The following is a 56,063-nucleotide window of genomic DNA, read 5'->3' as shown; positions in this document are numbered from 1 at the left end:
TGCGGCCACGGTGACAGACAAGCGAGGAGACACGTGAACATTCACGAATATCAGGCCAAGGAGCTGCTGCGGCGCTACGACGTCGCCGTGCCAAACGGCTGCGTGGCATTTACCCCCGAAGAGGCTGCGCAGGCCGCACGCAAGCTGGGCGGGCCCATCTGGGTGGTGAAGTCGCAGATCCACGCCGGTGGACGCGGCGCGGGCCGGTTTGCCGGCGATCCATCCGGCAAGGGCGGCGTGCGCGTGGTGAAGTCCATCGACGAGGTGCAGGCAAACGCCTCGCAGATGCTGGGCGCCACGCTGGTGACCAAGCAGACCGGGCCGGCCGGGCGCGAAGTGCGACGGCTATATATCGAGGAAGGCTGCGACATCGCGCGCGAGCTCTATCTTGGGATGCTGATCGACCGCGCCACATCGCGCATCACCGTCATGGCATCCACGGAAGGCGGCATGGAAATCGAGGAGGTTGCCGCGCATACCCCGGAGAAGATCCTGAAAGTGGCGATCGATCCCGCCAGTGGTATCCAGCCGTTCCATGCCCGGCGCCTGGCATTCGGGCTGGGTCTGTCCGGCAAGCAGGTGGCGGCGGCCACGCGCTTCATCCTGTCTGCCTATCGCGCATTTACGGAACTCGATGCCTCGATTGTCGAGATCAATCCGCTCGTGGTGACAGGCAGCGGCGACGTGATCGCGCTCGACGCCAAGTTCAACTTCGACGACAACGCCCTTTTCCGGCATCCCGATATCGAAGCGATGCGCGACGAAAGCGAGGAAGATCCGGCCGAAACCGAAGCCGCCAGGCACGCGCTGAACTACGTGCGGCTCGACGGCAACATCGGCTGCATGGTCAATGGCGCGGGGCTGGCGATGGCCACGATGGACATCATCAAGCTTTACGGCGGCGAGCCGGCCAACTTCCTCGACGTAGGCGGTGGCGCCACCAAGGAACGCGTGACGGCGGCGTTCCGGCTCATCCTGGCCGATCCCAAGGTGGAAGGCATCCTGGTCAACATCTTCGGCGGCATCATGCGCTGCGATGTCATTGCCGAAGGCGTGATCGCCGCCGCGCGCGATGTCGACCTGACAGTGCCGCTGGTGGTGCGCCTGGAAGGCACCAATGTCGAACTAGGCAAGACCATCCTGCGCGATTCGGGACTGCCGATCCTATCGGCCAATCATCTCGCCGACGCGGCGGAGAAAGTCGTGGCCGCGGTCCGGGCCCATCAGAAGAAAGGAGGCAAGTGAAATGGCCGTGCTAATCGACCAACATACGCGCGTGATCTGCCAGGGTTTCACGGGCGCCCAAGGCACCTTCCACTCGGAGCAGGCATTGGCCTATGGCACGAAAATGGTTGGCGGTGTCACGCCCGGCAAGGGCGGAGAGACGCATCTGGGGCTGCCGGTATTCGATACCGTATCGGCCGCCGCCCATGCCACCGGCGCCGATGCGTCGGTCATCTACGTCCCGCCGCCGTTCGCCGCCGATGCGATCCTCGAGGCCGTGGATGCCGGCATCGGACTGATCGTCTGCATCACCGAAGGCATTCCCGTCATCGACATGGTGCGCGTCAAGCGGGCGCTGAGCGGCTCCGCCAGCCGGCTGGTCGGGCCCAACTGCCCGGGCGTCATCACGCCTGGGCAGTGCAAGATCGGCATCATGCCGGGGCACATCCACAAGCCGGGACGGATCGGCGTGGTATCGCGCTCGGGCACGCTGACCTACGAGGCGGTGGCGCAGACCACGGCAACGGGGCTTGGACAATCGACCTGCATCGGCATTGGCGGAGATCCCGTCAACGGCACGAACTTCATCGACAGCCTGGAACTGTTCCTTGCCGATGATCAGACCGAAGGCATCATCATGATCGGCGAGATCGGCGGGTCGGCCGAAGAGGAAGCCGCGCAATTCCTGCGCGACGCGCGCACTCGCAAACCCGTGGTCGGATTCATCGCCGGCACCACGGCCCCACCGGGCCGCCGCATGGGCCATGCTGGCGCCATCATATCGGGCGGCACGGGCACGGCCGAGGCCAAGATCGAAGCGATGCGCGAGGCGGGTATCCACGTGGCCGCGTCTCCAGCGGAGCTGGGCAATACGATGGCGGCGGCGATGCGGTAGGTTGGTCTGGCAGTTGTCCCCGCTCCCGCAGTGCGGGAGCGGGGCCATGGGAGAGGGGCCAGGGACAGCGGCTCGATCACCGACAAGTCGCGATCTAAACCTCCGCGCCCTCTCCACTTTCAATCGAGAAAATCGCAGTGCTTCTCGACGTAGTCCGCCAGATCCAGCGAATGCTGGCGGACCAGCCGCTCGGCCAGTTCCGTATCGCGCTTCTCCAGCGCCTCGATGATGCGCAGGTGATCGACGATCGAGCGCGCGGCGCGGTCGCTCTGCGAGATCGTCATCTTCCGGATCGCACGCACATGGACAAAGATGTTCTTGATCGAGTCCATGATGATCTGCGACTTCGACAACTGCACGATCGCCTGATGGAAGGCGATGTTGGCGTCGGAGTATTCCTCGATATGCTCGGCCGGCGTGGCATCGCGGAAGCTGTCGAACATATGCCGCAGCTTGCCGATTTCCTCGTCGCTGGCGTGCAGCGTGGCCAGCCGCGCGGCCATGCTTTCCAGCGCGCCCCAGACCTGGATCATCTCGACGATCTCGCGTTTGGTCTTGCGCGTGATGTAGATGCCGCGGCGCGGCACCGTGCGCAGGAAGCCTTCCTGCTCCAGAAGGGTCATGGCTTCGCGAATCGGCGTGCGACTGACGCCGAGCGCTTCGGACAGCACGCGCTCGTCCAGACGGACTTCGTCACGCGACTGGTAGATGTCGGCATCGGCAATCGCCTGGCGCAGCATCGCGTAGGCCTGGTCACGCAGGCTGGCACCCGCATTGATCGGCTGCAGTGAAAGGGTCAGGCCGGAAGTCGGCTGGACGTCGGTTTGGCTTTGGGCAGACATGAGTGCACTCGTAAATGGCCGGCGCCCCGGCGACCCAAATGGCCGCCGATGGCACTCGCCGATTCAGGACCAGGTTGGCGCGTGACGCATGACGTCAAGTTTGGCATGACGCCATGCGTTTCGCGCATCAATCCCGCCGCATGCGGCGAGTTCTGGCCTGGAAAGGGACGAATCCGACCTTTCGTATATCGTATATCACATTGACCACTATGCCGATTGTCGCCGATTTCCGGCAGACCGTCCGCGTTTCAGGCTGCCTTGGCCATTGGCGCCGCGCCTGAAGGCGCTGCCTGGGCCATCCGGTCACGTTGCTTGATCAGTCCGAGCACCGCGTCGATCATCGGTGTCGGCTGCCCGATCATTCGGCCCATCTCCTGCACCACCGTCAGCAGCGGGTCGATTTCCATCGCCCTGCCCGCCTCCAGATCCTGCAGCATCGACGTCTTGTGGGCGCCAACCGCACCGGCACCGTCGATCCGACGTTCGACGTCTACCCGGAAATGCACACCGAAGCTCTCGGCGATGTGCTTCGCTTCGAGCATCATCTGGCGCGACAGCGCCCGCGTGGCCGGGTCCGACGTAATGATGTCGAGCGTCGCATGCGTCAAGGCGCTGATCGGGTTGAAGCAGAGGTTGCCCCAGAGCTTGAGCCAGATCTCGTCGCGAATGTTGTCGCGCACCGGGGCGTCCATGTCCGCCCGCGCCATCATCTCTGCCAGACGGGTCACGCGCTCGGAGCGGGTGCCGTCCGGCTCCCCGATCGGGAATTTCTTGCCATAGACATGCTTGATCACGCCCGGCGCGATGATTTCGGCGGCTGGATACAGCACACAGCCGATGGCACGCTCCGGGCCCAGCCCATTCCATTGGCGGGCGCCAGGATCGACGCTTTCCAGCGTGCGCCCCGCGAACTCGCCGCCGTGCTGATGGAAGTACCAATACGGGATGCCGTTGACGCCGGTCACCACCGCAGTGTCCGGCCCGAGCAGCGGCTGCATCAGGTCCACCACCCCAGGCACCTGGTGCGCCTTGAGCGTGATGAACACATAGTCCTGAGGGCCGAGTTCGCGCGGGTCGCTGGCGCAACGGACCTTGGCCACCCGTTCCTCGCCTTCGATCAGCAACCGCACGCCGTTTGCCTGCATCGCCGCCAGATGGGGCCCACGGGCGATGAAACTGACGTCCGCCCCGGCCAGCGCCAGTTGCGCGCCCATATAGCCGCCGATGGCGCCCGCGCCGTAGATACAAATTTTCATCGGTTGTCTCCTCGATGGTTGTGATTGCTGAGTGATGGTTAATTTTGATATATCACATACTATATTTCACAATCGCCATTCGACAACCTCAATCTTTGCTATATCGGCTACGCCGGCCTCAAGCCGTGCGCTACCATGTCGACAGTCGTCCGCTTGCGGGCCAGCGGCCCAAGCCCACCCCCTCAAGGAGTTCGCATGGAAACGCTGCTCGCACTGCTGCGCGATCCGGCCGCCTGGGCCGCATTGGCCACCCTGGTGGCCATGGAAATCGTGCTTGGCATCGACAACCTGATCTTCATCTCGATCCTCACCAACAAGCTTCCCGAGCAAATCCGCGAAAAGGCACGGCGTATCGGCATCGGCCTGGCGCTGATCATGCGATTGGCGCTGCTGGCCACGATCGCAGTCATCGTGGCGCTGACCGAGCCGGTGTTCACGGTGCTCGGCAAGGGGATTTCCTGGCGCGACATGATCCTGATCGCCGGGGGCGCTTTCCTGGTCTGGAAAGCCACACGTGAGATTCACCAGCATGTGTCGCCCGAGACCGAGTACGAGAATGCCGAGAGCGCTCGGAGCGCCGCTCCAGGTTTCGCCGCCGCGATCGGCCAGATCCTGGTGCTGGACCTGGTCTTCTCGATCGACAGCATCATCACGGCGGTCGGCATGACCGACCATGTGCCGATCATGTTCGTGGCCGTGATTGCCGCAGTGGTGGTGATGCTGGTGGCCGCCACGCCGCTGGCGAATTTCATTAATCAGAACCCGACCATCGTCATGCTTGCGCTGGCGTTCCTGATCATGATCGGCATGACGCTGATCGCCGATGGCCTCGGCCACCACGTGCCCAAGGGCTATATCTATACGGCGATGGCGTTCTCGAGCGCGGTCGAGGGGCTGAATATGCTGTCGCGGCGACGGCGTGCCCACGCGGCCGGCATCGAACCGCCAGCGCACTAGCCGCCGAAACGCGTCAAACGCGGGCCGGGCGGGGATGCTGCGGAGAATGCGGGCCCCGCCAACTAGATATGCTGTGCCAACACGCTCGCCAGCCATTCACTGAAAATACCTGCGTTCGGTGGGACAGCAATCGTCGATGCGGATAGACCAGTTGCGCCGGCATGGGCGGAACGGGCCAATCCGACAGGACTTCCACGAGTTCGCTTGCCACCAGATGATCCCGGACATCGAAGGCTGGAAATTAGGCCTGAAGGCCGGCTTTTTTTCGTTTCGATCCGCATCCGTTTGCGCTACGATCCGCACATCGACGTTCATCTGGGGCAGTAATCCATGGCGACATGTAACCTGCCCTGCGGTGATTTCTCCGTGTCCGGTTGATCACCCCATGGCAAAGCCCATCCTGTCGGAAGACTCCATTCATGCCTTGGCGGATGCCCAGCCTGATGCCGTCTTCCTCGTCGACAAGACCGGCATCATCCGGTACGTGAACCCCCGATGTCACGATTCGCTGGGCTTTGCGCAGTCCGACCTCATCGGACAAACCATGCTCGAACTCGTGGTCCAGCGCGACCGCGATCGCACCATCAAGGAAGCCAGCGAGGTGCTGGCCGGCCACAAACGCACCGGCTTCGAGAACCGTTACCGGCACCAGGATGGAAGTGACATCCACTTCTCGTGGTCGGCACGCTGGCTGGAATCACATCAATTGCGACTTGGTACCGCGCGCGATGTCACAATCCTTCGGCAGCCAGCGTGCGCATATCTCCTGCCACCAGACCTTCTGGGGCTGCTCGACCCCTACGAGCAGGAGGTGTTTCTGCTGCTGCTGACATCCGCCACCGAGATGCAGATTGCCAGACGCCTTGGCGTGGCGGCCGACGACATGCGCCGCCGGGTCGCCAGCGTCTATCGCAAGTTGGGCGTGCGCGGTCGCCTGGGACTGACCAGTCTCGGCATGAGCGCGCTTCAGACACCGCTGAGTCCCTAGTCAGGCAAAGCAGGATTAACAGCCGCGTGATGGGGCGTATATTGCGCCTGGAGGTCCGAGAGCCGGCATGCGAGGTAGAATCTCCCTCTTCCTGGTGCCGTCTCTGTCCATTCCCGCTCCAGCCGTGCTGGCAGGAACGCGCGACGGCAACCGGATGGCCCTGGGTTGTCTCGCATCATTAACCAGTAGATTGAATAGCGAACTTCGCCGCCTGCGGCGGAGTTACAGATCCCCACTTCACGACTCCATGCTTCCTACGGACCTCGTCGCCAGCTCCGACGGCGATCAAAACGCCTCGCTGCCACGCTCCGAGCGCGCCTATCAACAGTTGCGATCAGCCATCCAGGCAGGTCAACTGCCGCCCGGCACCCGCCTGAGAGAAGTCGAACTCGCGGAATCCCTGGGCCTGTCGCGCACGCCGGTGCGCGAGGCGCTGTCGCGGCTCGAGTCAGAAGGGCTTGTTGTAAACGAGCCCAATCGGGGCATGATCGTGACGCGCCTCGACGCCAGCATGGTCAGCGAACTCTACGTCATGCGAGAGGTGCTCGAGTCCACCGCCGCGGCGCTGGCCGCACGCCACGCCACCGACGTGGAGATCTCGCTGCTGCGCGATATCGTCGAACGCGACCTCTCGTTCGCCGAGGATCCCGACAAGCTGGCGATGAACAACCGCCTGTTCCACGAGACGCTGCACCGCTGCGCCCACAATCGCTATCTGCTGAAGACGCTCCGCTCGCTGCACGAATCCATGGCACTGCTAGGGCGCTCCACGCTGGCCGTCCCAGGCCGCGCGCGCGGATCGTATGAGGAACACATGGCGCTGGTCCAGGCGCTGGAAGCCCGTGACCCCGAGCAGGCCGAGCAGATCGCGCGGCGCCATATCCAGCAAGCCTACAAGGTCCGGCTGTCGCTCTGGATCGAAGAGCAATCTGGCACCTGAAGTCGCATCCGGCGCGCAGAGTAACGGCAAGATCAAGAACAATAGCCCCGTCACGAAACCGTGACGGGGCTATTGTTTTACGCCCTCGAAAAGTGTGTTCCGTGAGAACGCTTTTCTGGAACGATGGCGCTTGCTATCTTTTCCTCCGAGGCCAAGGATCCCTCTCTTCTGGCCTCACGTCACCCTCCGTGGCGGTTTTTTCATCATTGGCGCTGGCGGCATGAGGTTCCTGTTCGTCCGTATGTCGATGTCAGCGCAAGGCGCGGCAACGTTGCCGCGCCCGTTTTTTCGCTGTGCCAGCCAGATGAGGCCCCCATGCCAGACAAACCCGTCAAGATTCCCGGCCCCGACCACCCAATCACCATCACCCGCCAAGGCGACCGTGTGGTTGTCACCGTCGCCGGCAAAGTGATTGCCGATACCCGAAACGCACTGACGCTTCAGGAAGCAGCCTATCCCGCTGTTCAGTACGTGCCGCGCGAGGACGTGGACATGTCTGAACTGTCGCGTACCTCACATGGTAGCTACTGCCCCTACAAGGGGGATGCCACCTACTACAGCATCCCCGCCGGCGGGGCGCGCGCAGAGAATGCCGTCTGGACCTATGAGTGCCCCTACCCGGCCGTGTCGGCCATTGCAGGCTACCTCGCGTTCTACCCCGATCGCGTCGACAGCATCGGCATCACACCGTAATTCGCGCACAAAAAAGCCGACCCGCCACACACGATGCACGTGTGTGGCGGGTCGGCTCTCATTCCCACGCGGCACCAATGCGCCGCGTTTCGGTACCAACTACAGCTATCTACCCGCTACTACGTTCAGACTTCCCGGCCAATCAGCCGTTCGCGTAGGCAACCTTGGCCTTGCGCGCTTCCGCCTGCAGGCGGGTGAAAACGTTCTGGATCGAAGCGATCACGCGCTTCACGTCGTTGCCGAAGCCCATGCTTTGGGCGCCGAGCTCGCGCTCGATGAGGTCACGTTCGAGTTGATCGGTCAGCTTGATATCGGATTGGGTGTTCATGGCGTCCTTCCTTTCAGGGATTACCCTTATGGGGTTTTCCCGAATTGTAGCAGACGGATTGTCGCAATGCAGCATTAGGTAATAGTGCGTATGGCTGCGATGCCACAGGTGCCATCCCGCTGATGACGATTCGCAAGAGTAAAGGCCTTGAGCACCATACCGTCATCTTCGTCGGATTGGACAATGGTGCCCGGCGGAGCTTCACCAAGGATGAGGTTGACGGCACCGCTAGGTTCTTCGTAGCGTTCACGCGCGCAAAACAACGTGTTCTTTTCACCTACTGCGCACAGCGTGCCGCGCGAGCGAAGATCGCGACGCTTTATCAGCTTCTGACAAGCGATAGGGTCAAACACATCAGGATCGCATAGGCGTGCACGGCAATGGCGAAATCGCCGGGACTGCTCGGATGTCCCATACGGGTTAGCTGTGTCTGCCGCCGGTCAGCCCCCTGTCGCTCGCTCTGACTTAGACGGGCGCCCCCCATGGCTTCGACATCTAACCATTGCGATAAGGCCGGATATCACGACGCCGCGGCGGCGCAACTGGGGCATTCCCAGCAAGCTAGCATCGGCGCCTAAAAGGAATCGCACGCTAGGGGGGGCAGCTATCGAGATAGTGCTAATTATCAAGATAAGCCAATTTCTAAGGCCAAACTCAAAAGTTACCTTTTGAGCACTCAAAGGTCGGGGCTGCTGGCGTCGCGTGCGACCTTCCGGCCATCGATGGAAAACCAGGAAACACGGGCGAGGATGGTCACGCGGCCAGCCGCCGTGCCCGCATCCGCGCGCGCCACGCACATCGGAGCCGCCGTGACCGTCGGGTCGGCCGTACGGGGAACATGGGCGCCCGGGGTTTCCCGATGTAGGGGCCTTCTGGCAATGACCGTTGGTTTCCCTTCCGCGATACCAGGCGACACCGGAGGTCCAGAATTGCCACACAGATGGGGCTCGGTCGCCGTCACGCGCACCGAGCGTCCGCACCAGCTACGGCAGCACCGTGCTTCGATAAGCCTCCCGGCCCATTCCACCCGTCGCGCAGTCACACATTGCAACGACGCACACGACGGGGATGCCAGTCCCGCCAAGTGCCGATGCGAGGTAGGTCGAGAAACTATGGCAGCGGGCGGAACATGCTTCCGTTAGGGCCGCGTGGCTCCAGTGCACGCGTGGGGACATGCGTGCGTGCTCCGGCTCCCTCAAACTCGACGATAACTGCGGTGGGGCTTGCAATGCGCGTGATGATCACCTGCGCGCCCCTGAACGTCCATGTCGTTTCGATCTGGTAGGGACTCTTCCGGTAGGCTTTGCGGCGTTGTTTGCTATTCATATCGAAGTCCGCTTAGTCTGTCCACGTCTGATTGTTGCGCCTTGACCGAACTGCAATGCGCGCCGAGCTGGTGACCGGCGAATCGGCTGCCCGTCAGGCTCCACACAAAAGAAAACCGGCAGTTTCGCGCAAGGCAAGATTGCCTGAGACGTCCGCCGGACTGGCAAGGTTCCTGCCTGACCTGCCGTTCGGAACTCAAATCGTACAGTGCGGGAAAAGAAGACACCTCATCCACTGGCGATTCCGAGATAGCTTGCGCCAGTTCCCTTCAACGAGCCTCACAGGGAATCTTCCTGCACGCTTTCGAGCCAGCCAACCACGGCCTCGCCGAGCGGACGAATGTCTCCTGGCGGCATCCCTCAATGCGTGGCATATGAAGGCTCAGCCAAGTTCCGCGAAATTGCCGTACCACGCGTCGATCAGCGGACCGACGCGCACAGCACCGAACTCAGCCCGACCGTTCAGCCAGTCCAGGACGATTCGGCGGTGTTCCTCCGTGGAGGAACTGCGGTTCCCCTCCGGGGATACAAATCCATCCAGGCGGTCATCTATTGCACCACCATAGGTGAGTTGGTTCGCTTCGATGCAATCGGCAATGAAGGCTTCGCAGGCAGCAATCTTTGCGTCCGCACCCAGTCCAACGGCAAGCTCCGCTGTGACGAGAAATCCGAGTTCCTGAAATTCCGCCACCCGCAGCTTCTTGCGTTGGCGACGGCTACGTCGTTGGCTCATGGGTATAGTTCCTTTGGACTGGTCAGCCAGCCTGAAAGACCGGCATCGTACCTCGATTGTCGCGGCAAGACGACCGCATTTTGACGGCATCCAACTGCGGGACGTGGACCGAAAACCTCGGACATCGGCCGGTTCCGGCCATGAAGAGTCAATCGAAATTACAAGTCCAATGGCCGAAGTTCAGCCTACCCCGGACCGCCGCGCCCACACTTTGCACCGCAATCTCGTCTGCAAAATTCAGTTGGTGAACGGCGCGAGTCCCCCGCCTAGCCCAAGGATCACCCCGGTATGTAGCCCGCACGCGGACTGGCGACGCAAGCGACGAGATCGGCGACTTCCCCCACCATGCCAAAGCGCGACGCAGCGAGCAAAGCAGATGCAAGAGTGTTGCGATCTGATCCTCGACGGCGCGCGCTCCGCAACGGCGATGCTCGGCTTCGCCGACGCCCCGGTGGAGGCTGGGAACGTCGTCCGACTCGGTGCAGTGGCGTGAGGTCGGCCCCCCAATTCGAATTTGGACTGGAAGCCACTCGGCGGCAGGCACTACGGGGCGCAGACCGAGCCGATTGACAGTCCTGGCGCCTCAGTGTCACGATCAGTAGCCCTTCAATATTACTTGGGGAGGTCAGTCATGTCAGTCATGAGAACTCTACTGGCGAGCGCCGGTTTAGCACTGCTGTTGGCCCTGGCAACGGAACCAAGCGTCAGCGCTCAGGAGGCACCTGAATGGATGAAACAGACACTTCCCGACCAGGCACTGAAGCCGCACTGGGACGAATCTCGGGCCGTGATGAATCCCACGGGAGCTTTAGATGCGAAAACCAAGCAACTCATTGCCCTCGGCGTGGCTGCACAAATTCCTTGTGCATATTGCGTTTCCGCTCACACTAAAGCGGCAAAAGCCGCTGGTGCGACCGATGCTCAAATAAAGGAGGCCATTGCAACCGCCGCGCTCGTCCGTTTCAACAGCACAATGTTGAATGGCTCAGACGGCGGCACCGAGTGGTCGCCTCAACGTAAGTGATGATCGCGCCGGCCGCCGATTGACAATCCTCGCGTCGGCCAGGGCAACGCTGCCGCGGATTTCAGCGATAGGCGGTGACTCCACGTCCGCGAAGTGTAACTTCGCCTTTGAATTACCTGCGTGATATTGCAGGCGCGTATCTAGTGCACCATGCCGCGCGCTTCACGCCGTTCGACCACGCTCGGGATCGACACGATGGGCCCAATCCTGAAGTAGCCGCCCCACCTCTTTTTATCAACTCGTCGGCGGGCACGAGTAGACTGGTCAACTGGGGCAATGTTTGGACATGATGACTTGCTGGCTGCACGCGGTGCATGACAATTGCCAATTGCTCGAAGAGAAGGGAGGAATGTCCATGTTTCGTAAACTCGTGATTGGCACGCTAGGCGCCATGGCTGCCTTATTCTCGGCTACGGCATTGGCGCAAGGTACTGCGGCGGACGCTAGGACCATGCTTGAAAAGACGGTTGCGGCCATCAAAGCCGATAAAGCCAGGACGCTCAACCAGATCAACAACGGCGAAAATGGCTTTCTTGTTGGCGATCTCTATCCGTTCTGCTTCAATCTCAGCGACGGACTCCTCGTCGCGGTCGGCAATCCCAACGTTAAGGGGTTGCTCGGCAAGGATGCTAGGAAATTTAGGGACCCTACGGGCGACGTGTATGGACCAAGGCTCTATGACGCGGCAAAAGAGGGCCAGGTCAACGAGGTCAGCTACATGTCTCCCAAGGCCGGCGCTGACAAGACGTGGGTGCCGAAGGCGAGCCTCGTTACTGCGGTTGCCGGCCTGGGTTGCGGCGTCGGTTACTACAAGTAGTGCGACCAAACCAACCGTCAAATCGGTGGCGAACTGCCGAACTCCGTTGCCCGCACAATGCCATTTTCTCACGTGACCGGTCAGTTCTGATGCCCTTCACTACGCATGTGCGGTTTGCCATCGGCGCTGATCAGTTTTGATATCCGCCTTGGGTCATTCGCGTCGAGTTTGTCGTGCCTGCTACCTTGTCAGCTATCCACCGAACCGGTGCATGTGGCAAGCCTGCGCGGAGACCGGATCCCTCTGGAAGCAGCCGTAGAGGTTACCCCGCGTCGAAGGGCAGTTCAGGGTCGGTTAGAGACTGCCGCCAATTCACGACGACATCGGCCTGAGTTGAATTGCGCGATGCGCCAAGTATCACCGGCGTTTAGGACTTCCAAGTTGGTAGCTACCAGCTATTGCTTTTCAATGACGTCGCCCTCGGCCCTTCCTGCGCTCACCCAGCCGTCGCAGGCCATTGCCACAGCTCAACATAAGGCTAACCATGCATCACCAAAGGCGTGCCCGTGTCGACATTTGAGAATGCCTAGCCCTACGGCCTTTGAATCTAGGGATGACAATAAGTGCCGCCCCAGCGAAAAAGGGTTGCTTCGCAAGATGCCCCTCTCCCGTATGCCGTGGCGACGATGACTTGGTGATTCAAGATTCGGTGCAATTTAAAGGAAAGTCAGACGGATGATGCGCCGATGCTGGCCGAGCCGCTTAGCGCAGCGCAGCCGTCGAATCACGCCCAACTAGCATCGCCAATTGCTCCAACACTGAAGCTTCCGCACAGGCAATGTCTGAGTCGCCGATGGTTGCACCTGCTGCCGGACTTACCACGTACAACACCATGCATGTTGGCCAAGCCCTTCGCGTGGATTAGCAGCTTGACCGCAGCGACGGACACCACGCCTGGCTGCCCTCCTTATTCATGGCATTCAAACCCGCTCAGTACTGAAATCGTCCGCAACAAGGAGGCTTGCAAGAGATCGTGCGGCTGCGCACATGCGGAGTGAAACCAGCATCTTGGGAAACCGCCGACTAGCAGCGAGCTACCAACGTCTGGAATAGATGTGGTGGCCACGCAGGAGGGCTATCGATATATCAACTGAACCATTCAATGGCGATCGGATTCCCCTTCGTCCGTCGATTCCTGGAGCAGGTGCCCATATGCGTCGATCTCTTTCTGCGTTCGCGCCTGGCTTTCCGCAATCTTCTCGGGCGTGACATCACCATCGACGAATTCAACTGACACCCGGCTCACGCGTGGATCCTTGTCGACGATCGCTTGCAAGACCTTGTCGAGCAGTTTCTCACCGGCTTTCAGGCCCAACGGCCGTGGCACTAGAACCTTGATCAGAAGGATTTCGTCGTCACCAGTTCCTTCCGCCACTTCAGTGAGCGCGGATCTCAAATATCCCTTCAGTTTGAGAACACTCAGGTCGCCGGGTATCGCGACATGCGATACCCGAATCGATTTCTTTGCCATGCGGACCTACCTCGCCATGCTGTCGAAAGGACAAATATATAGCACGCGTATGTGGCACCGCTTGAAAGGCAGGGCGCCGTACCGGTCGGCTCAGAACTTGTGCCGAACACCGACTACAGCACCGAATTGATTGGCGCCAGGTTGTACGGCCTCGCTCGTCGTCCCCAGCTGGCTGTTGAAGCCATTCACGCCCAGGCTCGATTTTCCCTTGTTAAGCACATACGACGCTACCGTATATAGGTCGGTGCGCTTCGACAGCGCATAGTCGGCCACCATGACGAACTGCCATGGGTTGCCAGATCGGGAGTTGCGAAGATTCTGGTAATAGGCCGAGCCAGCGAATGAGAGAGCAGGTGTCAGTTGATAGCCAACACCTGCCCAAGCGAGGTTCGACGCAGTGTTAGCCACTGTGGAACCAGGCAGGCTGGCACCGTTGAACGCGTGCGCATAGCGGTAGCCCGCGTAAACCTTGGCGTTGCCGTAGGCGTACGTACCGGCCACCGCTGCCCGTTGCGTCAGGCTATTTGTTTGCAATGCCGTGGCGGCCGATTGGTTGATCTGATCGTAGACTGCCCCAATCGAGAACGAGCCGCCAGAATAGTTCGCGCCGAGAGAGTACTCGCGGCCGTTCGTGAAGTTGCCCGGAACTTCCTGGTTGTTGTAGTTGAAGCTATACAGTCCTGTCACGCTCAGGCCGCCAAAGGTGCCCATGTACTTGACAGAATTGTCTGCACGCGCCGCTCCCATGAACGGATCCTGCGCGCCGATAGAGTAGCGGCTCGAAATCGCCATCGGATCGTACGTCACCGCAAAGTCATAGAACGGCACCGTGTGGCGACCCAACGTCAGCCTGCCCCATTGGTTCTCGAGTCCGACGTAGGCACCGCGTCCGAACAGGCGACCGCTTTGGGTGCTCGTGCCGGTGTCGATGGAGAATCCACTTTCCAGAACGAAGAGGCTCTTCAGGCCGCCACCCAGGTCCTCGATGCCACGCAGACCCCAGCGTGATCCGGACTGGTTGCCTGATTGCAAGGCCACCAGGCTATGTCCCTTGGCACCCGGTGCAACGGTTCCCGTCGATGCGACAGCATGGTTCAGGTACTCGATACCGGCATCAACAACGCCATACAGGGTAACGCTCGATTGCGCTTGGACACTGCTCGCAGTCAGCATTGCCACCGCAATGGCAAGGTACTTGCATTTCATTCAATGGTCTCCTCGTGAATGGGGACGGCTCCGTCCCAAAGAAGGACGGCATACGCGCCGTGAATTCATTGTTGTTCTGGCTCGATGGGACTTTGGAATCCCATGACAAAATTCTGACGCTGGTCTCTCATGACGAACAACCCCAGCCACGGTTGGACGCGCATAAGAGAAATTTATGGGCGCGGCAGCGTGCTACGTTGTAGGCTCGCCCCCCAAAAGTCATGGCATCAGTCTTCGCCTTAGCTACCTATGCAACTGAATCCCCGCCAACTCGAAGCGTTCCGTAGTGTCATGGTGTCCGGCAGCATGACCGTGGCCGCCGAACGGCTGAAGATCAGCCAGCCCGCAGTGAGTGCGCTTATCAGGGACCTCGAAAAGAGACTGGAAATCCGTCTATTCAGACGTGAAGGCAATCGCCTGATTCCGGGTGCGGAAGCCCAGCGACTGTTCCGCGAGGTGGACCGGTTCTACCAGGGCATGGAGCAGATCGAGCGTGTGGCACTGGACCTGAAGTCCGCTCGCATCGGTACCCTGCGTGTTGCGTCCATGCATACGCTGGGATTGAGCCTGCTCAGCGAAAGCGTCAGGCAGTTCTCACTCTCCCGCCCAGAACTGGCGATCTCGCTGGACGTCAGGAATTCTCTCGGCGTCATGGAGCTCGCCGCAGCGCACCAGATCGATATCGGATTCGTGCAGATGTCCGGCAATGAGTACCCGGGGGTCGATGTTTTCCCGCTACCAAGCGTCGCGGCGGTCTGCGTACTCCCGCGTGGCCATGCTTTGGCCCGCAAGAAGTCATTGAAGATTACCGACCTACAGGATGAGCCGCTTATCGCGCTGAATCGCAACAGCCCGGTGCGGATGCGATTGGAGATGGAACTCGACGCTGCTGGCGTGACCTGCAAGCGCTCGGTGGTCACATCGCTCGGTCACGTGGCATGCAGCCTGGTGGCAGGCGGACTTGGTTTGACTGTCGTTGATCCCTTCACCGCGCGCAGAGTGCGTGATCCAGGTGTGGTCTGGCGTCCATTGTCGCCGGCCGTACAGTTCCATTTCTCCATGGTCCTGCCGTCCCATCAGCCGCGATCGAAGGTTGTGGAAGACTTTATCAAGCTGGTCAAAGAACAATTCAAGGCGAGCGTCGCCTCGTCCTGATTCGCCGCGAGCCGCAGTGAAACCACGCATAAGTAGAAGATTTCCTTATGCGCGTCCAACCGTGTCTGTAGTTGTGCCTCGCGGACCAAAAATTCATCATCGAGTCATGGAATCGGACTAGCAGAAGTGACCGCGCCGCGGTCTTTCGCCAAGGTTCATTCCGATCGTTCGCCCGGCGCGATCTGCTTGCAGCGCGCGGGGCGAGGCCCCCGTCTGAACCGCATTATTGCTGGGTAGAGAAGCGCCGTCCGCATGGCCAGGCGCCGATTGCCTCGCTTGTTACCATGACATCGACTCCCCACGAAACACTACTTGCCGAGGCTCGCCTGAGTTCGCCTCCTGCCTCCCGGTTGACGAAGCACTACGCACTGCCAGGGCTCGAGCGCGAACGCAGGCAGTTTCACGAGTTCGTCGCCGTTGATCTTGCCCATACGACCATGCTCGTGGAACAGGGCATTCTTTCGGCGGAGACCGGTCGGGCCATCCTGGAGCAATTGCTGATCATTCGGAGAATGCAGCCCTCCGCGTTTCCCGTGGATGTGCGCAAGGGCAGCCTTCTTCTGCAGATCGAGTCGTATCTCTTCGGCGCCATCGGCGAGGACGTGGGCGGCCAGATGCACACCGGCCGCAGCCGCATCGATCAGGGCGCCACGGTACGCCGCCTGTACAAGCGCAACCGCATGCTGGATGTGATGGACCAGTTGAACGTATTCCAGGAGGCGATTGCCGAACAAGCGCGCCACCACGCGCACACGATCATGCCCGGCTACACCCATATGCAGCAGGCCCAGCCATGGGTGTTCGGACACTATCTGCTCAGCTTCAGCTCCCGATTGCATGACAGCTTCGAGCGTCTGGCTCAAGCTTACGGACGCGTCAACCGCAATCCACTGGGAACCGTGGGTCTTGCCGGCACGTCATGGCCGCTTGATCGCGAGCGAACCACGGAACTGCTCGGATTCGACGGCCAAATCGAGAACTCCAAGCTTGGCCGCGAAGCTTTCGATGCAGCGGATGCGATCTGCGCACTGTCGTTCATCATGGCCGATTTGAACGATCTGGCTACCGACCTGCATATCTGGTCCAGTGCCGAGTTCGGACTGGTTGAATCCGATGACAGCTACTGTGGTACGAGCAGCATCTTCCCGCAGAAGAAGAACCCGGTCGCACTGGAGACCATCAGGAAGGCCGCCGGTCCTGCCGTGACGTGGCTGAGCGCGGCGCTGGCCACGTTCCGCGCGGAAGGGACCGGCGACCAGGCCATGCGTACCGTCTCACATATCGACGAGGCATTGGCAACGACAGAAAGCATGCTCGATCTGTTCACTGGCGTCATGGAAACGCTGATCGTGCATCAGGACCACATGGCCGAATCGCTCAAGGGAAGCTGGTGCACCGCGAGCAATCTGGCGGACGTCGTCGTGCGTGAACGACGTCTGTCCTTCCGCCAGGTGCACCACATCGTCGCCCGTGCGGTGCGCAACTGCGTGGCGCAAGGACTGCGTCCCGATCAGTTGACCAGCAGCCGTCTCGATGAGGCAGCTCTCGAAACGGTGGGTATCGCGCTGAATCTGGGCGACGCGGCGGTACGTGATGCGCTCGATCCGGTTCGCTTTGTCGAAACCCGGATTACGGAAGGCAGCGTCGGGCCGCAGCAGGTTGCGCGACTGCTCGAACGCGCGGCGCAAGAACGCGCTGCGGATCGCCAATGGGTCAGCGAGGCGCGCGGCCGACTGAGTCGATCGCAACTGGCACTCAATGAAGCCGTGAGCAAGCTGGTTGCCTGAGAACCAGCGTGACGCTTACGAAAAAATACCGAAGGAGACGCTGGTTATGTTGAAGTCGAAGTCCTTTGCCTTGTTTATGTCCCTCGCGGCACTCTCCCTGGGTGTGCGCGCAGAGACCTATCCCTCGAAGCCAATCATGCTGGTGGTGCCCTTTGCGGCAGGTGGTACGGTGAACATGATGGGGCGGCTGGTTGCCGAGCATATGGGGGAGCAGCTAGGTCAGCCAGTTGTCGTCGACAACAAGGCCGGTGCGGGCGGCGCGATTGGCGCCGGATTTGTCGCCAAGGCCACCCCGGATGGATATACGTTGCTGCTGGGCTCGATGGGACAGGCCGTTCAGCCTCTGCTTACCAAGCGGCTACCGTACGATCCCAAGAAGCTGGTTCCGGTTGCGTTGTTCGCAACCGTTTCGAATGTTCTGGCCGTATCCAGCAATGCTCCCGCGAAGAACGTCTCGGACCTGGTTGGCTACTCAAAGGCTAATCCCGGCAAGTTGAACATGGCGTCCGCTGGAATCGGCTCGATCAATCAACTGATAGGTGAACTTTTCATGTCCAGAACCGGAGCCAATTTCGTACATGTGCCGTACAAGGGCGCTGGCCCGGCCGGTGTCGATTTGCTCTCGGGGCAGGTACAGCTCATCTTCGCGAACCTGCCCAACGTGCTGCCTTATGCGAGGGCTGGAAAGGTTCGCCTGCTGGCAGTCGCCAGCGAAAAGCGTGACCCCGCCATTCCCGACGTACCGACGTTTGCGGAAGCCGGTGTAAAGGATGCAGTTGTCGAGTCGTGGTACGGCTTGATGGCGCCTGCCGGTACCAAACCGGAGGTGATCAAGAAGCTGCAAGACACCCTGCTGGTCGTGACCAAAGACAAGCGATTTATTTCCCAACTGGCAGAGCAAGGCGCACGACCGTACCCCGGCTCCAGTGCGGACATGACCCGACTCATGGAAAAGGAAGGGAAACGTTGGGGTGAAGTGATCGAGCACGCCAAGATCTCCCTGGACTGAATCGACACTCTGCCAAGGCGGACGCTGCCAGCGAAACACTGGGCAGTATTGGCCCTCCCTCGTGGAGGGCCTTTTTCCTGGGGGGATTCCGAAGCAACCGCTCGCGAACGAAAGAACAACGACGCGGCGACCAGCCATGACGCCTGGTTTCCTCAACGCTTGGGGCGAGAGAAAATATTGACGAGATTCCCATCAGGGTCGCGCAGCAAGAGCGAGCGATTGGCCCATGGTACGTCAAGTCGACGCGTCTGCATCAGGCCCGCCTCTTGATGGTCCGCCAAGGCCTGAGCGCGGATCCAGCCAGCCACGCCGTGGGCTACACGAGTTCCACGCAGTTCAGCCGCTAGTTCAAGCGCCTATTCGGTTCGACACCAGCGGTGTAGGCAAAGCGGATGCGCGCGCCTGGTGCTGCCCCAGCGCGCAGCGCAGGCCTTACAGGGCCATATCGGGCACCTTCTTCACCACACCCGGGTTCATCATTGGGGCGGTGGCCGGGACAACGCCGTCCAGGCTTGGCGGAGCAATGGCCAGTTGCAGCGTTTCTGCCGTGGTCGCCCATTCCTTTGCCAGAAGCTGCGGGTTTTCGTTGAGCTTTTTTCCGTAGCTGGGCACGATCTCATGAATCTTTTGCTGCCAGGCCGCCGTTTTCATCTGTTCGGGGAAAACGCGCTCGAGCAACGACAACATGATCGCTGGCGACGTCGAGCCGCCCGGCGAAGCGCCCAACAGTGCAGATACTGAACGGTCGCCAGAGACCACGACCTCCGTGCCAAGCTTCAGTACGCCGCCCTTCTCCGGATCGTTCTTGATGATCTGCACGCGTTGTCCGGCCTCCCACAGACGCCAGTCCTCGTCCTTCGCCTCGGGCATGTAGCGGCGCAGCGCCGCCATCTTTTCTTCGCGGGACAGCGCCAATTGCTGCGCAAGATACTTCACGAGCGCAAATTCGTGAGCGCCGACTTGCAACTGAGGAATGACGTTCGACGGCGTCGTCGCCTTGGCCAGGTCGAAATACGAGCCGTTCTTGAGGAACTTGCTGGACCACGTGGCAAACGGCCCGAAAAGGATCACCTTCTTGCCATCGAGCACGCGGGTATCCAGGTGGGGCACCGACATCGGAGGCGAACCGGTATCCGCAAGACCGTAGACCTTTGCCAGATGGCGCGACGCGATCTCAGGCTTGTCGGTGACCAGGAACTCGCCGCCAACCGGGAAGCCACCATATTGCTTCGCCTCGGGAATGCCGGACAGTTGGAGCAGCGGCAATGCAGCGCCACCTGCGCCAATGAACACGTTTCGCGCATCCACCGTCTGGATCTGGGAGCCATCCTTCGTGTCGAACGCGGACACACGCCAGGTGCCGTCCTCATTCCGTGTAATCGAACGCACTTCATAGCCGGTGGTGACTTTCACTCCCGAATTGCCGGACAGGTGCTTGTAGAACTGACGCGTGATTTCGCCCAGATTCACGTCCGTACCCAGCGGCGAACGCGTGGCGGTGACCACCTCATCGGGCTTGCGACCTTCCATCATGACCGGAATCCACTCGGCAATCTTCGCCGGTTCGGTCGTCATTTCCATGCCGGCGAACAGAGGCGAAGCCTTGAGTGCCTCGACGCGCTTGCGAATGAACTCCCGGTTCTCCTGCCCGAAGACAAGATTCATGTGCGGCGTCGAGTTGATGAACTCACGCGGATTGCCGAGAACACCCTTGCGCACCTGATGCGCCCAGAACTGGCGGGAAATCTGGAAGTTCTCGTTGATGTTGATGGCCTGGGCGATATGGACGTTCCCCTTATCGTCCATCGGCGTGTAGTTCAGCTCGCAAAGCGCCGAGTGTCCGGTACCGGCGTTGTTCCAGCCGTTCGAGCTTTCTTCCGCGACTTTATCCAGACGCTCGAAAACCTCACACGTCCAGTTCGGCTCCAACTCCTTCAGATAGACGCCGAGCGTCGCACTCATGATGCCGCCGCCAATCAGCAGCACATCGACCTTGCGATCCGCCTTCGCGGCTCGGTACTGGCTGCCGAAAAAGTACGAGTATCCGCCCCATGCGGCTGCGGCACCGACGGCGGCTGCAAGGAATTTACGACGGGTGAAGGGCTTGCCGCCGCGGCCAGCCACGGTCTTGTTGTCCGTTTGAGTCATGGGAGTCACTTCAAATATGCGTGCAGCGTCGACAGACTGACCAAGCCGGACCTTGCCGACGTTGATTCAGACTGGGGGGGCGCTGTCTTGTCAGTGCACGGCGGGTCGGAAGCAATTCCACATGCCGGGCGATACGAAAGCGCGGATTGTAACGCACGCCGAGTAAAACGCTAGGTGCAAACCCTAATGTAGAAATGAGGATCGTCGAATTCTTGCGCAGTACTCGGCACATACCAGCGAAAGCCCAACATGCGCAAACTCTTGTCTAGCGTTACGCGACCGTGGCCTCATCCGGCATGGGCGGCAATGTCATCATGAAGCGTGCTCCACCCCATGAACCGCTGTCGAGGCGCACATCGCCACCATGAATGAGCGCCACGCGGCGCACGATCGCAAGCCCGAGGCCAAAACCGCCCGTATGGCGATCGCGGCTCGAGTCCAGCCGGTGAAACGGTTTGAAGACACGTACACGATCCGCGGCAGGAATGCCAGGACCATCGTCCTCGACCGTCAACACCAGAGAACCACCGGCGCCCGTTGTTGCACGCAGCGAGATTGAGCGGTGCGCGTAGCGCGCTGATGCTGGATCGATGCCGCCCACCCTTTCTGCCATGGCCCGTTTCCGCTCTAGTCAAAGAACCGGAACCGTACGGCAGGATCTTGCGTCACGCGCGGCGCGAGATTGCGTTCCCAGTGGAGGTATCGCTCCCAGGCGGGAATGCGCTGGCACTCGGGCACGCGCATGATGGAACCCCAGTCATCCAGGAAAGGCGTGAGCAACCGATCATCTTCCACCCCCGTTTCAAGCGTCTGGCCGGCGGCACGCCAGGCATCCGTGCCCCCTTGCAGCCATTGCAGCGCGTTCTCCGCCGTGGCGCTGCCGTAGACATTGCGCGCGGCATCCAGCAAATCTCGCGCTGCGAGCAAGGCCTGCCTGCCGTCGGGCGATGTCAGCACCAACCGCTGCCCGTTGGCTACCGCATCGGCCAATGCCGCGCCAAGCGCACCATGCTCCGAAGCGGTCGCATAGGAAGCGCCGGGAACATGCCCGCGCAGGAAGTCGATGCTCGGCCCCACGTCCACGACACGTGCGCCGGCGTGGGCGATATGGTGCGAGAGCTGTACGGCGCTAACTGGCTGAGGTTGCGCCGAAGACGCCGGCAACTGCATTGGCGGTTCGTGCAACGCTTCGAAGTTCGCCAAGTCGTGGTCGGGCCGCGCATCGAGGATGTAGACCTGCGCCTCGCCCAACTGCAGCAGCCAGAACGCGGTGATTGCCGATCGCAGGCGATGCGGCTCGTCCACCAGCACCATGCTGGCGTTGCGTACCGCCACCAGGTTCTCGAAGTGCATCAGCAACTGGCCACCAGACACCGCCACCACACCGGGTCGTGACTTGGCGCCAGGCCGCAGATCGAAGCACTGCACGTTCCGCGTGGCCTCACCGCGCCACCGCTGTACGGTGGCGGCATCCACCACGGGCAAGGCGTATCGCGCGATCAGCGCATTCGCGCGCGCCACGGCATCCGACTCAATCAGGGGGGGCAGCACGTCGCCCGGCTCTGGCGCCTGCCGCACGTCGTCTTCGCCCTGAACCACCCAAGCCATGACACCATCCCCCACCCATGCCACCGGTACATGCTGGCCATGTACCACGCGCGTTGTCGCCGCGCCAATCACGCCGCGCGTCCGACTGAAGCAGTGCACTGCCCACAAGTGATCCGGTTCGCGCTGCGGCAAATGTCGCAGCGGCCATTCCGTGCCGGGGTAGTTCAGCGCGCCTGGCAACGTGCTGAATTGATGCTCAACCAGCGTGCGTACGTCCACCACGCTTGTCGGCTGCCCCTGATCCAGGCGCCTGGCCAACGCCTCTGGCGACAGTTCATCCACACCGTAGTGCTTGCGGACTTCTTCGCCGAACGCCTTGACCAATGCGTTGTAGCCATCGATCAGGACGCCGCCACTCGCCACCCACGCGGAAAGGCCACCTTCGAGTTCATGGATCTCCTGGTAGCCCAACCGCCGCAGGACAGCCGCAGCGCGCGCAACCTGTTCGGACGCGGCACCTGCACGCGGGTCCGCGCTGACCAGGACGACAGGTACGTCCCGCCGCGTCAGGATCTGCGGCGCTTCGAGCTCCAACAGCGACAACGGCAGGTGCCGCGATGCGATGATGTGTCCCGCCGCGAAATAGCGCCCTTCGGAGACGTCGAGCAACGCCAGCTCGCTTCCCTCCTCAAGCCACGCCTTCAGACGTGGCGGCGAAATGCTTGCCATAGAAACAACTCCCTTGGATATCGTTGCTCATCTCAATGCGATAGATGTAGCAAGACATCAATCTCAGTTTGGCTCGATGCCCACGCGCTTGACCTCTTCAATCCACTGGACGGCTTCCTGCCGCGCGAATCTACCGAGTTCCTCCGGACGACCGCCTACCGTTGTTGCCCCGATATCGGTGTAGCGTTTCTTGAACCCAGGCGCTTGAACGATATTGTTCAGTTCGCGCGACAGCTGCTGGACGATCTGCGGGGGCGTTCCACTGCGGGCAACGATGGCGTACCAGGACGTCACTTCGAAGTTCTGCAAGCCAAGCTCCTTCAGTGTCGGCACGTTGGGCAACCATGACACACGGTTCTTGTAGGCGACTGCCAGGGGTTTCAATTTGCCGCCCTGGATATAGGGCAGCGCAGTCGCCATCTCCGTGAACATGAACTGGATCTGTCCGCCCATCAGATCGTTGAGAGCAGGCACCGAACCTTGATATGGAATGGAGGTGAAGTTCGCGCCAGTCTCTGTCTTGAGCTTCTCGCCCGCCAGATGCGCATAGGAGCCGATGCTTGCCCCGAAATTGACCTTATTCGGGTACGCACGCGAATATTCGATCAGTTCACGCACCGAGTTCACCGGAAAGCTCGGGTTCACCACCAGCACCTGCGGGGTTAGCACCAGCAGGGAAACCGGGGTGAAGTCGCGATCCAGATCGTAGGACAGATGCTTGAACAACGCCGGCTGTACGGTCAGGTTGGAAGCAGGTGCCAGCAACAGCGTGTAGCCGTCCGCGGGCTGTCGTGCCACCCACTCAAAGCCGATATTGCCTGCCGCGCCCGGGCGATTCTCCACCACGATCGTCTGCGACAGGCGCTTGCCTAGCTCATCGGCCGCATCGCGGGCCACCTTGTCGGCAATGCCGCCTGCGGGATACGGCACGATCACCCGAATCGGCTTGCTGGGATAGGCATCCGTGGGCGCGGCATTCGCCTCTGGCAACCACGTTGCAAGGCACACCAGCATGCCGAATATGACCCCGTTGAACCCGATTTTTCTGCGCTGCTGATGTGAGTGCTTCATTGGAATTTTCGCTAGACGTAATGCAAACAGACATCCATTGGATGCCGAAGCGAATACCCAAGGGAACGAAGAAATTCGTGTATTCACATATCCGAATCTTCGTTGCGACGGCGCGGCCCAGCCTCCTACGATGACAACCATTTCTCCAGACACCGACCGCGCCCCGCCCTCTTCCGTTACATGGTGAGCGGCGGAGTGTTACGAACTTGCCACCATGTCCCTTGTCACGCCCGTGAGCACTGGCCCAGCCACCAAGACCATCGAAAGCGCACCAACGGGAAAGGCCAAAGTGCCGGCAACCGACTCCAGCACATCGCCAGCCCACTCGACGCGGCTGCCCACGCCGAAACGCTCGTCGCATGCCTGGGACCGCTATGAACTTCCCACCATTGCACTGGCCGCCGTACTTTATGCCGCGTGGGCCGCGTTGGTCTGGTGGCACGCAAGCATCCCCGGGCCGCTGCTGTTCCTGGCGGGCGGCTATGTCGCGCAGCTCCATTTTTCCCTGCAGCACGAATCCATTCACGCCATGCGGCACCTGCCGATCTGGTTGCGTACTGCCGTAGTCTGGCCACCCATCAACCTGTGGCTACCGTATCCGTTCTATAACAAGGGACACAGCACGCACCACGTCAATGTCCATCTCACCCACCCCCAGAAGGACACGGAAACCGCGTACCACAGCCCCACTCAATGGCAGGCAATGAGCGTCACATGGCGCGCGATCTATCGCGCCAATCAGATCCTGCCAGTGCGTTTGATATGCGCCCCCTTCCTGCGTCTGGTACGGCTCGCGCGCAATGAGTATCGGTGCCTGATGGCAGGCGATTTCAGTCGTCTGAAGATCTGGGCGATACATGCGTTGTCCGCGATGCCCTTGCTGTACTTCGCGCTGGCGCTGGCCGGCATGCGCTGGTGGGAGTACCTGCTGTACTTCGTCTATCCCGGCATGATGCTCGGTCAGCTCCGGACGTTCACCGAGCATCGCTGGGGTGAACGTCCAGTGGAACGCACGGCTATCGTGGAATCCAACAGCATTGGTGGCCTGCTTTACCTCTACAACAACCTCCACTACGTGCATCACCTGTTTCCCACACTGCCCTGGTATCACATCCCCCGTTATTTCCGCGCGCATCGCGCCGCAGTACTACACGGCAATGGCGGCTTCTACTACCGTGGCTATGCTGAGATCGCCAGGCGCTTCTGGCGCACCTCAGTCTTCGACCCGGTCCATCCGCGCTGGTAGGCAACGTCGGACAGACGTCGTGCGCCAGTTTGCGCACTAACTAATGCCAAAAGCTTCATTCCCATGTCGGGATGTGTTGCCTAGCATTGCTGGTTGCTGCATGAAACCTTGGAGTGACAAATGAATCAGGTCAAGCGCACGAAATCCTCGTCATCCACAGATACCGAGTTGGAAGCTGATGTCCTGGTGATAGGCGGCGGTCCCGCAGGTACGTGGGCTGCACTGGAGGCCGTACGCAACGGCGCCACAAACGTCGTGCTGGCGGAGAAGGGATACTGCGGCTCTTCCGGAGCGACGGCGGCGGCAGGAACCACGGTGTGGTACATCTCGCCGGACGAAGGTAAACGCGAGACCGCCATGGACAGCCGCTACGACATGGGTGGTCGCCTGGCGGACTATCGTTGGATGGAACGCGTGCTGGACCGCACGTGGCATGGCATGAATGAGTTGGCCGATCACGGGTATCCATTCCCCCTCGATGCGACGGGCCGCTCACAGCGCGTGTCATTGCAGGGGCCCGAGTATATGCGGCTGATGCGCAAACGCGTGGTGCAGGCGGGCGTGAAGATTCTGGACCAAAGCCCCGCGCTGGAACTGCTGCAGGCTGACGATGGCAGCGTGGCTGGCGCGCGCGGTGTTCACCGCCAGAACGGCTCACAATGGCGAGTCAGGTCCAAAGCGGTCGTCATCGCCACCGGTGGCTGCGCGTTCCTGAGTCGTGCGCTCGGCTGCAATGTCCTCACTGGTGACGGATTGCTGATGAGTGCGGAAGTGGGTGCCGAGATGTCTGGCATGGAGTTCTCCAACGCCTATGCCATCGCGCCCGAAAGCGGCTCGGTTACCAAGACCATGTTCTACAACTGGGCCTCTTTCACCGATGAAGCTGGCGAGGTGATTCCCGGCGCCGCATCCAAAGGGGGGCGTAGCGTGATCGCGCGCGAGCTAAATCGGCAGAAGGTCTACGCCCGGTTGGACAAGGCCGATGAGGCGACACGTCTGGCCATGCGCGCCTCGCAGCCCAACTTCTTCCTGCCGTTCGACCGTCAGGGCATCGATCCTTTCACACAACGCTTTTCCGTCACGCTGCGTCTCGAAGGCACGGTACGCGGAACCGGCGGGTTGCGTATCACCAGCGAAGACTGCGCCACCAGCGTGTCCGGCCTGTATGCCGCCGGAGATGCTGCTACGCGCGAGCCCATCTGCGGCGGATTTACCGGAGGCGGCAGCCACAATGCAGCCTGGGCGATTTCCTCCGGCTCATGGGCCGGCCAAGGGGCGGCGAGGTTTGCACTCCAGCGCGACACCAACCAGCGCTCGGCGCGGGGCGCCGGTGTCGCGGCCATTTCTGGTGCCGGCCGCCAGACCATCAATCCTGCCGCGCTCACCCGAGCCGTGCAGGACGAGGTATTCCCATTCGACCGCAACTACTTTCGCCACGCCGACGTACTGGCACCTTCGCTCGGTCGTCTGGATGACGCGTGGCTCGGCGTGCGCGAGTCCGCGCCTGCGGCGGTGGAGCAGATGCTTGCCGCGCGCGAGGCAGCGGCCATGCTTGCCACTGCGCGCTGGATGTACGCCAGCGCCCTCGCCCGCAAGGAATCCCGCGGCATGCACAAGCGTTACGACCACTTGCAGCTGGATCCCACGCAGCACCACCATATCGTCAGCGGAGGATTGGACCAGGTCTGGGCCCGTCCGTTGGCCTATGACACTCAAGGTGGTCCGCGATCGGCGCAAGCCAGGGCCGAGCAGGAAGGTATTGCCGCATGATCGAACTCATTAGCGAAAGCCGCTGCACTGGCTGCAACATCTGCGTCCGCGTCTGCCCGGTCAACGTGTTCGATGCCGTGCCTCAGGCCGCACCGACCATTGCCCGACAGGCCGACTGCCAGACCTGCTTCATGTGCGAGGCCTGGTGCCCGGAGGATGCCATGTTCGTCTCTCCCAACGCCGAGGCTTCGACCGGCGTGAGCGAGCAATCGCTGGTGCGCGAGGAACTGCTGGGGAGCTACCGCAAAAACATTGGCTGGAATCGCGGATTTCCGGAGAAACGGGGCGTAGACGACTCATATCAACTCCTCAGTATGCCGGGTGCCCGCTGAGCGAGGGAGTCGCTCGCAGCCTGCGACTGCTACCGCTATCGGCGGACCAGGGACTGGCAAGGGCCAGTCCGGCTCCCGGGCCTCACTCAAGCCGCTTCGGCTTCATGCACCACCCGGCCTCCCACGATGGTGAGCGTGCTGTGCAATGTCTTCCATTCTTCGGGCTCCTGCGAAAACGGGTCATCCGACAGCACTGCCAGATCGGCCGCGTAGCCGGGATAGAGCGGCCCCTTCCAGTCTTCGTCGAACGTCAGCCGCGCACCTGCCACCGTGAACGCAGCCAGGCCCTGTTGCAGAGACAGTGCCTGCCCGGGCCCGATGGCACGGCCACTGACGCGCTCCTGCCTGCGTGCCGCCACCCAGAGGGTGAAAAACGGCTGATAAGGGATGTTGTCGGTCGCAAGGGAGTACGTCAGCCCCAACTCCTCGAACGTAGCATGTGGCACTACGGCGTTTCCACCGTCCGTCTCGTCGAGATAGGCGCTGCCACCTTTCCAGAGGCAATACGTCGGAATAGTGGTGGCCAGAATGCCGAGCGACTTCAGCACCAGCAAGTCTTCGCGACGCGCACGGGCAATATGCTGCATCACCCATCGCCGCCCGTTCAGCGGAAATCTTGCGTCCACCTCGCGAAGCACCGGAACGATCTCATGCAGACGATCGCCCACAATGGTGTTGACTCGCAGATCATGCTCGGCCGCGAGGAAACACAGGGCCCGATAGTCTGCCGGCGTCACGGCCTGCTCGACGAAGCCCGACCATCCGGTGTTCGGCAAGTCCTGCCGCGCGCAACAGGCCACGGCGGCGTCACCTCCATAGGCCAGATGGACGCCGCTCACGCGCAACCACGGGTCACCAAGACCTCGCCCACGGGCCACTGCCAGCCAATCCCGCATCGCACGTGCCGCCTCAGTCAGGTTGTCCCACGTTGGGCTCACCACCAGGCTGGTGCGCATGGTCAGCTCCCCCTCCTCCCACAACCGGCGATACACGGAGATTGTCTCCGGCGCCGAGCCATGGCCTTCGTAGATGCTGGTGACGCCCTGCGCATGATAAAGGCGCTGTGAGATACGTAGCCCTTGAATCCGCTCGGCAAAGCCGAATCGGGGCACATCCGGAAGCAAGTCAAACTCAATCGTCGGGCGATTGTTGTGTTCGACGATCTCACCGTTCAGTTGCCCCTGTGCGTCCAGCCCGATCTCCACGCCGGCGCAGCGTGGCTGACTGGCAGGCGTGAGTCCGTTTCTCCGCAGCGCCAGACTGTTGAGTGCCGCGCGTCCCGGCGGCTTGCCCCAGTTGCCGAAGTGCGCCGGAATGTAGACCGGATGATCCGGCGCGGCTGCGTCGAGCTCCTCGCGAGTGGGCATGCGCGCCTCCCGCAACTGTGCGGGCCCGCCGAAGTAGTAAGGCGGCGTACCCACCGGCATGGTGACGATGTACTGCCCTTTCGGCGTCAATCTCGCCCGTTCGCGAACGACGTTCAACACGTCCGCCACGCTGCGGGCCTGTGCAAGCGAAGGCCGAAGCGTCTTCAGCCCTTCTCGCTCCATGTGCGCGTGGGTATCGTTAAAGCCCGGAATGACACACGCACCTTGTAAGTCGCGTACGGCTTCGGCCTGCTGCGCGAGCGCCATGGCAGCGTCATCCAGCGCCACCACGCTACCGTTGCACAGCGCGATTGCGTGAGCGCCCGGGTGCCGGGCGTCGAATGTATGGATCTGCGCGTTATACAGGAGGAGCAGACCTCGTGTCGCTCCCATGTCTTAGCTGACCGTGTGATACCACGGGAACAGCTTGCGCGTCACCAGAAGGAACAAGCGATCCGCCAGGAAACCGAACACGCCCAGCAGCACCAGTCCGATGAACATGATCTCCACCTGGAAAAGCTGATGTCCCAGCGACATCATGTAGGCAATGCCCTGTGTCGACCCGGAGAGTTCCGCAGCGACCAGTACGACCAGCGACACCGCTAGCGCCTGACGTACGCCGGCCAGAATAAAGGGCAAAGCCGCCGGCAGTACTACGAGGAACAGCTGCTGCAACCGCCCCGCGCCCAGGGAAGCCGCCGAACGAAGGTACACCACGTTGGTGTCGCGCACGCCGATGAAGGTGGTAATCCAGATCGGGAAGAACGCTCCCCAGGCAATCAGCGCAACCTTGGGTGCCTCGCCTATGCCGAACCACAGCACTGCCAGCGGGACGACGGCCAGCGACGGCACTGAGCGAAAGCCATGCAGCACTGGTTCACTCACATACTGCAGCAAGGGAATGCGTGCGGTCAGCACACCCACGGAAATGCCCAGCACCAGAGCCATGACAAAACCTGATATGGCACGCAACAAGCTCATGCCGATGTGCCCGAAGAGTTCACCTGACCGAATCAAGGGGATAGCGGCCTCCAGCACCTTGGACGGCGGCGGAAACAGCGCCGGATTGATCCACTCGAACACATGCGGAATCGCCTCCCATGCGAGGAGAAACAAGGCCACGCCCAGCAGATTCAGCGCGATGCGTCCGCGACGCCGGCTTCGCTCCTGTCGTTCGGAATCTTGCTGGAATCGCTCGGCCAGCGACGCTGTGTCGGCGACAGTGGCTGCCGCGCCACCTTGACGCCTGCCTTCCGCGCCCAGTTTGGGTTGCGCAATACTCGGGAAACTCATCCTGCACGCCTTTCGTAACCTTCCGCCAGCGCCGACTCGATTTCGGCATAGTGCTGCGCGAACTCCAGCGAACCGCGCTGGCGCGGGTACGGCAACTCGATTGCAATATCGGCCCTGACGCTTCCAGGGTGCGCGGCCATGACCACCACTCGCTGCGCGAGGAAGATTGCTTCATCGATGTTGTGGGTAACGAACAGCACCGACACGCCGATCTCCTGCCAAAGACGCAGCAGATCGTTCTGCAGCGACGCCCGCGTCATCGCGTCCACTGCGGCGAATGGCTCGTCCATCAGCAGCACCTGAGGCTCCACGACCAGAGAGCGCGCCACGGCAATACGCTGGCGCATGCCACCAGACAGTTCATTGGGATAGCGATCCGCCGCATGGGACAGATGTACCCGCTCCAACGCCTGCAGTGCACGCCGCTTGCGCTCTCCGGCATCCACCTTCAACGCACGCAAGCCGAACTCCACGTTCTGGCGCGCGGTCATCCAGGGAAACAGCGCGTACTCCTGGAACACGACGCCACGCTCAGGGCCCGGCCCCCTCACTGGCTCACCGCGAAAGCGCACCGCGCCAGCGGTCGGCTTCACAAAGCCTGCCAGCAGATGCATCAGCGTGGTCTTGCCACAGCCCGACGGGCCGATCAGGCAAACGAACTCTCCGGCGCGAACGTCCAGCGATACTTCGTTCAACGCCTGTGTCGGCGTGGAATCGCGTACCGCAAAGAACTGCGAGACGTGCTGGAACTGAATAAGCTCACCCATACACGATCACCCCAGACTGACACGGCTCGGGTTGATGGATTTCAACGTCTCGTCGTGGATCACGCTGCGAAACAGCTCCCGCAAATCGCCCTTGGGACGAGGGGCAAGCTTGTTGTCGATGGCCCATTGGGCCTGGCTGACCAGATCTTCGACGAAGCTTTTGTTGAACTCCACCTTGAACTCGAACGTAGAGGTGAACTGGCGGATCTCTTCTGGCGTGCTGCGAACGCGGCTCGACACCTGCTCCGGCCAGGCTGCGTTGGTGTGGATATGGTTCTCCGCATCAAGCAAGGCATTGACTGCATCGGACAGCAGGGGCTTTCGACTGCTGAGCGTGGCCTGATTGACCAGCAGCAACTGATGGCTACGGAAGTACTTCTCGTAGCCATTCTGGGTGAGAAACACCACCTTCCCGCCACTCTGACGCTGTGCGGCACTGCCAGCCAGTGCCGTCCAGGAGAATGCGTCGATATCACCGCGTACCAGCGCACCTACCAGGTCCGAAGGCGCGATATTGATCTGCGTGATGTCGCCTGGTGCCAGTTTGGCGAACTCCAGATACTTCGCCAGCGCATACTGGCCCGACGTGCCAGCGGGGGTGCCAATCTTCTTTCCCCTGAGACTTGCCGGGTTCCTGGGATCAATCCCACTGCGCTCGCTGGCGACGATTTTCATGTCATACGAGTAGCGGCTGAAGTTCGCGAGTACCGCCGGCTTGAGGCCCTGCAGCACGGCAAATACCAGTGGCGTATCCGTCGTCGTCGAAAAGTTCGCCGAGCCACCCAGCAACGCCTGCATGGCGTCACGGCCCGTCGTGAAGTCCTGGACGCGCAGGTCCACATTGCGCTTCTTCCAGTAGCCGGCGCTCTCGGCCACCGCTGTCAGGGCCCACGTGTAGCCAGCACTGCCTGTGGCTAGCGTCGCCTGTTCGCGCTGTTGCGCCAGCGACAGACCGGGCAGCACGCCTGAAACACCTGCCGCCACAGCGCCGATTCCCCGCAACAGCGAACGTCGACCTCCGTTGACGTCGGAGGCCTCGAAGACCGAACTCATGTACCACTCCAAGCAATTGCAAACTGGGCAATCTTAGGAATCCACCTGGTGGCACACAAGGAAGCATTTCAACTATCGAACTGCGGAACTGGTTCGTAGATTCAGCACATAAGACCGTTTCATCGCACCGGGAAAGGCTACTCGCCTAACTGCTCTCACCGCAGGCATCCGCACAGATCGAGCGTGGCAAGCACGCAATTCCGGCGCGGTCATGGCAATTGCTCTGGCGGCAGTCAATTCACGCGGTCTTAGACCTGGCCACTGGGTTTCCCTGATATCGACGAGGTAGCATCTCGGGCGATTTCGGCCAGGCGCTTCTCTCCAAAAATCCGAAGCATCGTCATCTCCGCAGAACTCAGTGCCTCATTGATGTGGCGATTCACCGCAGCCTCTACCGGGCATGCCGGGTTGTCGTCAGCAGGGCCGAGTGCGAAAAGCGCGGTGTGTGCAATCGCCACGTAGACATCCTTTACCGTGAAGTCCTCAAGGTCTCTCGCAAGGTCCCATCCGCCCCCTCGTCCACCCGTGGATTGGACGTAACCTGCATCGCGCAGCGCCGCCATCGTTCTTCGAACCACAACTGGGTTGGTGTGCAGCATCAATGCAATGTTCTCAGACGTGGTTGAACCACCGCGTAGATGCATGTGCACCAGAACGTGCAGGAGTCGGGCCAATCGGGTGTCGAATCGCATGAAAGCAGAACTATTGAGTTTCCGTAATGTTTGATGTTACGCTAATGCAATGCGTGCTGTAAACGACCATGATTCCGAGCCACGATGAGCGCCTACCGTCAGAACTTTATTGAAGCCAACGGCATCCGACTGCATGTCGCAGAGCAAGGCGAGGGGCCCTTGGTGCTGCTTTGCCACGGGTTTCCTGAGACATCGCATGCTTGGCGACATCAACTCGCAGCACTGGCGCAAGCTGGTTTTCACGCTGTCGCGCCAGACTTGCGCGGATATGGGTTGAGCGACTGCCCTGAAGGTATTGGGCAATACACGACGCTTGACGTTGTCGGCGATCTCGTTGCGCTCGTTGGCGTACTCGGCGAAAGCGAAGGGGTCATCGTCGGAAACGATTGGGGTGCGACTATTGCGTGGCAGGCGGCAATGCTCCGGCCCGACCGATTTCGGGGTGTCGTGGCGCTCGGCGTTCCGATGATGGGCCGCGCGCCATTTGCGCCAAGTCGCCTGTTTCCGCAGAACGACCAAGCGTGGTTTTACACCCATTACTTCTCCAAACCTGGACTCGCCGAAAGCGAGCTTAAGCGAGACGTTGCTGCGACCCTTCGCAAGATCTATTTTTCGGCCTCGGGCGATGTCGGCGTTCGCGACGCCAGCACTCCGAACCCGTTCGGACTGGTACCCCGGGGCAAGCAATATCTCGATGCCCTCGGTGATTTCCCGTCATTGCCGGATTGGCTTGGCTCCTCCGATCTCGAAGCGTTCGTACGCGCCTTCAATGTCTCTAGCTTTCGAGGCGGCCTGAACTACTACCGGAACCTCGACAGAAACTGGGAAATGCAAGCAGCGTTTGAGGGGCTTCGCATCGAAGTGCCTGCCCTTTACCTTGTCGGCGAAAGAGACACAGGGCTCGCTATGCCTGGCATGCGTGAAATCATCGATGCCATGCCCAAAATCGTACCAAAGCTGCGCAAGTCTGATGTGGTACCGACGGCAGGACACTGGTTACCCCAAGAAGCACCGGACGTCGTCAACGCAGCGTTAGTCGAGTTTCTCCGGGAGCTTTGACACCATCGATCATCGCTGTCCCTTCCTGGCGCGTCACCGGACATTGCCAGCTCAGCAACAAGGGACTACTACGGGTCGGTCAGGCACTGTCATTGGGAGAAGCTGCGAAACGTGCTCGTATCGACCGGTCCGTCGAACCATTCTGCGTTCACTGGCTGAAGGCGCCGCGTACAAGGCCAACGCAGGAGCCAGCATCGTGGCGGCGCTCGACGGACTGGCGCGAACGCTGGCCGTGGAGCTGGCACCGATTCGCGTCAACGTCGTCTCCCCGGGCGTGGTCGATTCCCCGACCTGGGACTTTCTGCCGTCCGACGCGCGCGCCAGTGTGCTACACGGCATCGGCGCGGGTCTTCCGGTCGGTCGCGTGGGTACTGCATCGGAACTCGCCCAGGCGGGCCGCTTCCTGATTGCCAACGGCTTCGCAACCGGCACCGTCCTGCAGATCGACGGCGGTGATGTGGAGTGAAGCGAGCTAGATATCCGATGACAGATCCGCAAGACCCGCCTTGCGACAAACCCATCCAAGCAACCATAGTCCTGCGCCGGCCGAGTAAGCGACGATGCCCGCTCCGGCCTGATGTTGGTCTCCGAGCAGATAGTTCGCGCAGAGTCGCACCGGCTCTTCAACGAAGATCAATCCAACTGTCACGCCCATCCAGACCAAGTTGCCAATGAAGAAGAGTAAAACGGGCCACGGCGAAATGCGGATTGCAAGCGCCATCGAAAATCCCGCCACGCACACCGAAGCATCGCGCGCAATGCCCGTAGCCATCGACATTCTGGACAGGTCAATGGCAATGGGCACCATCCAGACGCCATATGAAAATGTGCACAGGGTACAGAGAGCGAGTCCGTAGGGCCGCATCGCGTCCATTAGGCTCCGGCGACTTATGACATATAGCTCGGCGAAGGCCCAACCCGCCACGGCCAGACATGGCAGCAGACACAACATCAGCGAAGACATCGATGCCTCGACGACGTCACGGAGCGGGGGCAGCGCCGGAATCAGGAGAATCAGCAGAACGAAATGCCATGACTTCCTGCTCATCGCGCCGCCTGACGCACGACGCTTCGTGCAAACAAATACGCCTGTTGAAATTGCTCCATTGGATACGTGGCCAAAACCACACCATTCGCGGAAACCACGTCGAGTGCCCCGTTATGCGTGATGCCGCCCATCCCATCCGGGATCGCTATCACATCCGCCTGGCGTAGCAACGCGTTCAGTTCGCGCGAATCGCTTGCGGTGACCACCTCCCACTCTGGCAAGCTCGCCCGATACGTTGCTGCGTACGTTTTCAAGTCGCCAGCCGTATCGCGCGCGTCGAGTGAAATCGAAACAAGACCAAGTTGACCTGACAAGCCATCGGCCTTGACCTGGTGAGACAACTGCGCGAACTCGCCGCCCAGCGCGCTACATACGGTATTGCAGCGTGTGTAGATGAAATCCACGATGTACACCGTCGACGTCGCGTTTCCGGAAAACAGTTGCACACCATGCCCTTGCTGGTTCCGCACTGCAGTCGCTGGCATTCGAAGATCCAGCGACGCGATCCGCAGGTCACGCCGCTCGTCCAGTGTCCAGGCCGACAACCCGTAGGTCAGCGCGTGCAGCCCGCCGATGCCCGCCGCCAGTACGGCGGCAAGCGCCAGCCACGGCCTAGCCGCCGGACCCGCCAAGCGCGGCGTCGCCATCGAAGGATCCTTTCATTCCGGCAGTGTCGGCACGCGATGCCGCAACGGCTTCCGCCGAAATTGCCGAAGCACTATTTCCCCACTGGACGCGTACATGTGTCAGTACGGCCGCGATCTCGGCATCGGTAAGCTGGTCGGCAAATGCCGGCATCGCCCCGTTATAGACCGCGCCCTTGACGGTCAGCTTGCCGGTCACGCCTCGCAATACAATCCGTGCAACACGGGACTCGTTACCATTGACCCATTCCGATCCGGCCAGGGGCGGAAAGACGCCGGGCAAGCCTTGTCCATTGGATTGGTGGCAAGCCACGCAGCGGCTCTGAAAGATTGCGGCGCCGTCGACCTTCGCTCCAGCGCCCTTCGCATTGCCGCGCAGGTCCGCCAGCGTGCGGCGATCGCCCAGTTCAGGCGCCTGATTGATTGGAGCCGTGGCGATGTACCACGCCCCCCATGCCACCAAAACGGCAACCATTGCCAGCACATAGCGCGGAATGGGCGCCTGGTTCTCATGCGGGTCTTCATGCTCGCGCGCACGCGCCGCCTCGGCCTGCCGTGTTTCCCGAACATCGGTCATTGCAGTCTCCTGCCTTCAGCGCGCCGCAGCGCCATTGATCGGTGGCAATACGGGCCCGGTCCGGTTCAGTGACTGCAGGTATGCCACAAGATCCAGCGCCGCCGCAGTGGGAACAATCACCTTGCCAACTGGCGCGTAGCCTGGTGGCAAGGTGATGGCCTTCTCGCCGGCATCGGGAGCGTCCTTGGCATCGAACAGGTATGGATAGCTCGGCATGATGCTGCCGCTGACATAGGCACGGGGCTGGTACAGATGGCCGAGATGCCAGTCTGCGCTGGGCTGGCGCACCCCGATGTTCATCAGATCCGGCCCCGTTCGCATGGTGCCGAGAAGATGGGGGCTGTCGTAGTAGTAGTCGCCGGCAACGGCGGCTCGCCCCCAGCCACGTTTGGCATCGGGCGCGAAACTGCTGTCTCGTGGTTGCTGCGAATGGCAGTAGATGCAGCCATTGGCGATATACACGCCGCGCCCACGCAACTCCGCTGTGGTGTACGGCTTCAGGCCTGGCGTTGGCTTCACGTCATGCAACTGCAGGTACGGGATCACGACCAATGCGCTGGTGGCGATCGCCAGCATCGTCATGCCACCTGCAAGCAGTGCGTTTTCGTTGTTCATGTTTCCACTCCCTGCTCCGGCTTGCCGCCCTGGTGAAACAGCGCAGGACGATCGCGGTTGGGACCAAACCCGAAGATCGCGCATACGAAGTTCGCAACAAGACAAAGGTGGCCGGCCAGCATCATCGTGCCGCCCACCGACCGCGCCTTCAGATAAGGAATGGTCACCTGCACCGAATCCATGAACGGACGAGCGGCATCAAGCATGGCCATGCCCTGCAGCCAACCGCCAATGGTCAGACTGACGAAGTAGACGCCGATCCCGCCGGCAGCCAGCCAGAAGTGGCAATAGATCATCCAACGGTACGGCCACTCGCGACCGGTGATACGCGGCACGATGAAGTAGATCGCGCCAAAGAACGCGAAGCTCACGAAGGCATAGAGGCCAAGATGCGCGTGTGCGACCGTGTAGTGCGTGAAGTGGGTGACGCGATTGACGGCTCGCAACGCCTCGAAGGAACCCTGAATCGAGCTCAGCGTGTACATCATGCCGCCGAAAGTCACGAACCGAAGCGTCGGGGATTCGATCAGCTGGCGAAAATGGCCTCGTAGCGTCTGGTGCTGGTTGATTGAGAACGCGATGACTGGGATCAACATCATCATGCTCTGCACGATTGACAGTGTGATCAGCCACCCCGGTACCGGTCCGCCCACCAGGTGGTGCCCGCCCACTTGTCCGTAGAAGAAAGCCAGCGCCCAGAACCCAAGCAATGACAAGCCATAAGACCTGACAGGCTGCCCAATGATCTTCGGCAGGAAGTAGTAGATCGAGGCAAGCGCAAGCGGCGTGTAGAACAGACCCAGCACGTTATGCCCGAACCACCAGTTCATAGTGGCCTGCTCCACGCCGAAATGGAGACCCGGAATGTTGGCAACGAGAAAGAGCACGGGGAACCAGAACAACGCGCATCCCATGTACCAGACGGAAACATAGAGGTGGTCGACCTTGCGATTCACCAGCGTCAACACAAGGGGAAAGCCGACGAAAGCTCCGCCGATCACGAACAGGATGTCAACCTGCCAGGGAATCTCCAGCCATTCGAGTCCATCGGAAATGCCCGCCGCGATACTGCCGATACCCGCGATCAACCCGGCATTCCAGAGCGCGGCCCCCAGCACGGCCCAGCGCCCGCCCATCAGCTCGGTCTTCAGTAGGCGCGGCAGCAGAAACATCGCGATGCCAAGCCCCGCCATCGGCGCCCAGCCATAGGCCACCGCGTTCAAATGAATCGTGCGTATCCGACCAAAAGACAGCCATGGCACCGAAGCCAGCAGATCGGGCTCGTGCAGCTTGATCGACGCGGTCAGGCCGGCGACCGAAGCAACCAGAAGCCATACCATCGCGCAACAGATGAACAGGAACACGACTGGCCCGGATGACCGGTCGGCTTCTTCGCGCGACCGGTCGACAATTCCATGGCGCGCCGAAGCTGGGTCTTCCGAGTGCCCAGCCTCCTCATCGGCGAAGATCACGCGTGCCGCGGCCGGCGAGGTATCGAACAGGCCCTTCCGCATACTCCAGATGAATGCCCCGAGGGCAAACACTGAAAGCAGAAACGCCGACATCAGGATGGCGACTGTATTCATGAAGACTCGCAGGCAACGCGTATCCGACGTGAATCCGCTGGTGAGTTCGAGGCGAACGATGAAACGTGCTGGTGCCGGAGCTTACGGCCGAAGCCCGGTTACTTCACATAGCCACTTTTGATTCATTTTCAGGTAGCCATTGGAGCGGCGTCGACGCTACGAGGATCGGAGACGCTTCGGCCGATCCCGCGCTGGGCAGGCATCGCTGCCCGATGTGTCACCGGGCTCAAGCAGATTCGTCAAATCGGCGCCGCGAGAGAAGCCGGCGCGAAGCGCGATCTCGGGCACAGTAAAGGCCTCGAATGCGCGAGACGCCAGCATCCGACGCGCATTGGCGAGACGATGCGTGACAAGCAAGCTCGCAAAGGTGTCGCCGAACGACGCGAGCACACTGTGCAATTCGCTCTCTGCAATCGCCAGCGAATTCGCGATGTCGCCCGCGCTCAGCAGGGGCTCCGCGCTCCGGTTGGCAATGCAGGCGAAAACCTTGTTGTAGAGCGCAAGTGCGGCAGACGAGGCCGCGATCGGTCTTCCCGTTGTTCCGCTTGCCATGGCGAGCATGGCGCCGAGATGATCGATCATCATCGATGCCGGCAACGGTCCATCACGCAGCGCGTGTGGCGTCATCCCGGCCACGAACGCAGCCAGCGCATGATCCATTTGGCCGGCCTCGCCGCCGAGCGGCCGGCCAACCATCCGGCTCGGCTCCCGCACCCAGCGGCGCAGCCATGCTTCGGGCATCTTCACGTGGGTGACCTCGTAGGCTGACGGCATTTCGATGAGATTGGCCCTTGCCGAATCGATCAGGAATGCCTGCCCCGCCCGCACACGCGTGGCGCCCGCATGTTCCACGTACCAGGCTGCGCGTCGATTCACGATGAGGTGGTAGGTGTGTGCACCACTCCGCGCAAGCTCCGCGCGACCGCGCAATGACCGATGCGCGGATCCGCATTGCGACAGCACGTCTACGTCATCGATTTCGAGCATCGACATATGCGAGGCGAGCGCACCCGTGTGTGTCGCCTCCACCTGCATTGGGACAAGGGCCGAGGACAACGCCGCGGCGAAGTAGTCAAGTCGCTGCGTTCGGGGAACGGCGTTGGTCGACCAGGTCACGATTGCGCTCACGGCTTACTCCTCCTTCGGATCGTCGCGGGACGAGGGGCCAGCGTGCGCGCGGCGGAGCTGGTTTGGCGTGTGCCCCACGCGAGCACGCATCACCCGGGAAAAATGGGCGGCATCGGCAAACCCCGCCCGCCGCCCAATCTCGGCGACGGTCAGCCTGCTGAAGCTCGATGATTCCAGCATCCGAACCGCATCCGCGCATCGCATGGCCATCAGTACGGCTCCAAACGTCGTGGACGATCTTGCGAAGTGGCGATGGAGACTGCGTACCGAAATGCTTACGGCTGCAGCGACGTCGGCCGCGCACAGGGTCGCCTCGCGCGACTGTCCGGCCATGCAGTCGCGAATGCGATCCAGCACCGCGGCACCCTCGGTTTTGGCTGGCTTCGGTGGAACTGCGCTCCTGCTTTGCGCAAGGAACGCCAGCAGCGATCCGATGTGGTCGCCAATGAATGACCGTGGCAGCGGATAGTCGGCGAGCCGTGCGGGTTCCAGACTCTGTAGGAATGCCGATAGCGCGCGGCCCCAGCTATCGTTCGCGTCTATCCTGGCGCCGACCAGAACGGACGGTGCGGGCAGCCACTGCCGGATCCAGGCTTCCGAGAGCGCGACGTGAACGATGTTGAAATCGTTGCCGATCTCGAGATTGAACGGAATAGACGAGTCGCACATGATGACGTCGCCGGGCCCCAGACGTTCGCGCGTCAAGTGCTCCAGTGTCCATGCGGATCGCGTGCTGGTAAGCAAGTGGAACGTTCGCCCCTCGGCTCTCGCGATATTGCCCCTGTCGGCAAAGCAACGGTGCGGGGTTCCGCGCTGGCGGATGACTGTCATGCCGCCCAGGTCGGCCGCGGACATGTCCACGCCAAAGGCACTCGGCGCGCTCCCGCTCAACTGGATCGGGAAGATCGCTGTTGCCAATGCATGGGCGTAGTAGTCGTACCGCTGGCTTTGCGGAACATCGCTGGTGGACCAGTTCCTGATCAACAGGGGCGATTGGGCACGCATGGCGAGACCTCATGGTCGGAACGGCCGCCAATACCGGTCTGGTATCGGCGGTCATCTCATGGGATTTGATGCCAGTGTGCCCGCGCGCGACCAGCGCAACCGGGATATAAGTGCCAGATGACACGATCGTCTGGCCGCTGCGTGCCAATCGGCCCAAAGGGGCCAAAGAGCACAAAGGGGCCAACGAGGCCCAAGATGTCTCGCCGGCCTTCGGCGGTGCCACCGGCCGTCTCCGCAACATGCCCTTCCATCGCAAGACTACGGGGCACTGTCCCGGGCGCTAGAGCGCTGCCTTGCCAATCGACGCGCCGCCGTCCACGAACAGCGTCTGCCCCGTAATAAAGCCGGCAGGCTCGGAAAGCAGGAATTCGATCGCGGCGGCCAGTTCATCCGGCTTGCCCAGACGCCCCATCGGCACCATGGACAGAAATCGCTTCTCCGCATCGCTGCCCTGTGGCGTATTGGCACGGAACATTTCGGTTTCAACAGGCCCCGGCGCGACCGCATTCACCGTGATCCCGGTGGGTGCGAGTTCGAGTGCCCACGTTCGTGTGAAGCTGATCATGGCGCTTTTGGCCGCGGCATAGACGGAGCGGTTCGCAACGCCCAGCACGACAAGGCTCGACAGGTTCACGATACGGCCCCAACCCCGCTCCCGCATGTCCGGCAACAGCGCCTGGACAAGCTGAACGGCTGGCCGCAGGTTCGACCGAAACATGTCGTCCATGGCATCCAGGTCGATATTGCCAAGTGGCGCAAGCTCGATGAACCCCACGTTGTTCACGACACCGTCGATCACGTGCTCGGACCTCAGTGTCGTCAGCGCATGTTCAGTGGCAACCGGGTCCGTGAGATCGATGGGCACCAGAATGCCGGGGAAACCGGGGTCGGCGTTACGCGCGACGCCGATCACTTTGTGCCCGGCAGCCGCCAGGCGATGGGACAAGGCCCGGCCGATTCCCTTGCTCGCACCGGTGATCAGGAAAGTCTTGTGTGACATTGCATATCCAGGTTCCGTGCCGGAGCGCCCTCGCTTCGGCCAATTTTGTATCGATTGCTACGAAATTATTATAGATCGATCGATACAAAACACAACGAACACGCCGAGACCCCACATCGCCAGTGTGGTTTCGGGCCGCGTACTCCTCTTCAACGCCGCAACTAGCCCTAGAATCCGGCGGAATCGCCATTCGCGCCTACAAGATGAACGCCCACATCAAGCTCCGCGGCCGCCGTGACCTGGCTGGTCAGATCTATCGACAGATTCGCGCCAGCATCGTCGACGGACGGCTCGCGCCAGGAGAACGCCTACCCTCCACACGCACGCTGGCGTCGGAGCTCGACGTCTCCAGAAAGACGACGCTCGATGTGTTCGAGCGGTTGATCGGCGAAGGCTATCTGCGGTCTCGTACCGGCGACGGAACCTTCGTGTCCGATGAGATGACGCGCCTGGCGCCTACGCCGCCGCGCGAGCGGATCGTGCAGGCCACTGGAGCGGTGTGGGAAACGCTACCCGAGGCATTGCCCGCGAGCCGGAAAGACATGCCGGCACGCTTCGATTTCGTAGGCGGCGTCACCGACAAGCGCCTGTTTCCGTTCGACAAATGGCGCAAATGCGTTAGCCACGCGCTGCGCATCCAGGCGCGCGGAAACGGTTCTTATCACGACCCATCGGGCGATCAGGAACTGCGTCTGGCCATCTCGCGTTATCTGGCTTCGAGCCGCGCGGTGGTCAGCAACTGGCAGGACGTCATCGTTACCAACGGAGCGCAACAGGCCATTGAACTGCTGGCGCGCGCGGTCATCCGGCCAGGCGATGTGATCGCGGTGGAAGATCCCGGCTATCCGCCCGCGCGAAGCGTCTTTACCGCGGCGGGCGCCAGGGTGATCGACGTACCGGTCGACAAGGACGGTCTGCGGGTGGATGCCCTGCCGTCGAAGGCGAGGATGGTCTATGTCACGCCGTCCCACCAGTTTCCGCTAGGCATGCCGATGACGCTTGAGCGTCGCCTTGCCCTGCTCGAATGGGCGCACCGGCGAGGCGCTCTCGTGATCGAGGATGACTATGACGGCGAATACCGCTTCGAGGGCAGACCGATGGAATCATTGAAGAGTCTCGACAACGCCGGAGTCGTTGCATACGTTGGCACGTTTTCGAAGACCATCTTTCCGGAACTGCGGATTGGCTACATGATTCCGCCGTCGTCCCTGGCGGCCACGCTTCGAAAGGCCAAACAGGTCAGTGACTGGCATAGCAGCACCCTGATGCAGACCGCATTGGGCAAGTTCATGCTGGACGGATACTTCGCCAAGCATCTGCGCCACATGCACCGGGAGTACGCCAGGCGACGCGCGACGCTGCTGGAGTACCTGCAGGGTGACCTGGCCGACGTCTTCACGCCGCTACCGTCCGTGGCCGGCATCCATCTGGTCGCGATACTGGCCGACGATACAAACGAAGCAGACATCATTGCCCGGGCCAACCAGGCATCGGTGGGCCTGTACGGCATTTCCAGGATGTTCAATACCCAGCCTTCGCGGCAAGGCATTCTGTTTGGCTACGGCGGCATCGGTGTGGACGATATACGGAGTGGCCTGACCCAACTCGGTGAAACACTTCGCGCCACCCGGCGTTGATGGCGTGCGTCGAAAAATTGGTCACCTCAAAATAGCCATAAATCGGTACTAAAAGGTCACCACTTCATTGCCTAAGCTTGCGTCTGAGGCGTGCCAGCCGGCACGCATATGAACAAGCCAAGGAAAAAGTCATGACCCAACGTCTCGATTTCTACAATGCCAACCCGAACGCCATCAAGGCGCTGCTTGGGCTGGAAAAGCGCATCAGCGAATCCAGCCTCGAGAAGTCCCTGGTGGAACTGATTCGGCTCCGCGCCTCCCTGATCAACGGCTGCGCCTACTGCATCGACCTTCATACCGCGGACGCGCGCAAGGGAGGAGAAGACGATCGCCGCCTTGCCACGCTGTCCGTCTGGCGCGAAACACCCTTCTTCACAGATCGCGAACGCGCGGCGCTGGCCTGGACCGAAGCCGTCACGCTCGTATCTCAGGATCATGTGCCAGATGAAGTCTGGTCCGCCGTGCGGCCGCACTTCGACGACGCAGAACTCGTGGACCTGACGCTTCTGATCTCGACCATCAATACGTGGAACCGTTTCGCGATCTCGTTCCGCAAGACACCAGCGTGAGGTCCGCCATGACAGCGCTCGCCATACGTCGCACTGCGCTTCAGGTGCCCCTGATTGCCGCCATGCTGCTCTGCACCATGACAGCCGCCAGGCCGGCACTTGCGCACGAAGCTGGACACGAGACAACAACGCCGGTGATGAAGCAAGACATCCCCGAGGCCAAAGGACGTCATGTGTTCATGATCACGGTGGCCTACGAACCGGGGCAAGCCTCTGAGCCACATCGACATCCAGGTTCGATCTTCGCCTATGTGCTCGACGGTGAAGTGGAATCCCAGCTCGATGGCCAACCTGCCCGCGTCTACAAGGCGGGAGAGGCCTGGTATGAACCGCCGGGCGCGAAGCACCTGGTGTCCCGCAATGCCAGTTCCACCAAGCCTGCGAAGTTGCTTGTCTACGGGATTGCGGAGGGCAACATGCCGGTGAAGCTGCCGCTGGACGCTCGCTAGGCACCGGGAGCCCGGACATGCAGTTGGGCCGCCCGGCCTGATGTCGCGACGCTGCCGCCCGTCCTGAAATCCACCCCAGATTGACAGGGCGACGCGTCGCCCTGTCATCGCTTTTGTCGTTCGCGCATCGGCCGCCGAGGCCAATACCGCGCATCGGTTTTCGCAATCGAGCCGATTGAAAGAATCCATCGCTGCGCGCCTTGAATTTATTTGCCTAGGCAACTATTGTCCAGTCAGTTAAATATGCGGACGGCGAAATCAGTTCAGGGATGCACGTCCAGTCACTTTATCCACCACACCAATTGATGAGTCGGAAAATGGTTTGGCAATCACCCCAGGCGAAGCAGCGCGCCACACTGCTCGCGCTCTCAACGATAGTGGCCGCAGTACTTGCCGGATGCGCGAACTATGCGGGCATTCATAGCGACAAGGAGATGGCACTGCCGACGCAGATTGCCACTGCGCAAAGCCTGCCGTCCGAGGGAGGGCATTGGCCCGCCACGGACTGGGCATCACAGTTTGGCGATGCGCAACTCAAGGCCCTGATCGACGAAGCCTTGGCGGGTAGCCCATCCATCGACAAGGCACGTGCCCGTATTGCGGCGGCCGTGGCATTCAGCGAAAGCGCCAATGCGAACACCCTCCCTCAGGTAGGCGCGGGGTATTCCTGGACTCGCCAGCGACTGACTGAAAGCACCTTTATACCGCCAGCCTTTGCCGGCACGTGGCAATCGGAAAACAAGGCGATCATCAGTGCGTCCTACGAGCTCGATCTTTGGGGCAAGAATCGCGAAGCCCTCCGTTCCGCGGTCTCGATGGTCCACATGACGGAGGCCGAAGCGGAGCAGGTAAGACTGAGCCTGAGTCAGGCCATCGCCCGCAGTTACAACGAGCTCGCCCGCTTGTACGCGCTTCTGGATATTGCGCGCGATGAAGTCACGCAACGCGAAGAAGTCCTGCGGGTCACACGCGGTCGGGTCCGGATGGGACTGGATACCGCCGTGGAGCAACAGACTGCCGAAGCGAACCTCGCGGCGGCGCAGGTTTCCGTCTCGGCCCTTGAGGGAAGTATTCAGCGTACCCGCTACCAACTTGGCGCGCTGCTCGGCAAAGGCCCGGACCGCGGGCTCGCCATCGCCAAGCCGGCACTCGGTGGCGCCGAAGAAATTCATCTGCCTGACAACCTTCCGGCAGACCTCCTGGCACGCCGCCCCGACATCGTCGCCGCGCGCTGGAGAGTGGAGGCCACCACTCACGACATCAAGGTGGCGAAAGCCGAGTTCTACCCAGACATCAATCTGAGCGCTGCCATCGGCCTCGATGCTTTCGGGTGGGGACGCTTTCTGCATGCGGCGAGCCGCACGGTCTCCGCCGGCCCTGCCATCCACCTGCCGATCTTCGACGGTGGCGCACTGCGCGCGCAACTGAAAGGACGCTACGCCGACTTCGACTTTGCCGTGGCGAATTACAACGACACCCTGATCCAGGCATTGACCGATGTGGCCACGCAACTGTCGGACATTCGTTCCGTCGACGCCCAGATCATCAACGCGGTCCGAACCGACGAGGCCGCGCAACGCGCCTTGAAACTGGCGATGGCGCAGTACCGCGCCGGCCTGACCACGCAATTGACGGTGCTGAATGCGCAGACCACGGCATTGGCCAGCAGCCAGACCGTAACAACGCTCCGGATGCAACGACGCGACCGCCAGATTGCGCTGGCAGCGGCCCTCGGCGGCGGGTACACGGCCGACGACACACAAAGCGCGGACACAACCCGGTGAGCCGCCACGCCACAGATACAGGTGACATGATGACCACGACCAACCCGAACCCCACTGACAATCCCAAGGCCGCGTCCGGCGCGCCGAGAACCCGCAAGCGTCTGCTGGCCCTGCTTGGGCTGGGCGCTCTGGTGGCAGCGGCAGGCTACGGCGCGTACTACTACAGCGTGGCACGCTTTCACGAAGACACCGATGACGCCTACGTCAACGGCAATCTGGTGCAACTCACCCCTCAGGTGAGCGGGACGGTTGTCGCAGTCAATGCCGACGACACGGAGATCGTCAGCGCGGGCGATACGATCGTCACGCTCGACCCCGCAGACGCGCGCATCGCCCTGGCCAATGCCGAGGCGGCGCTCGGGCAGACCGTTCGCCAGGTGAGTGCCTTATATGTCAACAACAACACGCTGGCTGCAACTGTTCAACAGCGGCAGGTGGACCTTTCCCGGGCGCGAGATGATCTGCGGCGTCGAACCGAAGCCTCGGAAAGTGGCGCGGTTGCCGCGGAGGACGTCGCGCACGCAAGGGACACCGTGAAGGCTGCCGAAGCCGCGCTGGAAACGGCAAAGCAACAACTCGCCTCGAACCATGCGTTGACCGACCAGGCGAGCGTGGCCGATCACCCCAGCGTTCAAGCAGCCGCCACGCGCGTGCGGGATGCCTATCTCGCCAATGCGCGAAACACCCTGCCCGCTCCCGTCACCGGCTACGTCGCCCGTCGATCCGTGCAAGTCGGTCAACGTGTTGCGCCTGGCAACCCACTCATGGCCATCGTGCCTCTCGATGGAGTCTGGGTAGATGCCAACTTCAAGGAGGTTCAGCTCAAGCACATTCGAATTGGCCAGCCAGTAGAACTCCACGCCGATCTGTACGGCGGCAAGGTGACCTATCACGGCAAGGTCGTCGGCTTCTCCGCGGGCACCGGTAGCGCGTTCTCCGCGCTACCAGCGCAGAACGCGACTGGCAACTGGATAAAGGTCGTCCAGCGACTGCCCGTGCGGATCGCACTGGATCCGGTGGAACTGCGCGCGCACCCACTGCAGGTTGGCCTGTCTATGCAGGTCGATGTGGAGACCAGGGAGCGCGGCGGAGAGCTTTCCCCCGCCAAGGGCACAAGCACACCAATTCGCACCGCCTATCGCACCGATGTGTTCGAACGCTACGGTGCGGAAGCCGACAGCGAGATCGATCGGATCATCGCCCGGAACAGCAATAGCAACAGCGACAACTCCACGCGAAACGAAACGACCAGGAATGCGCGTCCGGTGGCCAGTCCTTCGGCAATCGCCAGGGCCTCGTGAAACCGTAGTCGCCAACGCAAACTGAGGGCATCATGTCAAATCCGATGACAAACGAATTGCCGCCGCCGCTGACCGGTGGCAAGCTGGCAATGGGCAGTCTGGCCGTCGCGCTGGCCACATTCATGAACGTGCTGGATTCATCCATTGCCAATGTCGCCATCCCGACTATCTCTGGCAACCTCGGCGTCTCCGTGGATGAAGGCACTTGGGTTATCACGCTGTTCGCGGCCGCCAATGCGGTAGCCATTCCACTAACGGGGTGGCTGACCCAGCGCGTGGGGCAGATCCGTCTCTTCGTGGGATCGATTCTGCTGTTCGTCCTGTCGTCGTGGCTATGCGGCGTCGCGCCCAATCTCACTTTTCTTCTCGCGGCGCGAATCCTTCAGGGAGCCGTCGCGGGTCCGATGATTCCGCTCTCGCAAGCCATTCTCCTGGGGTCCTATCCCAAGGAGAAAAGCGGTCAGGCACTCGCGTTGTGGGCGATGACCGCTACCGTGGGACCAATAGCCGGCCCGGCTTTGGGGGGATGGATGACCGACAGCTACTCCTGGTCCTGGATCTTCTATATCAACATCCCCGTTGGCCTGTTTGCTGCCGCAGTCACCTGGGCGATCTATCGTAGCCGCGAGACAACGACCCGTATTCTGCCGATCGACGCCATAGGACTGGCGGCCCTTGTCACCTGGGTGGCAGCCCTTCAGATCATGCTGGACAAAGGCAAGGATCTCGACTGGTTCGCTTCGCCGGTGATCATCAGCCTGGCCATTGTCGCCCTACTCGGCTTCCTGTTCTTCGTGATCTGGGAACTGACCGAAGCCAATCCGATCGTCGATTTGAGGCTGTTTAAAGGACGCAACTTCCTGGCCGGCACCATCGCAATATCGGTCGCCTACGCGGTCTTCTTCGCGAATCTGGTCGTGCTGCCGCAATGGATGCAGCAGTACCTCGCCTATCCAGCCGTCAATGCCGGCCTTGTCACGGCGCCATTGGGCATCTTCGCGGTGGTGCTTGCGCCGGTCCTTGGCAAACTGATGCCAAAAGCCGAGTTGCGCATTCTCTCCACCCTTTCGTTTCTCGGCTTTGCCGCGGTGTTCTTCATGCGCTCCCACTACACGACGGGAGTCGACACATTCACGTTGGTTCTCCCAACGCTGCTGCAGGGCATTCCAACAGCATTGTTCTTTGTTCCGTTGACGGCCATCATTCTTTCCGGTCTCCCACCAGACAAGATCCCCGCCGCGGCCGGACTGTCGAACTTTGTCCGCGTGTTCTGCGGCGCGGTGGGAACGTCGCTTGCGACCACTGTGTGGAACGACCGCGCCATACTGCATCACGCACAACTAGTCGAAAAGGCGAACCCTGGTAATCCGAACTACAGTGCCGCGCTGGAGGCCATCCAGTCCGTAATGCACCTTTCCCCTGGCCAGGCGACCGCCTACTTTGAAAGACAGCTCAATACCCAGGCGATCATGCTGGGCCTGAACGACATCTTCTGGATATCAGCCGTCATCTTCGTCGCCATTGTTCCACTGATCTGGCTGACCAAGCCAGCGCGTGGCGCGGCGTCCGGTGCGGCATCCGCTGCCCACTAGCTGTCGTCGGTACGATCCTGGGTATATCAGAACAAATCGCAGGTGCTCGCCAAACATACATTTGCTTGCGGATCAGCGTGTACCTGTATAACCTGACAACTACGATTCGATAACTCTTAGTTGCCATGTCATTCATCAGCACCGGTGTGGAATACGGGTTGCATTGCCTCCTTTACCTGTCGCGCTCACAGGCGTCGGTGGAAACCGCTAGCGTGAGGGATCTCGCGGAACTGCAGGGTATCCCCGCTGACTATCTGGCGAAGTTGTTCACCAAGCTGGCGAAGGCAAATCTCGTAGTCGCTACCGAAGGCATACGAGGCGGCTTCAGCCTGGCGCGGCCTGCAGACAAGATCACAGTGCACGACGTCGTCGTCGCCATCGATGGCGACAAGCCGTTGTTCGACTGTCTGGAGATCCGCGACCGCTGCGCGGTGTTCGACGAAGCACCACCCGCCTGGGCCACGCGCGGTGTGTGCTCGATCCATGCTGTCATGCAATCGGCGGAAAAGGCGATGCGGCATGAACTCAGGCAACACACGCTACTCGACATTGCCAATCGCGCCATCGACAAGGCACCCAACAGTTACGGGACGCAGGTGGTCCAATGGCTGACGGCCCGGTCCGTCAACCGTCGCGGCGAGAAGTCCGAAGAGTCGTTGCCGCCCGCGCGCAAGTCCGTACGGACGCGCAATCGTGCATAAAAAATCGCCTTCCAGATGGAAGGCGATTCTCATTTGACAGGCTGCTCAGAAAGCGGCACGAACCACGCCACCATCCGCACGCAGTGCAGCGCCATTTGTCGCGGAAGACGCTTGCGAGCAGACATAAACAACCAGATTCGCAACCTCTTCAGGGGTAGTGAATCGCTTGAGGAGCGACGTCGGGCGTGCTTGTTCGAAAAAGGTCTTCTCGAATGCTTCGAACGATTGACCTCCCGAGAGCTTGTCGGACCCGGCAAGACCGCGGGAGCGCCCCAAGCTGCGCGGTCTTCGTCACTCCTTCAGGAACAACGAGGCAAGACGATCCGTCTTGCCTCGTTTACTCGTTACGCCACCACGATTCGACGCGGGTCCGCCGAGGCCAGTGCCTCGGCGCGATCCGCGCTTGGCGGATAGATCCACTCGGTGTTGATCTTCGTCTTCAACGCCTTGGCCTCGGCACCAACCAGCTTCACCTCGCGCTCCCAGCCCTCCGTGTACACCGCGCCCCAGGGGCCCAGATCCAGGCAGGTCACGTACTTTGGCTGGCTGTATGGGATTTGTTTGTCACCAACCAGGTCCGCGGCCACGTTGTGTCCGGCGGACCGCCCAAGGTTCATCGCATGCTGGCATGACATCATGGCGTAGTTACCGGCATCGTCAACAGCTGCATATGCGACATCGCCCGTCGCATAGACCGTCTCAAGCCCCCTGACCTTCAGATAGTTATCGACGTGCAGACGGCCAAAGCCGTCGCGCTCGGCAGGGACTTGAGCCGTGAGCTTGCTGGCACGCGCACCGGCGGTCCAGATGACCGTCGAGGCTTCGATACGCTCACCACTCTCCAGCGTCACACCAGCCGCGTCCACGGCCGCAACACCAGACCCGAGCTTCCACTTGACGCCAAGCTCCGTCAGCGCCTGGATGATGACTGGTCGTGGTCCGGCCCCCAGATCCGGACCAATCTCGCCGGCTCGCTCGACGATGATTACATTGACCTGCGCGTCGTCTCCCAGGACCTCGCGCAAACGTGCAGGCATTTCCGCCGCCGTCTCGATGCCTGTAAAGCCTCCGCCTGCAACCACGACCGTGTTCCTGGCGATGCTGGCCGGACGCGTCGCCAGCGACTCGATATGGGCTTCTAGCGTTGCGGCGGAAGCCACCTGATCGACGTTGAATGCATGTTCATCCAGCCCGGAAATCTGCGGCTTGAACAGGCGGCTTCCGGCGGCCAGCACAAGTCGGTCGAAACCAAGCACGACGGGTGATGTCTCCGCTGCGCTGCTGACCTCCACCTGCTGATTCGCCACATCGATCCGCTCAACGTAACCCTGTACAAACCGAATGCCAACGGCCTTGAATATCTCCTGCAGCGGCGCCTTCATTCCGCCTGGATTCTGCTCGTAGAGGCGCGGCCGCACATGCAGTTCCGCCTCGGGCGCCACCAACACGATCTCGATATCCGTGCGTCCCACTTCATCGAGCAGCCGGGCCGAAGCCAGCGCGCTCCACATGCCGGCGAAGCCGGCGCCAATCACAAGAATGCGTTTGGACATTTTCAAACTCCTGCATCAATCCCTGGTTTGAGTGATCCGGCCGCACCTGCATCGCGCGCCCGTTTTCTTCAGCAATGACAAGTGTCAACTGCAATACTACGATTCTACGAGTCGTAGTTATAAAAGCAAGGAAGAATTGAAAAGCCCGGGGTGTGGGTGCGGGAATCAGCGTCGTCCTTGCACAGTCGACCCGGACTCTCTATCATTACTACCCCTTACAGAGTCGCAGTTTATGGAGGAAGCGAGGCATAAGCCCTCAAAGAGACCACCGGGTAGCCTGCGCCGCGGCACTGCCAAGGCAACGAGATGTCACCGGATGAAGCTTGCCTAGCCAGGCCGCCGGGACAGCAGGGTGAGTCCGACCTCTGCGAACTTGAAGTGCATCAGCCCGTAGGTCGGGAAATCAATCAAGATTCCCTCGCACGCATGTCGCCTCATGAATGACTCATATCCCGGGCTATATTCCGCATTGGTGAAACTGCACACGACCACGCCGGTTTCACGGTCGCCAAGCATCACCACATCACCAACCTTCGCGTCCAAGCCATTCAGATACTGCATTGCCACCTCCGAAGCCATGTTCGATCGGTGCCAGATCCAGACGGTCCGCAGGGGCAAAAGCGAAAGATGATTATGCGGCACATTTCGCGCGAAGTCCCCAATGCAACCGGCTAAGGGCGCCGGCCCGGCTCCAGTCAATCGGCAATTGCAGAGTGCCCTTGATATGCTTTGATGGATTGACTATTCATGACAGCAACACAGAATGCGTGGACGCTACGTGCCAGCCACGCCGACGACGATCCATGAGTGGGGAAAAAGGATGGGGAACGAGCTTGGGCAACTACAACGCTGGAGCACCGATCTGGTCCCAGCGACGCAAAGACGTGAGTACTTCCAGGCCGCCACCGAGTCGGCCATCATTCCGTTCCAGTTCGAAACGCCCTATTCGCCCGATCTGAGCGCGAAGATCGAGGCTCTGGCGCTCGGTCCCATTACCGTGATGCATGTGGCAGGCTCCCCCCATATCGCGCGGAGCACGGCCGCTGAGATTTCACGACAACGCGCACGCTGCCTGAATCTGGTGCTCAGCCGAAACGTTCCCTGGAACCTGGGCTACCAGTCGAGAGTTTCGATGCGCCCCATGGATTCATTCATTACGGATTCCCAGCAGGCGCTAAGCCTCGATATCGCTTTCGACTACGACTTCGTCAATATCGGCTTCGATCCGCAGTGGCTAAGCGAGTGGGTCCCTCAGACAGGCACAGTGATCGGCAGGCAGTTTGGCGCTGACTCGCGCTGGGCAGTGGCGCTGAACACATTCATCGCGGCATTGCAGCCCACCGCAATCCTCAATGCGCCGCTCCCGCCCCGGCTGATCGTGGACCAGCTCGGTGCGCTGATTCTTCTGGCGTCGAGCGGACCAGATCAGGTCGCCACGCATAAACACGAGACCTCGAAGCCGCTGAACGAGAGAATCCTCGACTGCATTCGTTCGCGATGCACCGAGTCCACGCTGGTCGCGCCGCAGGTGGCAGCAGACCTGGGAATTTCGGTGCGATCCCTGCATCGCGTACTGGCCGCTCAAAACGAGACCTTTGGCTTCCTGCTGATGAAGGCCCGCATCGATATCGCCGTGCGCCAATTGTCATCGCCGGCGTTCAATCGCCTCACCGTGGCTGCCATTGGCCGCAGGTGCGGCTTCACTGACGACTCTCACTTCACGCGCGTTTTCCGGCGGCATGTGGGCGTGACGCCGCTAGCCTTGCGCCGGGCTCGGCTTGCATAGCCGGGATCCAACTGGCACAACATATCGCCTGCAGATCACTGATCGAATCCTCTCCACATTCCTCAGGCTCTACGCGAAAGATCGCCCTTGAATTTTGTATCGATCTATCTAAAATACGTTTCATATCATTCGATACAGAATCTCACTGCCATGGCACGACCTCGCCAATTTGACGCCCAAACAGCACTTTCCGCCGCACAGGACGCGTTCTGGGCCAAGGGCTACAACGCCACCTCGACCCGCGAACTGACGCAGGCGATGGGACTGACTCAACCTAGCCTCTACAACGCCTTTGGCGACAAACGCACACTGTTCCTGCAGGCGCTTGAGGACTACCTGAATCACACGCTGCGCGAACGGATTGCTCGACTGGAAGGCACCCTTCCACCGGCCCAGGCGTTAGAAGCATTCTTTGCCGAAAGCATCGAGCGTGGCGTCTCCGATCCGCAGCATCGTGGATGCATGCTGATCAATACGGCGCTCGACGCATCGGCTGACGACCCTGAACTGGCGGCGATCGTTGCAGAGGAACTGACTACACTCGGTCACTTCTTCGAACGCACCATTCGCGCGGGCCAGGCCGACGGGACTGTCGACCCGACACTCGCTGCCAGGGACGTTTCGGCCACGCTGCTGTCGGTACAGATCGGCCTGCGCGTGATGTCTCGCGTCATGCCGGATCGCGCACTGCTCGAGGCATCCGTCAGACCCGTACTGGCTCTGCTCGAACGTAAGCCGCGCGGCACGACCTGACTTCTCCCTGAATAACGCTTCGCCTCTACGCGCGGCTGCCGCCTGCGTGGGGCGGCGCTCGCCCAGAGGTATCACCCCATGTCACAGAACACAGTCACCACGCCAGTGCCAGACACCACGGACCGCGCGCTCGATGCGCGTGCGCTCCACGCGGCGCTGGCCGGACTCTGCGCAAGCCTTGTCGCCATAGGTCTTGCCCGCTTCGCCTATACGCCGCTGATTCCTTCGTTGATCCAGGCCCACTGGTTCAGCGCCGCAGACACGGTGGCACTCGGCGCCGCAAACTTCGCCGGATATCTCGCTGGCGCTGTGATTGGCCGCCCACTGGCGACCCGGCTGTCGAACCGCCATGCTTTACGTCTGCTGATGGTGCTGGCCACCGTGGCATTCTTTGCGTGCGCAGTACCCGTGTCAGTAAGCTGGTTCTTCCTCTGGCGCTTTCTTTCTGGCCTGACGGGCGGCGCCATCATGGTGCTCGTGGCTACTGCGATCCTGCCGCATATTCCGCCGGGCCGGCGGGCGTTCGTTAGCGGGATGATCTTCCTGGGGCTTGGACTCGGTATTGCAGCATCGGGCACGCTGGTACCAGAGTTGCTCAAGCTTGGGCTGGGACAGACGTGGCTTGGACTTGGTGCCGTGTCATTGCTTCTGACTGCTATTAGCTGGAAGGGGTGGCCCACCGCCGATGCACCTACCAGCATGCCGGCACCAACTGCGGCAGGTCACCGCCCCGTCGACCATGCACAGGGTTCCAGCAATCCAGCTTTGCGCGTGCTGTACTTCCAGTACGCTGCCAACGCGCTGGGATTGGTGCCAGCCATGGTGCTCTTGGTCGACTACGTCGCGCGCGGTCTTGGCCAGGGTGCATCGGCCGGCGCCGGATACTGGGTACTCTATGGCGTCGCAGCTATCGCAGGACCGCTGTTTGCGGGCGCCATAGGGGGCAAGCTCGGGTTCAGGAACGCCTATCGGCTTGCGATGTTGCTGCAAGGCCTGGCCGTGGGGTTGCTGGCCGTCTCCCACCACACGGTAGCCCTGTGGCTGTCGACCATCGTCCTAGGCACGTTCACCCCGGGCATTGTCCCGCTTGTCTTGGGCCGAGTGCAGGAGATGTTGCCCCACGACGCCACGGCCCAGCGCGCCGCATGGAGCCGCGCCACCATAGCGTTCGCGCTGTGTCAGGCGCTGGGGGGTTACGGCTATGCGTATCTGTTCGCGCAATCGCATGAGAACTACAGCCTGATCTTCCTGTGCGGCGCAGTGGCCATGGCAGTAGCATTTGTCACCGACTTCGCCGTACGGAAACCGAAGACCGACTGACGCCGCGCCCTCCCAAGGCAGACGCCCTCTGGCACTCGGTCAGGGTAGGCGGCGTACGGTGTGGCTTTCCTCCATGCGCACGACCACCAGCTTTACCGGATTCCCTCCAAGTGATTGAGACTGCTTCACACGACCTCGGCGACCCATTGCGCGCCCGATAGGGCCATCTGCTCATCTAGAGTTCCAGCACCTAACCGCAGGGCCGGCGGCGGCCCAGTAGCGTCCATGCCAGCTAGCGGCCATCAGTACCCGTTCGCTTTTCGGGAGAACCTGCCCCGCTACTCCTCCCGTCATCGGACTGGCCGGCATGCTGCTCATGAGTTCTGGGGCGGACCGAAGCGGAAATCGTTTCAAGCAAGCCGCACTGACACTCGTCGCGGCCGGCGGGATTCCTCATCGCCGGCACGGCAAATTCGATGGCCATGCAATCCTGGGATTCGGAATCGCAAACATTGGCGTCCACACCCGTCAGTCAAGCTTCTGGACGATTCCGCCATCCACCCCGAGCCGAAGCAGGGCACCCGCCGCGATCGGGCTAATCGGCATGCCGGGCAGCGCGGGCGGAGCCGTCATGACCATCGTCGTCGAACGCCTCAACGACTCATCTCACATCATTGCCGTCGAACTGGGCATGTCTCCGCGGAGCTTCTGATCTCCAGCACCTTGCATGCTGCGCAGTCGAATTTCCCAGAAGGGTCGGTAGCTACCTTCTGCGCCGGGACGCCCTTGCCCTATTTAGCCGAAGGGCCGAGACCGGCCAAGAACAGACAACCGGATTGCCATTGACCAACGACGGCAACCGACTCCACATCAGTCGATCACGGTGTAATCCTACTCAAGCATTCCTGCCCCTCCGCAGCAGCTGCGTCGGAGCCCTGCTCAAGGCTGTAGGATTGCTCGCAGCGCGCCTCAGAAACTCATCGATTGATCTGCTTGTCCTGCGACTGCGGATTCGAAAACATCTCGTTGCCGCTGACTGTACTCCGAGCGGGTATCTCCTCTTGCATGACATCCCAGTGCTCGACAACTTTTCCGTCCGCAATACGAAATATGTCAACAGCCAGTATCGGCTTTGGCGCCCGGCCAGCATAGCGACCGTGGGCCATTACGTGGTCGCCTTCAGCGACCACCATACCAACCTCGTATCGGAAGTCGGCGGAAAGATCAGCCGCGCCAGCCTTGGATGCCTTCCGGACAGTTCGGGATAAAGAGATTGTGCTGCGTATAGGCGGTGCTAATCAGCCGATCAAACACCGTCGAGTCCCGGTCGACAAAAGCCCCTTTGAGTAG

53 protein-coding genes and 3 pseudogenes are annotated in these 56,063 nt (G+C 61.2%); 29 read left to right on the top strand and 27 right to left on the bottom strand.

Annotated features, from left to right (window positions below):
- Positions 1–33 precede the first annotated feature (33 nt).
- Positions 34–1,245, top strand: a complete 1,212-nt coding sequence (gene sucC, locus WD006_RS25635; protein ID WP_008652308.1) for an ADP-forming succinate--CoA ligase subunit beta — start codon at positions 34–36, stop codon at positions 1,243–1,245.
- 1 nt (position 1,246) lies between these two features.
- Positions 1,247–2,119, top strand: coding sequence for a succinate--CoA ligase subunit alpha (gene sucD / locus WD006_RS25630; RefSeq protein ID WP_029309537.1), 873 nt, complete (start codon positions 1,247–1,249; stop codon positions 2,117–2,119).
- Positions 2,120–2,238: 119 nt separating this feature from the next.
- Here the strand turns inward: sucD and WD006_RS25625 are convergent, their stop codons facing one another.
- A complete protein-coding gene (locus tag WD006_RS25625; RefSeq protein ID WP_008652314.1) occupies positions 2,239–2,961 on the bottom strand; it encodes a GntR family transcriptional regulator in 723 nt (240 codons plus the stop codon).
- Positions 2,962–3,209: 248 nt separating this feature from the next.
- Positions 3,210–4,217 carry a 2-dehydropantoate 2-reductase gene (locus WD006_RS25620; RefSeq protein ID WP_029309536.1) on the bottom strand — a complete coding sequence of 336 codons (1,008 nt, stop codon included), beginning with the start codon at positions 4,215–4,217 and terminating at the stop codon, positions 3,210–3,212.
- Between the two features lie 195 nt (positions 4,218–4,412).
- Between WD006_RS25620 and WD006_RS25615 the strand changes: the two genes are divergently transcribed.
- The 4 genes from WD006_RS25615 (at position 4,413) to WD006_RS25600 (ending at position 7,795) form a co-directional block, all read left to right on the top strand.
- A complete protein-coding gene (locus tag WD006_RS25615; RefSeq protein ID WP_011518839.1) occupies positions 4,413–5,174 on the top strand; it encodes a TerC family protein in 762 nt (253 codons plus the stop codon).
- A gap of 385 nt (positions 5,175–5,559) precedes the next feature.
- Positions 5,560–6,162 carry a PAS domain S-box protein gene (locus WD006_RS25610; RefSeq protein ID WP_029309535.1) on the top strand — a complete coding sequence of 201 codons (603 nt, stop codon included), beginning with the start codon at positions 5,560–5,562 and terminating at the stop codon, positions 6,160–6,162.
- Between the two features lie 247 nt (positions 6,163–6,409).
- Positions 6,410–7,102, top strand: a complete 693-nt coding sequence (locus tag WD006_RS25605; protein WP_017513515.1) for a GntR family transcriptional regulator — start codon at positions 6,410–6,412, stop codon at positions 7,100–7,102.
- Between the two features lie 315 nt (positions 7,103–7,417).
- Positions 7,418–7,795: a DUF427 domain-containing protein gene (locus WD006_RS25600; RefSeq protein ID WP_011518836.1), complete on the top strand. Its 378-nt coding sequence runs from the start codon at positions 7,418–7,420 to the stop codon at positions 7,793–7,795.
- 142 nt (positions 7,796–7,937) lie between these two features.
- Here the strand turns inward: WD006_RS25600 and WD006_RS25595 are convergent, their stop codons facing one another.
- Positions 7,938–8,123, bottom strand: a complete 186-nt coding sequence (locus WD006_RS25595; protein ID WP_008652329.1) for a hypothetical protein — start codon at positions 8,121–8,123, stop codon at positions 7,938–7,940.
- 122 nt (positions 8,124–8,245) lie between these two features.
- Here WD006_RS25595 and WD006_RS25590 point away from each other — a divergent pair, with 122 nt between their 5' ends.
- A complete protein-coding gene (locus tag WD006_RS25590) occupies positions 8,246–8,491 on the top strand; it encodes a 3'-5' exonuclease (RefSeq protein WP_029309534.1) in 246 nt (81 codons plus the stop codon).
- Between the two features lie 1,339 nt (positions 8,492–9,830).
- Here the strand turns inward: WD006_RS25590 and WD006_RS25585 are convergent.
- A complete protein-coding gene (locus WD006_RS25585; RefSeq protein WP_011518834.1) occupies positions 9,831–10,181 on the bottom strand; it encodes a YggL family protein in 351 nt (116 codons plus the stop codon).
- A 631-nt stretch (positions 10,182–10,812) separates the two neighbouring features.
- Between WD006_RS25585 and WD006_RS25580 the strand changes: the two genes are divergently transcribed.
- Together WD006_RS25580 and WD006_RS25575 are read left to right on the top strand one after the other, a co-directional pair.
- Entirely contained in the window at positions 10,813–11,205 is a 393-nt protein-coding gene (locus WD006_RS25580; RefSeq protein ID WP_051723410.1) for a carboxymuconolactone decarboxylase family protein, read from the top strand.
- Between the two features lie 355 nt (positions 11,206–11,560).
- Positions 11,561–12,022: a cache domain-containing protein gene (locus WD006_RS25575; protein ID WP_029309532.1), complete on the top strand. Its 462-nt coding sequence runs from the start codon at positions 11,561–11,563 to the stop codon at positions 12,020–12,022.
- A gap of 1,099 nt (positions 12,023–13,121) precedes the next feature.
- On the opposite strand, the gene WD006_RS25570 is transcribed toward WD006_RS25575, so the two are convergent.
- A complete protein-coding gene (locus WD006_RS25570) occupies positions 13,122–13,493 on the bottom strand; it encodes a hypothetical protein (protein ID WP_011518832.1) in 372 nt (123 codons plus the stop codon).
- A 90-nt stretch (positions 13,494–13,583) separates the two neighbouring features.
- Positions 13,584–14,699 (bottom strand): porin, encoded by a 1,116-nt coding sequence (locus WD006_RS25565; protein WP_029309531.1) that lies wholly within the window; start codon positions 14,697–14,699, stop codon positions 13,584–13,586.
- A 249-nt stretch (positions 14,700–14,948) separates the two neighbouring features.
- Here WD006_RS25565 and WD006_RS25560 point away from each other — a divergent pair, with 249 nt between their 5' ends.
- From WD006_RS25560 to WD006_RS25545, 4 genes and pseudogenes are all read left to right on the top strand, one after another.
- Positions 14,949–15,854, top strand: a complete 906-nt coding sequence (locus WD006_RS25560; RefSeq protein WP_029309530.1) for a LysR substrate-binding domain-containing protein — start codon at positions 14,949–14,951, stop codon at positions 15,852–15,854.
- A 284-nt stretch (positions 15,855–16,138) separates the two neighbouring features.
- Complete coding sequence (argH, locus tag WD006_RS25555; RefSeq protein WP_080711523.1) at positions 16,139–17,641, top strand: argininosuccinate lyase; 1,503 nt, start codon at positions 16,139–16,141, stop codon at positions 17,639–17,641.
- A 46-nt stretch (positions 17,642–17,687) separates the two neighbouring features.
- Positions 17,688–18,650: a Bug family tripartite tricarboxylate transporter substrate binding protein gene (locus WD006_RS25550; RefSeq protein WP_011518828.1), complete on the top strand. Its 963-nt coding sequence runs from the start codon at positions 17,688–17,690 to the stop codon at positions 18,648–18,650.
- A gap of 230 nt (positions 18,651–18,880) precedes the next feature.
- Positions 18,881–18,994: pseudogene (locus WD006_RS25545) on the top strand (AraC family transcriptional regulator); the annotation flags it as partial.
- Between the two features lie 88 nt (positions 18,995–19,082).
- On the opposite strand, the gene mqo reads toward WD006_RS25545, so the two are convergent.
- The 4 genes and pseudogenes from mqo to WD006_RS25525 all read right to left on the bottom strand — a co-directional run bounded on the left by mqo (position 19,083) and on the right by WD006_RS25525 (position 24,287).
- The gene (gene mqo, locus WD006_RS25540; protein ID WP_029309528.1) at positions 19,083–20,798 is read right to left on the bottom strand and encodes a malate dehydrogenase (quinone); all 1,716 of its coding nucleotides are present in this window, start codon (positions 20,796–20,798) and stop codon (positions 19,083–19,085) included.
- Between the two features lie 271 nt (positions 20,799–21,069).
- Positions 21,070–21,372, bottom strand: a pseudogene (locus WD006_RS25535) (ATP-binding protein); the annotation flags it as partial.
- Between the two features lie 53 nt (positions 21,373–21,425).
- On the bottom strand, positions 21,426–23,075 hold the full coding sequence (locus tag WD006_RS25530; protein WP_029309526.1) for a rhodanese-like domain-containing protein: 1,650 nt from the start codon (positions 23,073–23,075) through the stop codon (positions 21,426–21,428).
- A 63-nt stretch (positions 23,076–23,138) separates the two neighbouring features.
- Positions 23,139–24,287: a Bug family tripartite tricarboxylate transporter substrate binding protein gene (locus WD006_RS25525; RefSeq protein ID WP_231108898.1), complete on the bottom strand. Its 1,149-nt coding sequence runs from the start codon at positions 24,285–24,287 to the stop codon at positions 23,139–23,141.
- A 73-nt stretch (positions 24,288–24,360) separates the two neighbouring features.
- Between WD006_RS25525 and WD006_RS25520 the strand changes: the two genes are divergently transcribed.
- From WD006_RS25520 to WD006_RS25510, 3 genes are all read left to right on the top strand, one after another.
- Positions 24,361–25,392, top strand: coding sequence for a fatty acid desaturase (locus WD006_RS25520; RefSeq protein ID WP_029309525.1), 1,032 nt, complete (start codon positions 24,361–24,363; stop codon positions 25,390–25,392).
- Positions 25,393–25,512: 120 nt separating this feature from the next.
- Positions 25,513–27,162: an FAD-dependent oxidoreductase gene (locus WD006_RS25515; RefSeq protein WP_011518823.1), complete on the top strand. Its 1,650-nt coding sequence runs from the start codon at positions 25,513–25,515 to the stop codon at positions 27,160–27,162.
- Positions 27,159–27,494, top strand: coding sequence for a 4Fe-4S dicluster domain-containing protein (locus tag WD006_RS25510; RefSeq protein WP_008652374.1), 336 nt, complete (start codon positions 27,159–27,161; stop codon positions 27,492–27,494). The genes WD006_RS25515 and WD006_RS25510 overlap by 4 nt, the downstream gene beginning before the upstream one ends.
- Positions 27,495–27,580: 86 nt before the next feature.
- On the opposite strand, the gene WD006_RS25505 is transcribed toward WD006_RS25510, so the two are convergent.
- The 5 genes from WD006_RS25505 to WD006_RS25485 all read right to left on the bottom strand — a co-directional run bounded on the left by WD006_RS25505 (position 27,581) and on the right by WD006_RS25485 (position 32,618).
- Positions 27,581–29,128 (bottom strand): amidohydrolase, encoded by a 1,548-nt coding sequence (locus WD006_RS25505; protein WP_375199015.1) that lies wholly within the window; start codon positions 29,126–29,128, stop codon positions 27,581–27,583.
- Positions 29,129–29,257: 129 nt separating this feature from the next.
- Entirely contained in the window at positions 29,258–30,154 is an 897-nt protein-coding gene (locus WD006_RS25500; protein WP_029309523.1) for an ABC transporter permease, read from the bottom strand.
- Positions 30,151–30,921 (bottom strand): ABC transporter ATP-binding protein, encoded by a 771-nt coding sequence (locus WD006_RS25495; protein WP_029309522.1) that lies wholly within the window; start codon positions 30,919–30,921, stop codon positions 30,151–30,153. Before WD006_RS25495 ends, WD006_RS25500 begins: the two co-directional genes overlap by 4 nt.
- 6 nt (positions 30,922–30,927) lie before the next feature.
- Positions 30,928–31,974: an ABC transporter substrate-binding protein gene (locus WD006_RS25490; protein WP_029309521.1), complete on the bottom strand. Its 1,047-nt coding sequence runs from the start codon at positions 31,972–31,974 to the stop codon at positions 30,928–30,930.
- 248 nt (positions 31,975–32,222) lie between these two features.
- Positions 32,223–32,618, bottom strand: a complete 396-nt coding sequence (locus WD006_RS25485; protein WP_375199018.1) for an Rrf2 family transcriptional regulator — start codon at positions 32,616–32,618, stop codon at positions 32,223–32,225.
- 132 nt (positions 32,619–32,750) lie between these two features.
- On the opposite strand from WD006_RS25485, the gene WD006_RS25480 reads away from it, so the two are divergent.
- Positions 32,751–33,725, top strand: a complete 975-nt coding sequence (locus WD006_RS25480) for an alpha/beta fold hydrolase (RefSeq protein WP_029309519.1) — start codon at positions 32,751–32,753, stop codon at positions 33,723–33,725.
- Positions 33,726–33,768: 43 nt separating this feature from the next.
- Positions 33,769–34,191, top strand: a complete 423-nt coding sequence (locus WD006_RS25475) for an SDR family oxidoreductase (protein WP_080711522.1) — start codon at positions 33,769–33,771, stop codon at positions 34,189–34,191.
- 6 nt (positions 34,192–34,197) lie between these two features.
- Here WD006_RS25475 and WD006_RS25470 read toward each other — a convergent pair whose 3' ends face one another.
- The 8 genes from WD006_RS25470 to WD006_RS25435 all read right to left on the bottom strand — a co-directional run bounded on the left by WD006_RS25470 (position 34,198) and on the right by WD006_RS25435 (position 41,328).
- Positions 34,198–34,773: a hypothetical protein gene (locus WD006_RS25470; RefSeq protein WP_029309517.1), complete on the bottom strand. Its 576-nt coding sequence runs from the start codon at positions 34,771–34,773 to the stop codon at positions 34,198–34,200.
- Positions 34,770–35,420, bottom strand: coding sequence for an SCO family protein (locus tag WD006_RS25465; RefSeq protein WP_029309516.1), 651 nt, complete (start codon positions 35,418–35,420; stop codon positions 34,770–34,772). The genes WD006_RS25470 and WD006_RS25465 overlap by 4 nt, the downstream gene beginning before the upstream one ends.
- A complete protein-coding gene (locus tag WD006_RS25460) occupies positions 35,386–35,994 on the bottom strand; it encodes a c-type cytochrome (RefSeq protein ID WP_011518813.1) in 609 nt (202 codons plus the stop codon). Before WD006_RS25460 ends, WD006_RS25465 begins: the two co-directional genes overlap by 35 nt.
- Before the next feature lie 15 nt (positions 35,995–36,009).
- Positions 36,010–36,609: a cbb3-type cytochrome c oxidase subunit II gene (locus tag WD006_RS25455; RefSeq protein WP_011518812.1), complete on the bottom strand. Its 600-nt coding sequence runs from the start codon at positions 36,607–36,609 to the stop codon at positions 36,010–36,012.
- Entirely contained in the window at positions 36,606–38,195 is a 1,590-nt protein-coding gene (locus tag WD006_RS25450; RefSeq protein ID WP_029309515.1) for a cbb3-type cytochrome c oxidase subunit I, read from the bottom strand. The genes WD006_RS25455 and WD006_RS25450 overlap by 4 nt, the downstream gene beginning before the upstream one ends.
- Positions 38,196–38,351: 156 nt before the next feature.
- Complete coding sequence (locus WD006_RS25445) at positions 38,352–39,323, bottom strand: TetR family transcriptional regulator (RefSeq protein ID WP_011518810.1); 972 nt, start codon at positions 39,321–39,323, stop codon at positions 38,352–38,354.
- 3 nt (positions 39,324–39,326) lie between these two features.
- Positions 39,327–40,328, bottom strand: a complete 1,002-nt coding sequence (locus WD006_RS25440; protein ID WP_011518809.1) for an AraC family transcriptional regulator — start codon at positions 40,326–40,328, stop codon at positions 39,327–39,329.
- 280 nt (positions 40,329–40,608) lie between these two features.
- Positions 40,609–41,328 carry an SDR family oxidoreductase gene (locus WD006_RS25435; RefSeq protein ID WP_011518808.1) on the bottom strand — a complete coding sequence of 240 codons (720 nt, stop codon included), beginning with the start codon at positions 41,326–41,328 and terminating at the stop codon, positions 40,609–40,611.
- 203 nt (positions 41,329–41,531) lie between these two features.
- Between WD006_RS25435 and WD006_RS25430 the strand changes: the two genes are divergently transcribed.
- The 7 genes from WD006_RS25430 to WD006_RS25400 all read left to right on the top strand — a co-directional run bounded on the left by WD006_RS25430 (position 41,532) and on the right by WD006_RS25400 (position 49,361).
- Entirely contained in the window at positions 41,532–42,965 is a 1,434-nt protein-coding gene (locus WD006_RS25430; protein WP_029309514.1) for a PLP-dependent aminotransferase family protein, read from the top strand.
- Between the two features lie 131 nt (positions 42,966–43,096).
- Complete coding sequence (locus tag WD006_RS25425) at positions 43,097–43,534, top strand: carboxymuconolactone decarboxylase family protein (protein ID WP_029309513.1); 438 nt, start codon at positions 43,097–43,099, stop codon at positions 43,532–43,534.
- 8 nt (positions 43,535–43,542) lie between these two features.
- A complete protein-coding gene (locus tag WD006_RS25420; RefSeq protein ID WP_029309512.1) occupies positions 43,543–43,983 on the top strand; it encodes a cupin domain-containing protein in 441 nt (146 codons plus the stop codon).
- Between the two features lie 317 nt (positions 43,984–44,300).
- A complete protein-coding gene (locus tag WD006_RS25415) occupies positions 44,301–45,767 on the top strand; it encodes an efflux transporter outer membrane subunit (RefSeq protein WP_029309511.1) in 1,467 nt (488 codons plus the stop codon).
- Positions 45,768–45,793: 26 nt separating this feature from the next.
- Positions 45,794–47,068 (top strand): HlyD family efflux transporter periplasmic adaptor subunit, encoded by a 1,275-nt coding sequence (locus WD006_RS25410; RefSeq protein WP_029309510.1) that lies wholly within the window; start codon positions 45,794–45,796, stop codon positions 47,066–47,068.
- A 32-nt stretch (positions 47,069–47,100) separates the two neighbouring features.
- Positions 47,101–48,660: a DHA2 family efflux MFS transporter permease subunit gene (locus tag WD006_RS25405; RefSeq protein WP_029309509.1), complete on the top strand. Its 1,560-nt coding sequence runs from the start codon at positions 47,101–47,103 to the stop codon at positions 48,658–48,660.
- A gap of 125 nt (positions 48,661–48,785) precedes the next feature.
- Entirely contained in the window at positions 48,786–49,361 is a 576-nt protein-coding gene (locus WD006_RS25400; protein ID WP_011518801.1) for an RrF2 family transcriptional regulator, read from the top strand.
- A gap of 45 nt (positions 49,362–49,406) precedes the next feature.
- Here WD006_RS25400 and WD006_RS25395 read toward each other — a convergent pair.
- The 3 genes and pseudogenes from WD006_RS25395 to WD006_RS25385 form a co-directional block, all read right to left on the bottom strand.
- Positions 49,407–49,604: pseudogene (locus WD006_RS25395) on the bottom strand (SDR family oxidoreductase); the annotation flags it as partial.
- A gap of 101 nt (positions 49,605–49,705) precedes the next feature.
- A complete protein-coding gene (locus tag WD006_RS25390; protein ID WP_011518800.1) occupies positions 49,706–50,914 on the bottom strand; it encodes an NAD(P)/FAD-dependent oxidoreductase in 1,209 nt (402 codons plus the stop codon).
- Positions 50,915–51,241: 327 nt separating this feature from the next.
- Complete coding sequence (locus tag WD006_RS25385; protein WP_029309508.1) at positions 51,242–51,475, bottom strand: hypothetical protein; 234 nt, start codon at positions 51,473–51,475, stop codon at positions 51,242–51,244.
- A gap of 217 nt (positions 51,476–51,692) precedes the next feature.
- Here WD006_RS25385 and WD006_RS25380 point away from each other — a divergent pair, with 217 nt between their 5' ends.
- The 4 genes from WD006_RS25380 (at position 51,693) to WD006_RS25365 (ending at position 55,425) form a co-directional block, all read left to right on the top strand.
- On the top strand, positions 51,693–52,700 hold the full coding sequence (locus WD006_RS25380) for a helix-turn-helix transcriptional regulator (protein ID WP_375199014.1): 1,008 nt from the start codon (positions 51,693–51,695) through the stop codon (positions 52,698–52,700).
- 150 nt (positions 52,701–52,850) lie between these two features.
- Entirely contained in the window at positions 52,851–53,453 is a 603-nt protein-coding gene (locus tag WD006_RS25375) for a TetR/AcrR family transcriptional regulator (RefSeq protein ID WP_011518798.1), read from the top strand.
- Between the two features lie 78 nt (positions 53,454–53,531).
- Positions 53,532–54,773, top strand: coding sequence for a YbfB/YjiJ family MFS transporter (locus WD006_RS25370; RefSeq protein ID WP_029309506.1), 1,242 nt, complete (start codon positions 53,532–53,534; stop codon positions 54,771–54,773).
- A 307-nt stretch (positions 54,774–55,080) separates the two neighbouring features.
- Entirely contained in the window at positions 55,081–55,425 is a 345-nt protein-coding gene (locus tag WD006_RS25365) for a hypothetical protein (protein WP_029309505.1), read from the top strand.
- 265 nt (positions 55,426–55,690) lie between these two features.
- Here WD006_RS25365 and WD006_RS25360 read toward each other — a convergent pair whose 3' ends face one another.
- Complete coding sequence (locus WD006_RS25360; protein ID WP_063834275.1) at positions 55,691–55,906, bottom strand: nuclear transport factor 2 family protein; 216 nt, start codon at positions 55,904–55,906, stop codon at positions 55,691–55,693.
- Positions 55,907–56,063: the final 157 nt, after the last annotated feature.

The sequence above is a fragment of the Cupriavidus sp. Met-2 genome, assembly GCF_049843575.1.
GTDB classification, from domain to species: domain Bacteria; phylum Pseudomonadota; class Gammaproteobacteria; order Burkholderiales; family Burkholderiaceae; genus Cupriavidus; species Cupriavidus metallidurans.
The sequence above is the reverse complement of the archived record's forward strand: the minus strand, read 5'-3'. Positions and strand labels throughout refer to the sequence as shown.

What these genes read in the sequence shown, in the direction of transcription:
- WD006_RS25580 (WP_051723410.1), top strand. Translation starts at nt 10,813, where the DNA reads ATGTCAGTCATGAGAACTCTACTGGCGAGCGCCGGTTTAGCACTGCTG.
- WD006_RS25425 (WP_029309513.1), top strand. Translation starts at nt 43,097, where the DNA reads ATGACCCAACGTCTCGATTTCTACAATGCCAACCCGAACGCCATCAAG.
- WD006_RS25565 (WP_029309531.1), bottom strand. Translation starts at nt 14,699, where the DNA reads ATGAAATGCAAGTACCTTGCCATTGCGGTGGCAATGCTGACTGCGAGC.
- WD006_RS25465 (WP_029309516.1), bottom strand. Translation starts at nt 35,420, where the DNA reads ATGGCGACGCCGCGCTTGGCGGGTCCGGCGGCTAGGCCGTGGCTGGCG.
- WD006_RS25365 (WP_029309505.1), top strand. Translation starts at nt 55,081, where the DNA reads ATGCTGCTCATGAGTTCTGGGGCGGACCGAAGCGGAAATCGTTTCAAG.
- WD006_RS25470 (WP_029309517.1), bottom strand. Translation starts at nt 34,773, where the DNA reads ATGAGCAGGAAGTCATGGCATTTCGTTCTGCTGATTCTCCTGATTCCG.
- WD006_RS25610 (WP_029309535.1), top strand. Translation starts at nt 5,560, where the DNA reads ATGGCAAAGCCCATCCTGTCGGAAGACTCCATTCATGCCTTGGCGGAT.
- WD006_RS25510 (WP_008652374.1), top strand. Translation starts at nt 27,159, where the DNA reads ATGATCGAACTCATTAGCGAAAGCCGCTGCACTGGCTGCAACATCTGC.
- WD006_RS25375 (WP_011518798.1), top strand. Translation starts at nt 52,851, where the DNA reads ATGGCACGACCTCGCCAATTTGACGCCCAAACAGCACTTTCCGCCGCA.
- WD006_RS25505 (WP_375199015.1), bottom strand. Translation starts at nt 29,128, where the DNA reads ATGGCGCTCGCGCAGCAGGCCGAAGCCGTACGCGACTTACAAGGTGCG.
- WD006_RS25490 (WP_029309521.1), bottom strand. Translation starts at nt 31,974, where the DNA reads ATGAGTTCGGTCTTCGAGGCCTCCGACGTCAACGGAGGTCGACGTTCG.
- WD006_RS25435 (WP_011518808.1), bottom strand. Translation starts at nt 41,328, where the DNA reads ATGTCACACAAGACTTTCCTGATCACCGGTGCGAGCAAGGGAATCGGC.
- WD006_RS25615 (WP_011518839.1), top strand. Translation starts at nt 4,413, where the DNA reads ATGGAAACGCTGCTCGCACTGCTGCGCGATCCGGCCGCCTGGGCCGCA.
- WD006_RS25360 (WP_063834275.1), bottom strand. Translation starts at nt 55,906, where the DNA reads ATGGTGGTCGCTGAAGGCGACCACGTAATGGCCCACGGTCGCTATGCT.
- WD006_RS25515 (WP_011518823.1), top strand. Translation starts at nt 25,513, where the DNA reads ATGAATCAGGTCAAGCGCACGAAATCCTCGTCATCCACAGATACCGAG.
- WD006_RS25530 (WP_029309526.1), bottom strand. Translation starts at nt 23,075, where the DNA reads ATGGCAAGCATTTCGCCGCCACGTCTGAAGGCGTGGCTTGAGGAGGGA.
- WD006_RS25585 (WP_011518834.1), bottom strand. Translation starts at nt 10,181, where the DNA reads ATGAGCCAACGACGTAGCCGTCGCCAACGCAAGAAGCTGCGGGTGGCG.
- WD006_RS25550 (WP_011518828.1), top strand. Translation starts at nt 17,688, where the DNA reads ATGTTGAAGTCGAAGTCCTTTGCCTTGTTTATGTCCCTCGCGGCACTC.
- WD006_RS25385 (WP_029309508.1), bottom strand. Translation starts at nt 51,475, where the DNA reads ATGCAGTATCTGAATGGCTTGGACGCGAAGGTTGGTGATGTGGTGATG.
- WD006_RS25620 (WP_029309536.1), bottom strand. Translation starts at nt 4,217, where the DNA reads ATGAAAATTTGTATCTACGGCGCGGGCGCCATCGGCGGCTATATGGGC.
- WD006_RS25625 (WP_008652314.1), bottom strand. Translation starts at nt 2,961, where the DNA reads ATGTCTGCCCAAAGCCAAACCGACGTCCAGCCGACTTCCGGCCTGACC.
- WD006_RS25420 (WP_029309512.1), top strand. Translation starts at nt 43,543, where the DNA reads ATGACAGCGCTCGCCATACGTCGCACTGCGCTTCAGGTGCCCCTGATT.
- WD006_RS25570 (WP_011518832.1), bottom strand. Translation starts at nt 13,493, where the DNA reads ATGGCAAAGAAATCGATTCGGGTATCGCATGTCGCGATACCCGGCGAC.
- WD006_RS25430 (WP_029309514.1), top strand. Translation starts at nt 41,532, where the DNA reads ATGAACGCCCACATCAAGCTCCGCGGCCGCCGTGACCTGGCTGGTCAG.
- WD006_RS25405 (WP_029309509.1), top strand. Translation starts at nt 47,101, where the DNA reads ATGTCAAATCCGATGACAAACGAATTGCCGCCGCCGCTGACCGGTGGC.
- WD006_RS25520 (WP_029309525.1), top strand. Translation starts at nt 24,361, where the DNA reads ATGTCCCTTGTCACGCCCGTGAGCACTGGCCCAGCCACCAAGACCATC.
- WD006_RS25560 (WP_029309530.1), top strand. Translation starts at nt 14,949, where the DNA reads ATGCAACTGAATCCCCGCCAACTCGAAGCGTTCCGTAGTGTCATGGTG.
- WD006_RS25400 (WP_011518801.1), top strand. Translation starts at nt 48,786, where the DNA reads ATGTCATTCATCAGCACCGGTGTGGAATACGGGTTGCATTGCCTCCTT.
- WD006_RS25370 (WP_029309506.1), top strand. Translation starts at nt 53,532, where the DNA reads ATGTCACAGAACACAGTCACCACGCCAGTGCCAGACACCACGGACCGC.
- WD006_RS25460 (WP_011518813.1), bottom strand. Translation starts at nt 35,994, where the DNA reads ATGACCGATGTTCGGGAAACACGGCAGGCCGAGGCGGCGCGTGCGCGC.
- argH (WP_080711523.1), top strand. Translation starts at nt 16,139, where the DNA reads ATGACATCGACTCCCCACGAAACACTACTTGCCGAGGCTCGCCTGAGT.
- WD006_RS25415 (WP_029309511.1), top strand. Translation starts at nt 44,301, where the DNA reads ATGGTTTGGCAATCACCCCAGGCGAAGCAGCGCGCCACACTGCTCGCG.
- WD006_RS25440 (WP_011518809.1), bottom strand. Translation starts at nt 40,328, where the DNA reads ATGCGTGCCCAATCGCCCCTGTTGATCAGGAACTGGTCCACCAGCGAT.
- WD006_RS25455 (WP_011518812.1), bottom strand. Translation starts at nt 36,609, where the DNA reads ATGAACAACGAAAACGCACTGCTTGCAGGTGGCATGACGATGCTGGCG.
- WD006_RS25485 (WP_375199018.1), bottom strand. Translation starts at nt 32,618, where the DNA reads ATGCATCTACGCGGTGGTTCAACCACGTCTGAGAACATTGCATTGATG.
- WD006_RS25605 (WP_017513515.1), top strand. Translation starts at nt 6,410, where the DNA reads ATGCTTCCTACGGACCTCGTCGCCAGCTCCGACGGCGATCAAAACGCC.
- WD006_RS25595 (WP_008652329.1), bottom strand. Translation starts at nt 8,123, where the DNA reads ATGAACACCCAATCCGATATCAAGCTGACCGATCAACTCGAACGTGAC.
- WD006_RS25590 (WP_029309534.1), top strand. Translation starts at nt 8,246, where the DNA reads ATGACGATTCGCAAGAGTAAAGGCCTTGAGCACCATACCGTCATCTTC.
- WD006_RS25500 (WP_029309523.1), bottom strand. Translation starts at nt 30,154, where the DNA reads ATGAGTTTCCCGAGTATTGCGCAACCCAAACTGGGCGCGGAAGGCAGG.
- WD006_RS25390 (WP_011518800.1), bottom strand. Translation starts at nt 50,914, where the DNA reads ATGTCCAAACGCATTCTTGTGATTGGCGCCGGCTTCGCCGGCATGTGG.
- WD006_RS25480 (WP_029309519.1), top strand. Translation starts at nt 32,751, where the DNA reads ATGAGCGCCTACCGTCAGAACTTTATTGAAGCCAACGGCATCCGACTG.
- WD006_RS25575 (WP_029309532.1), top strand. Translation starts at nt 11,561, where the DNA reads ATGTTTCGTAAACTCGTGATTGGCACGCTAGGCGCCATGGCTGCCTTA.
- WD006_RS25410 (WP_029309510.1), top strand. Translation starts at nt 45,794, where the DNA reads ATGATGACCACGACCAACCCGAACCCCACTGACAATCCCAAGGCCGCG.
- WD006_RS25495 (WP_029309522.1), bottom strand. Translation starts at nt 30,921, where the DNA reads ATGGGTGAGCTTATTCAGTTCCAGCACGTCTCGCAGTTCTTTGCGGTA.
- WD006_RS25600 (WP_011518836.1), top strand. Translation starts at nt 7,418, where the DNA reads ATGCCAGACAAACCCGTCAAGATTCCCGGCCCCGACCACCCAATCACC.
- mqo (WP_029309528.1), bottom strand. Translation starts at nt 20,798, where the DNA reads ATGACTCAAACGGACAACAAGACCGTGGCTGGCCGCGGCGGCAAGCCC.
- WD006_RS25450 (WP_029309515.1), bottom strand. Translation starts at nt 38,195, where the DNA reads ATGAATACAGTCGCCATCCTGATGTCGGCGTTTCTGCTTTCAGTGTTT.
- WD006_RS25525 (WP_231108898.1), bottom strand. Translation starts at nt 24,287, where the DNA reads ATGGTTGTCATCGTAGGAGGCTGGGCCGCGCCGTCGCAACGAAGATTC.
- sucD (WP_029309537.1), top strand. Translation starts at nt 1,247, where the DNA reads ATGGCCGTGCTAATCGACCAACATACGCGCGTGATCTGCCAGGGTTTC.